Below are 41,811 nucleotides of genomic sequence, written 5' to 3' on the forward strand. Positions count from 1 at the left end.
ACCCGAGCCGGTCAGCGTGCAGATCGCGGGGTACGACCCGACGATGCTCGCCGAGGCGGCGCGCTACAACGCCGACAATGGCGCGCAGATCGTCGACATCAACATGGGTTGCCCGGCCAAGAAGGTGTGCAACGTGTGGTCCGGCTCCGCCCTGTTGCAGGACGAGCCGCTGGTCGCGCGCATCGTGAAGGCCGTGGTCGATGCCGTGGACGTGCCGGTCACGCTGAAGATCCGCACCGGCTGGGATCGCCAGAACAAGAACGCGCTCACCATCGCCAGGATCGCCGAGGACGCCGGCATCGCCGCACTCGCCGTGCATGGCCGCACGCGCGCCGACAAGTACGAGGGCGAGGCCGAATACGAAACGATCGCCGCCGTGAAGGCAGCCATCCGCATTCCCGTGCTCGCCAATGGCGACGTGCTCACGCCACGACAGGCGAAGCACGTGCTCGATGTCACCGGCGCCGATGCGGTGATGGTGGGTCGTGGTGCGCAGGGTCGTCCCTGGATCTTCCGCGAGATCGCGCATTACCTCGCCACCGGCGAAACGCTGCCCGAGCCGACGCCCGCCGACGTGCGAGACATCCTGGTGCACCATCTGGAACAGCTCTATGCGTTCTACGGTGAGCTGCAGGGCGTGCGCATCGCGCGCAAGCACCTGGGCTGGTATGCGAAGGATCGCCCGGAGAATGCCGCGTTCCGCGACGTGGTAAACCGCGCCGAGAATGCCGCCGACCAGCTTCGGCTCACCCGCGATTATTTCGACGCGCTGCAGGAAGGCATCCGCCTCGCCGCCTGAAAAGCATCGAGCCGCTTTCGCGGCCCGATGACTGGACGGCTTACTTGGCCATCTGCAACTGGGTGGAACTGATCCAGCCCTTGTTGCCCATTTCGTCTTCCACTTCCCACATCGTGCCCTGCTTGTTGCCCGTGGGATACAGCGTCATGCCCACGCTGACGTTGCGCACGGCCGCACCGCCGCCGGCCTTGGCGAGGAGTTTTCCAGGCTCGATGACGGTAACCGACTGCCGTGCGTTGCTTTGCGCGGCATCGGCGGAGAGGCCACCCAACTGCGTGACCATGTCCGTGTAGGCCTGCAGATAGGCCAGCGTGATGACCTGGCCCACTTCGGTGTTGGCGTAGCCGCCGACACCTGCCGCACCCAGGCCGCTGCCGCCGAACAGCGCGCCGGCAGCGCCAAAGCCGATGTCGGTCTTCTTGGCGTTGCCTTCAACCAGGGCGACCTGCTCGGAAGAACGCACGTCAGTGAGCGTCAGCGTCACGTCGGCGGTCTTGGTGGAGAAGTTGATGTTGCTGGCCAGCGCACCGGCCTTGCCGCCGATGAGGCCGCCCAGCACGGCGCCCACCGCGCCGCCGCTGGCATTGCGATTGCTGGAGATGAGGTCGGGCACCATCACGTAGTCGGCCGCCTTGAGCTGCCCCTTGCCGAGGTTGGATTGGTTGCGCAGCTCGCCGCCCGAGGCCAGTTCGCGCTCGCGCATGGCGATGTCCATGCCCGCGCCGCGATCGACCAGGGTGAAGCAGCCGGATTTGCTGACGAACACCTTGATCAGCTTGCTCGGCGCCGGCAGTTGCTGGCCGGTCCACCAGTTGTTGGAGGCCTCCGGTTCGTTGACCGTGACCGTGCCCAGCTTCTTCGTGCAATGCGGGATTTCTGCCTCCTTCTGCGCGCGCTGCGTCTGCGCACTCTGGGTTGACTGCTTGATGTCTGCGGCGTTGCACCCCGTCAATGCGACCGTCAGGCCACACAGCGCCACCACCGCCAGACCCTGCTTCCTGCTCTTGTTCATTCCTGCTCCGTGCGTTGATCGAATCCGGGTCCGTTCGCCCATGCCGCCGGAACAGGACCCGGATGTGGCCCGATGGCATGCGTGATGGCGCGACGACAAGAGCCGCGCTTCACCGACCTGTCAGGTTGGCAGGCAGCCCTTGGGCTCGATATGTCCCCGGGGCGCGCGTTTGTGTCAGTGCAATCGCCTTGAATGGGGCGCGTGGGCTGATGCGCATCGCAACCCCTTGCGGCGATGCGCAAGGCATCATGGGCGTCGGCTCCTCCGCACGACGCCCATGCCTTCCACGCGATCCACCCACGCTGCATCAATGCGCGCCTGGCGATTGCCGCTGGTGGTCTTTGCGTGCGTTGCGGTATCCGGTTGCGAGGGCGCCTTGTTCGCCGGCCTCAATACCACTGATCAACGCCATGGCATCGACGAGCGCCACAACGTGGTGTTCGATGCCGAACATGCGCTCGCGCTCGACGTGTATGCGCCAGCACAAGCGAATCACGCGCCCGTGGTCGTGTTCTTCTACGGCGGCGACTGGGCACGCGGCGAACGCGCGTGGTATCGCTTCGTGGGATCGGCGTTGGCCGCGGAAGGCGTGGTGGCGGTGATTCCCGATTACCGCAAGGTGCCGCAGGTGGCGCTGGACGGCTTCATGGGCGATGCCGCCGAAGCGGTCGCCTGGACGCATGCACACGCCGACGAGTTTGGCGGTGCGGCGGACGATGTGTTTGTGATGGGCCATTCGGCCGGCGGCCAGATCGCGGCGTTGCTTGCCACCGATCCCGCATGGCTGGCCGCGCACGGCATGCGTCCGCGCGATCTCGCCGGCTTCATCGGCCTGGCCGGCTGCTACGACTTCGTTCCGGTGGACACGAAGGACAAGGACATGATCGCCGCGTTCGGCCGCACGCCAGACGCACAGCGCCGCGGGCAACCGGTGTCGCATGTGCAGGGCGGCGAGCCGCCCATGCTTTTGCTGCAGGGCGTGGATGACGATGAAGTCGCGCCGTCGAACGCCTTGTCCCTGGCGCGGGCCATGGATGCGCAGCACGAGGACGTGACCCTGAAGCTTTACCCGGGCGTCGGGCACGAGGCATTGCTGTTCGCGCTTTCCCGTCCGCTGCGCAGCGACGCACCCACGCTGCCCGATGTGCTCGCTTTCATTCACGCTCACCCCGCGGCACGCTGACCACGACCTCGCATCCACGCGGGGCGGCGTAGCTTCGACGTTTCCTCCGGCGCCAACGCGGGTGCCATCGTGAACAGCATCGTGACCGGCGAGTTTCCCTATATCCACGGCTTCTCGGCCGATGAGCAGTCGCGGCTGATCCGGCAGGCGCGCATGTTCGAAACCGTGCTGTTCAGCCACATCGATTACAGCGAGGCCACGCGGTTGCTGGAAGTGGGTTGCGGTGTCGGCGCACAGACGGAAATCCTGCTGCGCCGTTTTCCCAACCTGGACGTGACGGGCGTGGACCGCTCCGAGGCGCAACTGGCGGCCGCCGAGCAAAACCTCGCGCAGACCGCATGGTGCAGTTCGCGCTACACGCTGCAACAGGCGGACGCCACCGACCTGCCATTCCCCGATCGCAGCTTCGATGCGGCCTATTTGTGCTGGGTGCTGGAACACATGCCCAGCCCCGCGCGCGTCTTGAGCGAGCTGCGTCGCGTGCTGAGCCCGGGCGCGGTCGCGTATGTGACCGAAGTGCTCAACGCCTCGTTCTTCCTCGATCCCTATTCGCCCAACCTGCTGCGCTACTGGATGGCCTTCAACGACCATCAGTACGACAGCGGCGGCGATCCCTTCATCGGCGCCAAGCTCGGCAACCTGCTGCTGGCCGGCGGCTATCGCGACGTGCAGACCGAAGTGAAGAGCTTCCACCTCGACAACCGCCAGCCCGGCAAGCGCAAGCAGATGATCGAGTTCTGGCAGGAGCTGCTGCTGTCGGCGGCCGAGCAGCTGGTGGCCACCGGCAAGGTGGACACCGCGACGGTCGATGGCATGCGGCAGGAACTGCAGGCCGTGCGCAACGATCCGGACGCGGTGTTCTTCTTCGCCTTCGTGCAGGCACGCGCGCTGGTTTACTGAGCGGGTGTGGTGACGAAGCCATACTGCGCCAGCACCGGCTTGAGCGCGGCAATCCATAGCGCGTAGCCCGCCGGCACCATGTGCAGGCCATCGGGGCGGAACAGCTCCGGGCGCGGCCGGCCGCTGGCATCGACCATCAACGGCGCGATATCGACGAAGCGCACGTCCTTCTGCGTGGCGGCCCAGGCGCGGATCTTGTCGTTCGCCTGCTTCATGGTAGGCCACAGCGCCAGGCGGGCCATGCTGGGCTTGATCGATACATAGACCACCGGCACGCCGGGCACGCCCTGGCGCGCGCGCGCAACGAAGGCCTGGAACGCGGCCAGTACCTGGTCGGCCGAAGCGCCGTCGTTGATGTCGTTGTCGCCGGCATACATCACGATCAGGCGCGGCTTGTACGGCCATACGATGCGGTCGGCGTAGTAAGTGGAATCGGGAATGGCCGAACCGCCGAAGCCGCGGTTGATCACCGGGATGCCCGGGAAATCCTGCGCCAGCGACTTCCAGTAGTTGATCGACGAGCTGCCGATGAACAGCACGCCACCTGGCGCCGGCGGATGAGCGTGGTCGGCCGCGACGAAGGCCTCGATGTCCGGCGTCCAGTGCAGGGGTGGCGCGCTGTCGGCCAGGGCCGCGGATGAAAGCGAGCCGAGCAGCAGGAGCGCGGCCAGTACGCGCCAGATCACAGACGTCATCGTCGGTCCTCCGTGGGGAAAGCGGTCGGTCCCTGGATTATGTATGCCGCGACAGGTATCGCCAAACGCGCGTTGGCAGGCGACGCACAAGCCGTTTCCGGGTACCGGGGCCACCCGATCCGTCCCCGTGGGCCAACTGTTCGTCCCTGAGCCACCCCGCCTCATCACCTCAGGCTTGTGTGACCCGGGCGCTGGCGGAAAGTGGGCCTATCCCGACCTATACGGAGTCCGTCATGCGCCGTCGCGACCTGCTCAAGGCCACCCTCGCTCTGCCCCTGCTCCCGCTGGCGGCGCCCCCTTCGCTTGCCGCGGCTCGCGAGGCCATGGCCTCGGTCGGCAGCTGGCGCGCGCGCGTCCGGCCAGGGCAGCCCGGTTGGCCAACCGACGCGCAATGGGACGAACTGCGGCGGGCCGTCGGCGGTCGCCTCCAGCGCCTGCGCTCGCCATTCGACCCCGCGGCGGATGAGGCGGCCCGCGAGGAGGCGATGGCGCAGATCAAGAATCCCTATTACATCGGCGACGAGCCGGCGCTGACCCAGACCAGCGGCTGGGTGGACGCCTGGACCTCACGCCCCAGCGTCTACGCGGTGGCGGCCGAGCAGGCCTCTGATGTGGTCGCCGCCGTGAACTTCGCGCGCGAGCACCACCTGCGCCTCGTGGTGAAAGGCGGCGGCCACAGCTACCAGGGCACCTCGGACGCGCCCGATTCGTTGCTGATCTGGACCCGCCACATGAACGCCGTGACCCTGCACGACGACTTCGTGCCGCAGGGCTGCGAAGGACTGCAGGCACCGCTACCCGCCGTCACCGTGCAGGCGGGCGCGATGTGGGTGGATGCCTATGGCGCGGTGACCACAAAAGCCGGCCGCTACGTGCAGGGCGGCGGCTGCATGACGGTCGGCGTGGCCGGCCTGGTGCAGAGCGGTGGCTTCGGCAGCTTCTCCAAGAATTTCGGCTCGGCCTCCGGCAACCTGCTGGAAGCGGAGGTGGTCACCGCCGACGGCAAGCTGCGCGTGGTCAATGCGCGCCAGGACCCGGAGCTGTTCTGGGCGATCAAGGGCGGCGGTGGCGGCAGTTTCGGCGTCGTCACGCGGCTGACGCTGCGCACGCACGACCTGCCGGAGATGTTCGGCGCCGTGTTCGGCTTGATCCGGGCCGACTCCGACGACGCCTATCGGGCACTCATCGCGCAGGCCATGCGCTTCTACCGCGATGCGCTGTTCAACCCGCACTGGGGGGAGCAGATCGTGTTCCGTGGCGACAACTCCCTGCGCCTGTCGATGGTATTCCAGGGACTGGACCAGAAAACGGCGGAGCAGACCTGGGCGCCGTTCCTCGATTGGGTGCGCGACCGCAAGGACTGCCATTTCATGGAAGAACCCCGCGTCGTCGCCCTGCCGGCCCGGCATTTCTGGGACGCGGACTTCTTCCGCCTGCATGCGCCCCAGCTCATCGTGGCCGACGGCCGCTACGGTGCACCGCGCGATCGCGTGCTGTGGGCTGGCGACCAGGGCCAGGTGGCGCAGTTCATCCACGGCTATCGCTCGGGCTGGCTGCCACAATCGCTGCTCGATCCGGGCCAGCAGGACAAGCTGGTCGACGCGCTGTTCAACGCCACCCGCCACTGGGGCTTTTCGCTGCACTTCAACAAGGGCCTGGCCGGCGCACCGGCCGATGCGCTGGCACGCTCGCGCGACACCGCGATGAATCCGCAGGCACTGGAGGCTTTCGCGCTAGCCATCACCGGCGGCGAAGGCGACCCCGCCTTTCCGGGCATGCCGGGCGCGGGACCCGATCTGGCGAATGCCCGTTCGGAAGCCCACCGCATCGACGCTTCCATGGATGCGCTGCTCAAGGCTGCCCCCGGCGCCGGCTCCTACGTGTCCGAGAGCAACTACTTCGAACGCGACTGGCAAGCCTCGTTCTGGGGCGGCAATTACCGCCGCCTGGCCGCCGCCAAGCGCCGGTACGACCCCGACGGCCTGTTCTTCGTGCGCCATGGCGTAGGCAGCGAAGCTTGGAGCGACGACGGCTTCACCCGCCGCTGAGGCGCTTCCCCCGGCGCTCCCCGTCCCTGCGACCCGCCTGCGTTATGCTGACGGACTCCGGCCACCGCAGGGCGGCCGGAGTGACCCGTATTCCGGTGTCCGCAAAGGGCCGCAAAGCCGTCCAAACGGCTGAATCGGCATGAAATCGTCATGTCCCGCGGCCATGCTGAGGCTGCAAAGAGGGGATGGGCCGTGTATCATGCGCCACCCCTTTTATCTCTCTATCCGTAAGGAAGGATATAACCCGCGATGAGCAACTTCCTCTTCACCTCCGAGTCGGTTTCTGAAGGCCACCCGGACAAAGTCGCCGACCAGATCTCCGATGCCGTCCTCGATGCGATCATCGCGCAGGATCCGCGTGCGCGCGTGGCCTGCGAAACGATGGTGAAGACGGGCGTGGCGATCGTCGCCGGCGAAATCACCACCAGCGCCTGGATCGACCTGGAAGCGCTGACCCGCAAGGTCATCGTCGACATCGGCTACGACTCCTCGGAAGTCGGCTTCGACGGCGAGACCTGCGGCGTGCTGAACCTGATCGGCAAGCAGTCGCCGGACATCAACCAGGGCGTGGACCGCAAGAAGCCGGAAGAACAGGGCGCTGGCGACCAGGGCCTGATGTTCGGCTACGCGACCAACGAAACCAAGGACTACATGCCGGCTGCGATCTACTACTCGCACCGTCTGGTGGAGCAGCAGGCCAAGGTCCGCAAGAAGAAGAACTCGCCGCTGCCGTGGCTGCGCCCGGACGCCAAGAGCCAGGTCACCCTGCGCTATGAAGACGGCGTGGCAACGGCCATCGACGCCGTGGTGCTGTCGACCCAGCACGATCCGAGCGTGAAGCAGAAGGACCTTATCGAGGCCGTGCGCGAGCACATCCTCAAGCCCGTGCTGCCGGCCAAGCTGCTGCACAAGGGCACCAAGTTCCACATCAACCCGACCGGCAAGTTCGTGATCGGCGGCCCGGTGGGCGACTGCGGCCTGACCGGCCGCAAGATCATCGTCGACACCTACGGCGGCTGGGCACGTCACGGTGGTGGCGCGTTCTCGGGCAAGGATCCGTCGAAGGTCGACCGTTCGGCCGCCTACGCCGCCCGCTACGTGGCCAAGAACATCGTGGCTGCCGGCATTGCCGACCGCTGCGAAGTGCAGGTGAGCTACGCCATCGGCGTGGCCGAGCCGACCTCCATCTCGGTCACCACCTTCGGCACCGGCAAGATCGCTGACGAGAAGATCGAGAAGCTGATCCGCAAGCACTTCGACCTGCGCCCGTACGGCATCATCAAGATGCTCGACCTGGTGCACCCGATGTATCAGCAGACCGCCAGCTACGGCCACTTCGGCCGTACCCCGTACGAAGTGAAGGGTCCGGACGGCAAGACCTACACCGCGTTCTCTTGGGAAAAGACCGACAAGGCCGAGGCGCTGCGCGCCGATGCCAAGCTGAAGTAAGCGACACGCTTGCCTCGCATCGAAAACGGGTCGCGAAAGCGGCCCGTTTTTTTATGCCCGACCTCACTAGCCCGTCCCTTGCGGGAGCGCACCCTGTGCGAGACATCCTTTCGTCTCGGTCTTCACTGTTCGTCGCGCCGGCGCGGGCCGGGGCCTGGTAGCGTCAGTCCTTGGTGGTCGCGAAACCGCCAGATTGCTCGCGGTAGCGCTGGATCAAAGGCCAAAGTCACTGGACTCCTGCCTTCGCAGGAGTGACGGATAGGAAGGAACGAGGCGAAAGGCCTCGCGCACAGGGTGCGCTCCTGCAAAAAGTGCATGCCTTTCTGCCGTCCAACGAAAACGGGCCGCTTGCGCGACCCGTCTGCTGCATCTGCGATGTACCGCCCACCGCCTCACTTATCCGGCGACGATCCCACCGAGGCCACCTTCTGCGCGGTTGCCGCCTTGGGCGCCGGGCAGGTCACGGCCTTTTTCTTGGAGCAGCTGGCCGATCCACGTGCGGCGACCGCATCGGCCTTGCCGCGGCGATGATGGCGGCGCGAGGACGGGGTGGCGTCGGCCAGCGCGGTTGCCTTCGCACTGGACTTGCTGCGACTGCCCTTCGCTGCGGCCGGCACCATGCCCACCTGCGCCACCAGCTCGGCCGGCGTTTCGTGGTCATCGAAGCCGTCGTCCAGCAGGCGCGCCATCAGGCGATCGCGCGTGGCCGCACTGCGGCCGCCCAGCACCACGCTGAACAGGCGGCGGCCGTCCTTCGTGGCGGTCGATGCCAGGTTGAAGCCCGCCGCATTGGTGTAGCCCGTCTTGAGGCCGTCCATGCCGGGGTACTTGTCCATCAGGTTGTTGTGACCACGCACCAGGCGACCGCGGAACATGAATTCCTTGGTGGCGAAGTAGTGCGAGTACTGCGGAAACTCGTGGTACAGCGCCATCGCCAGCTTCGCCATGTCGCGGGCGCTGGTGGTGTCGTCGGGATCGGGCAGGCCCGACGCATTGGCGAAGCGCGTATTGCTCATGCCCAGCAGCTGGGCCTGCGCATTCATCATGTCGACGAAATGGCTTTCCGTGCCGCCCAGGCCTTCGGCGACAACCGTTGCGGCATCGTTGGCCGACTTGGTGATCATGCCCAGCACGCAATCTTCGACCGTGATGGTCTGACCGCTGCGCAGGTCAAGCTTGGTAGGCGCCTTGGAGGCGGCCCAGGAAGACACGGGCAACTCCTGGTCAACCTGCAGGGTACCGCTCCTCAACGCCTGGAAGGTGAGGTACAGCGTCATCATCTTGGTCAGCGATGCCGGGTGGGCCGCTTCATCGGGATTGACGGCAGTAATTACCTGGCCATCGGTATCGTCCACGACGATGGCGGAGGAGCCCGCATGTGCGGTGCCCATGGCACTGCCGGCGACATACACCAACAGTGCGATCAGGCCACCGCGCCAGGTTACCCCCCTGGCCGGCGTTACGGACTTGATAGCCACCCCGTTACCTCGCTTCCATCTCGCCGCTAACAGGACGTTGCGAAACCCTTCACTCGCGACGCCAGCCATGGGCATAGACAATACTTGAATTAACCGACATAAGTCCATGTTTCCATGGGCGATAAAACAGTGGCGGCGCTTTGGCGCCGCCTTTACGTAGATTTCACAGTGAATGTTTTGTCTACGTTGCCAGTCGAGTTTGCCCGCAAAAGACCGAAGGCGAAAGGCTTTTTTCCTATCGGCGCCATGAGAATTCCCTTGAGCGCCGTTAACGCTGCTCGCGGCGGCCAGCGAGCCATCGCTTCGCTAGAATGAGCGGATGTCCCTGATCCAACTCCAGCGCGTCGACTTCAGCATCGGCGGTCCGCTCCTGCTCCAACAAGTCGACCTCACCATCGGAGCCAACGAACGCGTATGCATCGTTGGCCGCAATGGCGAGGGCAAATCCACCCTGATGAAGCTGATTGCAGGGGAACTCAAACCCGACGACGGCGAACTGCGCGTGCAGAACGGCATCGTTGTGGCGCGCATGGCACAGGAGGTTCCACAGGACACTTCTGGCAGCGTGTTCGACGTCGTTGCCGAAGGTCTTGGTGATCTCGGCCAGTTGCTTGCCCGCTACCACCATCTGCTTGCCGAAGGCGACATGGATGCACTCGGCGATGTGCAGGCGCAGATCGAGGCCCGCCATGGCTGGGATCTCGATCGCCGCGTCAATGACGTGCTGACTCGCCTTGAATTGCCTTCGGACACCGATTTCGCCGCGTTGTCCGGCGGCATGAAACGTCGCGTGCTGCTGGCGCAGGCACTGGTGCGCAAGCCCGACGTGCTGTTGCTGGACGAACCGACCAATCACCTCGACATCGAAGCGATTGGCTGGCTCGAAGGCTTCCTGCGCCAGTTCGCCGGCAGCATCGTGTTCGTCACGCATGACCGTAGCTTTCTTCGTGCATTGGCAACGCGCATCGTCGAAATCGATCGCGGCCAGCTCACCGACTGGCCGGGCGACTACGACAATTATCTTCGCCGCCGCGAGGAACGCTTGCACGCCGAAGCGCAAGCGCAAGCCTTGTTCGACAAGAAGCTCGCGCAAGAAGAAGTGTGGATTCGCCAGGGCATCAAGGCACGCCGCACGCGCAACGAAGGCCGCGTGCGTGCACTGAAGGCGCTGCGCGTGGAACGCTCACAGCGTCGCGAGCTGTCCGGCAACGTGAAGATGACGCTGGCCAACGCGCAGGCCTCGGGCAAGAAAGTCATCGATCTCGAACACGTGCACCAAAGCTATGGCGGCCGTGTGCTGATCGACAACCTGAGCACCGCGATCATGCGCGGCGATCGCGTCGGCATCGTCGGCCCCAATGGCGCAGGCAAGAGCACGCTGCTGAAGATCATGCTGGGCGATCTCAAGCCCGAGCGCGGCCACGCCACGCTCGGCACTGGCATCCAGATCGCCTACTTCGACCAGCATCGCGTGCAGCTCAACGACGAGCTCAACGCACTGGACAATGTCGCGGAGGGCCGCGAGTACATCGAACTCAACGGCTCGCGCAAGCACATCATCGGCTACCTGCAGGATTTCCTGTTTTCGCCCGAACGCGCGCGCGCGCCGATCACGCGCCTCTCCGGCGGCGAGCGCAACCGCCTGCTGCTCGCCAAACTGTTCGCGCAACCGTCCAACCTGCTGGTGATGGACGAACCGACCAACGATCTCGACGTGGAGACGCTGGAACTACTCGAAGAATTGCTCACCGAATACCAGGGCACGCTGCTGCTGGTGTCGCACGATCGAGAATTCCTCGACAACGTGGTGTCGAGCACGCTGGTACTCGAAGGCCATGGCCGGGTGGGCGAATACGTGGGCGGCTACAGCGACTGGCTCCGCCAGCGGCCTGCCGCGGCAGTGGCGTCCACCGCGAGGGCGGCTGAAACGAAGGCCACCCCCCCGGCCGTTGCGGTGCCTGCCGAGCCGAAGAAGAAGCTGAGCTACAAGGACGCACGCGAACTGGAGCAATTGCCGGCGCGCATCGAAGCACTGGAAACGGACATTGCCGCGCGCACCGACGCCATGAACGATCCGGACTTCTTCCGCCAGGATAACGCTGCGGTATTGAAGGCAAACGAAGCTCTGGCGTCGTTGCAGCGTGATCTTGATGCAGCGTACGTGCGCTGGTCGGAATTGGACGGCTAAACGGGCGTTCGTGCCCCATCCTTTGTGGGAGCGCACCCCTGTGCGCGAACGCAGCGCAATGGGAGCGCCGCGCCGTCAGGTTTTCGCGCACTGGGTGCGCTCCTACAACAGAGGAGTGCCTCGGCTCAGGCCCACTCAACCCGTGTTCTGCAAACCCTGCGATACGCCGTTGACGCACGCGACCAGTGCCGTCAGCAATGCATCGTCGCTCTCGCCGCCATCGCGCCAGCGCTTGAGAAGATCCACCTGCAACAGGCTCATCGGATCGACATAGGGATTGCGCAGCCCGATGGATACCGCGAGCCGCGGCTCGTGCTGCAGCAGGCTGTCGCTCTGCTTCAGGCGCGTCAGCCAATGTCGCGTGCGTTCGAACTCGTCGCGAATGAGGCCGAAGAACGGCTCGTGCAAGGGGCCAGAGAGTCGCGAGAAAGCCTCGGCGATATCGAGGTCGCTCTTGGCCAACACCATCGCCACGTCGTCCAGCGCATTGGTGAAGAAGGGCCAGTCGCTGGCCATCTCGATCATCCCGGCCTCGCCAAACTCGGCCACGCCCGCCTCAAGCGCCGTACCCAGACCATACCAACCCGGCAGGATGGAGCGGCACTGGGTCCACGCGAACACCCAGGGAATCGCGCGAAGATCCTGCACACCGCGCATGCTGCGGCGACGCGAAGGACGTGATCCCAGCGTCATGCGCTCGATCACGTCGATAGGCGTGGCACTGCGGAAGTAGTCAACGAAACCCTCGCGATCCACGAATGCGCGGTAGTGCTTGCGGCTGCGCACAGCCAGGGCAGTCATGCGTTCGCGCCAGAGGTCTTCCCGTTGCTCCTGCACGCGAGGCCTCAGCGACGCACGCAGCACGGCACCCACGGTTTGCTCCAGGTTGCGCAAGGCGAGCGCGCGGATGCCGTATTTGCGGTGGATCACCTCGCCCTGCTCGGTGATGCGCAGCACGCCGGCCACCGAGCCACGCGGTGAGGACATCAGCGCCGGCGCGATGCGCGATCCGCCGCGACTGGCCGATCCGCCGCGACCATGGAAGAACGACAACCGGACACCGGACTCCGCCGCCACTTCAAGCAATTCCACCTGGGCGCGCTGCAACCCCCAGCGCGAGGCCAGGGTGCCGCCATCCTTCCCGCTGTCGGAGTAGCCCAGCATCACCCATTGCCGGCCACCGCGCGAAGCCAGGTGCTCGCGGTACACGGGATCGTCAAGCAATGCACGAAGCGTGGCCGGCGCATTGGCAAGGTCATCCACAGTTTCGAACAACGGCGCGATATCCAGCGGCACGCCGCCCTGCTCGACCAGGCCCCCACAACGCGCGAGCGCCAGCACCGCGAGCACGTCCGCCGCCGAGCGGGCCATGCTGATGATGTAAAGACCCAATGCCTCGGCGCCGTAACGATCGCGCGAATCGCGCAAGGTCGCGAAGACATCGCGCAACGACTTGACCGTGTCGTCGTCGTTGGGCGGCAGCGCACGCTCGCCTCCCGCGAAGGGACGCAGGCGTTCCGCCTTGTCTTCCACCTCGCGCGTCGCCCACTCGGCATCCTCCAGCAGCAGCGCCAACGCATCATCGTGCACGCGCGAATCCTGCCGGACGTCGAGCCGCGCCAGGTGGAACCCGAAGGTCCGCACGCGCCAGATCAGGCGCTGCACGGCATAGGCACCCGCATGCAGGCCGCGATGGTCGACCAAGCTGGAGGCGACCAGATGCAGGTCGTCCAGCAGTTCCTCCACGGACGTATAGCCTTCCGGATGGTCGTCGTCGTGCGTCGCATCCAGGCGCGCCCGGATGATCGTCAGCAGGCTCCGGTAAGGCATGTCCGCGTGGCGCGGTCGCACCTTGGCCGCTGCTTCGGGAAAACGTTCGCGGTAATCGAGCAGCCGCTTGGCCAGCTCGCTGTCCACGCCGGTCCTGTCTTCGGTCTGGCTCAGCAATCGCGCCAGGCTGCCAATGTCCTCGACGTAATGCTCGAGCACATGCGCGCGCTGGGTGGAAAGGCTGTTGGCAATCGTGGCCGCGCCCACGTTCGGGTTGCCGTCCATGTCGCCGCCGACCCACGTGGCGAAGCTCAGCAACCGGGGCAACGGCACGGCCACGCCGTAGACGCTTTGCAAGGCATCCGCCAGCGACTCGTACAGCGCCGGTGCGATGCGGTAGATCGGATTGGCGAGATAGAAGCCGACGTGGTGATGTTCGTCCTGCACGGTGGGACTGATCGGCGACGCCTCGGCCGTCTGCCAGCCAGCGCTCAATGCCATGAAGATGCGATCGTCGTCTTCCTTGCGCTCCTGCGGCGTGCGCGTAGGATCGAAGTTGTCGACCAGCGCCCGCACGATGGATTGCTCCTTCTCCAGCAGCGAGCGACGCACTGCTTCCGTGGGATGCGCGGTGAACACCGGTTCCACCTGCAGCCGCTCCAGCCATTCGATCAGCTCGCCAGCCTCCACGCCCTGCGCCTTCAGGCGCGTCAGCGCATCGAGCAGCGATTCGGGTTGCGGGGCCCCGCCCTCGCGCTGGTAGTCGCGACGACGGCGGATGCGATGGATGCGCTCGGCGATGTTCACCACCTGGAAGTACGCGGCGAATGCGCGCGCCAGCGCCTCCGCATGATCCGTTTCCACGCCGGTCAGCAGTCCTGCGAGCACGTCCAGCGGAAGATTTTCCTGGCGACGTTCGATCGCCGCCATGCGGATGCGCTCGACCTCGTCGAGGAACGCGGGGGAAATCTGTTCGGCCAGCATGTTGCCAACGAGCGCACCGAGGCGACGGACGTCTTCGCGCAAGGGCGCATCGTGCGGAGCGAACTCAGGACTGCGGTGCTGGTTCATCGATGCCACGGTGTGGATGTCTGGACGTCCAAGACTACCCGAGCGAACGTGATTTGTGCACTGCCACAAAAGCTTTCGCCGGCATCGACGCATGCGGGTGCGCTAGGCGCCCCCGCTTTCATCTGCAACCAATTCGCTCAGTGCGTTGCCGTAGCGGCTCGTTCCACGGGTTGCGCCTGCTTCACGTAGCGCTCCAGCCATGCATTGCTCTCGGCCAGCATCTGCATGATGGATTCGCGCGCACGATAGGCATGCGCCTCGTTCGGCAGCATCACCAGTCGCGCCGTGCCACCGAGCCCCTTAATCGCCGCATAAAGGCGCTCGCTCTGGATCGGGAAGGTGCCCGAGTTGTTGTCCTGTTCGCCGTGGATCATCAGCAACGCATCCTTGATATTGCCGGCGTAATTGAACGGCGACATGGCGAGGTAGACGTCTTGCGCCTGCCAGTAGTTGCGCTCCTCCGACTGGAAGCCGAACGGCGTGAGCGTGCGGTTGTAGGCTCCGCTGCGCGCAATGCCCGCCTTGAACAGGCGCGTATGCGCCAGCAGGTTGGCCGTCATGAATGCACCGTAGGAATGGCCGCCCACGGCAATGTGCTCGCGATCGGCAACACCCCGGCGCACCACTTCGTCCACCGCCGCCTCGGCACTGGCTACCAGCTGCGGAATATAGGTGTCGTTCGGCTCCTTGCTGCCCTCGCCCACGATCGGCACCGCAAAGTTGTCCAGCACCGTATAACCCATCGCAAGAAATGCCTGCGGACCCCAGTAGCCGATGCGGTTGAAGCGATAGGGCGAATCGGTGACCTGGCTGGCCGCGTCCGCCGATTTGAACTCGGCCGGATACGCCCACATCAGCATCGGCCGCGGGCCATCTTTCTTCGGATCGTAGTGGGGCGGCAGGTAAAGCGTGGCGGTGAGCTCCACGCCGTCCTTGCGCTTGTAGCGGATCTGCTCCTTCTTCACGCCCTGCAACTGGGGCAGCGGATGCGAAAAGTGCGTGAGCGCCCGCGCATGCCCGTTCGTTGCCAGGTCGCGCACGTAGTAATTGGTCGGCTCATTGGGTGATTCACGCGATATCAGCGCGCGCTTTCCTGCACCATCGAGCATCACCAGCGCCGCTTCGTAGTACGGCGCCTGCGAGCGAAACAGGCGCGTGCTCTGGCCGTTGCCCAGACTCACCTTGTCCACGAAGGGGCGATCGCCTTCGGGTGAAGCGCCATCGCCGAGGCGGTAGATGCTCTCACCGTCGGCCGCCATCAGTAGCCGCGATTCACCGCGCTCATCAATCATCATCGCCGGCTTGCCGGGATCGCGATAACGATCTTCCGACGAGCCCTCACGCACCAGTGCGGGCACCTGCGAAGGTTCGTCCGGCGCCACACGCCACTCCCTCACCTTGCGCGTCTTCCACCAGAACTCGTCGATCAGCGCGAGCTTGCCGTTACCCCAGTACGCCCCCGCATAACGACTGCCCAGTCGGGCCAGCGTGGTGGCAGGCTGGTCGAACGGGGCCGCTTGCATGAGCACCAGATCACGCACTTCGGCCACTCGTGCCGGATCGCCACGATCCTGCGCTTCGGCCCACACCAAGGTGGCCGGCGTGTCCGCGCGCCAGTCGATGGCGCGCACGCCCGTGGGCACGGCATCATTGCCCGTGGGCAAGCCTTCCACCAAGGGAAGATGAGCTATTTCCTTGACCAGCTTGCCGGCACGATCGAGCACTTCGATGCGACGTGGAAAGTCCTCCACCGGTACCAGATAGGAGAACGGTCGCTCCACGCGTTCGCGCAGCAGATAACGGCCATCCGGCGACGCGCTGATCGACAACGTGAGTGCCGGCTCGCCCAGTGGCGTGACCTTGCCGTCCATATCCACCAGCGCCGACTGCGAGCGCAGGTAGTACTCCAGCAGGCGCGCGTCGTCCTCGTTGCGCAGCATGTCCTGATAGGTACGGATCGATTTCACGCCGTTGCCGGCCTGCGTCTGCTGCGTGTTCGGTCCATCCGGAATCATGCTGGCCACCGGCGCCGCGCCCTGCCCTTCGGGTTGCAGCTGCACCAGCAACTGCGTGCTGTCGGGCATCCAGCGATAGCCTCGGCCTGCTACCGTGTTCAACGGCAGAGTGGTCACGCGGTGCGCGGCATGCGCGGCGACATCCACGACCCACAGCTCATTGCGCCCCTGCTTCGCATCGACCTGGTTGAATGCGAGATAGCGCTGGTCCGGCGACCACGACGAACTGGCGATCGACAGCGGCTGGGGCAGACCCTGCAGGCGGATTTCCCTAGCGGTAGCGACATCGATCAGCCACAGATCGGTTCCGAACGAGAACCGGCTTTGCGAAAACACTCGCGGATGGATGCGCAACCCGGCCAGCTTCAATTCGGGCTGCGCCACCACGTCGATGCCTGGCAACGATGGCGTCTGCGTCAGCGCGAGCAGGTCGCGATGCGGGCTGATGGTGAGCTGGGGCGGCCGGGGCGCATCGACCAGGGCTTGCAAGGGTGCGGGCGGCAAAACGTAGCTGCCGCTGGCCGGCAGGGACGCGGCCGGGGGCGCCGTATCCGCCCATGTCGCCAAAGGCAGCGCGGCAAGCAGGAAACCAACGAGAGCAAGACGCGGAAGTGGGAATGCCATGTCGGGACAAAGCCTCATTCGCAGGAAACTACGACCTTATCCGTCTCGGCGACCATGAGCCAGACCCGCTTCATCCATGGCCACGCGGCTCACGCCCCGACCCAAGGCCAGGTGCCTGAAGCTATACTCGGCAATCCCGTCGAGGGGCGCTGCGACCGAAGACCGGTGCGACCGCACAAACCTGTGCCGTCCCCGAGCCTCGGCCAGGCTCGATGGATTTCTTCTGTAACGGCGCCCGGACCACGATGCGATCTTCTGGTCGCAACACCCGGAGCTACGCCATGAACGCAGTTACCAAAGATTCCGCCCATCAGGACTACAAGGTCCGTGACATCTCCCAGGCCGACCTCGGCCGCCGCCGCATCCGCATGGCGGAAGAGGAAATGCCGGGCCTTATGCAGATCCGCGCCCGCTACGCCAAGGACAAGCCGCTGAAGGGCGTGCGCCTTTCCGGCTCCCTGCACTGCACGAAGGAAACCGCCGTGCTCGCCGAGACCCTGCGCGAGCTCGGTGCCTCAGTGCGCTGGGCCTCGTGCAATATCTTCTCGACGCAGGACGACGTGGCCGCCGCACTGGCCGTCGGCGGCCTGCCGGTGTTCGCCTGGAAGGGCGAGACGCTGGAAGAATATTGGGAGTGCACGCTCGACATGCTGACCCATCCGGGTGAGCTCGGCCCGCAGCTGATCGTGGACGACGGTGGCGACGCCACGCTGTTCATCCACAAGGGCGTGGAGCTGGAAGACGGCAGCGACTGGGTCAACACGCCCAGCGGCAACCACGAAGAGCAGGTCATCAAGGACCTGGTCAAGCGCACCGCCGCCGAGCGTCCGGGCTGGTTCAAGAAGATCGCCGCCGAGTGGAAGGGCGTCTCCGAAGAAACCACCACCGGCGTGCATCGTCTCTATCAGCTCGCCGAAGCCGGCAAGCTGCTGGTGCCGGCGATCAACGTCAACGACTCGGTCACCAAGTCGAAGTTCGACAACCTCTACGGCTGCCGCGAATCGCTGGCCGACGGCATCAAGCGCGCCACCGACCTGATGGTCGCCGGCAAGGTTGCCGTGGTGTGCGGCTACGGTGACGTGGGCAAGGGCTGTGCCCACTCGCTCAAGGGCTTTGGCGCACGCGTGATCGTGACCGAGATCGACCCGATCAATGCCCTGCAGGCCGCGATGGAAGGCTTCCAGGTAACCACCATCGAAGACACGCTGGGCATCGGCGACATCTACGTCACCACCACCGGCAACAAGGACATCATCACGCTGGAGCACATGGCGGCGATGAAGAACAATGCGCTGGTGTGCAACATCGGCCACTTCGACAACGAGATCCAGATGGATCGCTTGAACACCGCCAAGGGCGTGTCGCGCGAAACCATCAAGCCGCAGGTGGATCGCTACACGTTCGAAAAGACCGCCCACAGCATCTACATGCTGGCCGAAGGCCGACTGGTGAATCTGGGCTGCGCCCACGGCCACCCGAGCTTCGTGATGTCCAACAGCTTCTCCAACCAGACGCTGGCCCAGCTCGACCTGTGGGCGAACAAGGACAAGTACGAGAACACGGTCTACCGCCTGCCGAAGAAGCTCGACGAAGAAGTGGCTCGCCTGCACCTGGAGCAGATCGGCGTGAAGCTGACCAAGCTCACTCAGGAACAGGCCGACTACATCGGCGTCCCGGTCGAAGGTCCGTACAAGCCCGAGCACTACCGTTACTGAGCAGCATCGACCTTGAGTCAAACGAAAGGGCCGCCTCAGGGCGGCCCTTTTTTTCTGACGGACCGTGCAGGGCGCGTCCCCATCGACGGCGCCCTGCACGCACCCGCTCCCCTCAACCGGGACCGCAGCCCAGCACGCCAAGCACACCGTGCAACGCCGGCACCTGCATCAACCATGGTGCCGACAGCGTCAACATACCCGCGACGAGAACGAAGAAGGCCGCACCACGTCGTGCACCCGGCTTCTGCAGCCAGCGACCCACGCGTGCGCCGGACCACGTCAGCGGAAACATCATCGGCAACGTACCCAGGCCAAACGCCGCCATGATCAGGCCGCCGTGCCAAGCACTCGCCGAAAGCCACGCCGCCGCCAGCACCGTGGTGCTGAGCCCGCACGGCAACCATCCCCAGAGCGTGCCGACGGCAAGACGACGCGCCGTCGTATTCGCAGGCATCAAGCGCCGTTGCAGCGGCTGCAACCATTGCCAGACACGCGCACCCGGCCGTGCCAGGAACGACAGCCGACCGCGCCGATCCATCATGCGCAGCGCCATCACCACCAGCACCGCACCCACCGCCATGCGCATCCCCGTGGCCAGCGCTCCGAGTTCGAACACACGCAGCACACCATCGCCAATACCACCGACGAATACGCCAGCCAGCACGTAACCGAGCACGCGCCCGAGGTTGATCTGCAGCGCGCTGCTCCAGTGCATCTGCGGCGAGCGCACGGAGAAACCGGTCGCGATGCCGCCGCACATCGCCGCGCAATGCGCACCGCCGAGCAAGCCGGTCAGCAGCACCGCGGACAGCGCGAGGCCATTAATCATGACGCCGCTCCTTGATCGACGACGCTGGCGGCTCCTCATGAAGAATGTCGATCGCCGGCGTATCCATGTCATCGAACTGGCCCTTGCGGACCGCCCACACGAAGGCCCCGACGGCCGCCGCCAACAACATCAGGCTCAGCGGTATGAGCATCAGCAGAATGATCATGCAGCCTCCGCGGCGGAAACACGCAGCAGGCGCAGCGCGTTGAGGGTAACCATCAGGGAAGACAGCGCCATGCCCAACGCCGCCAACGAAGGCGTGACATGGCCAGTGATCGCCAGCGGCAAGGCGAGGAGGTTATAGCCCACCGCCCAACCAAAGTTCTGGCGGATGATCCGCTGCGTGCACCTGGCCAGTCGCACGGATGCGGGAATCCTGCACAGGCTGGGCGCCGTCAGCACCATGTCCGCCGCCCGCTGTGCCAGCGCCGCGCCCTCGCCCATCGCCATCGAAACATCGGCACCGGCAAGCACTGGCGCATCGTTCAGGCCATCGCCCACCATCGCGACGATGCGTCCCTGCGCCTGCAGGCTACGAACCATCGCCAACTTGTCCTCCGACGACTGCCTGGCGTGCGCTTCCCCAATGTCCAACTGCTTCATCAACCGCTCTACGGCGATCTTCGCATCGCCACTGGCCAGGTGAACGCGCAGGCCAAGACGACGCAGTTGCTCAACCGCCCTGCCTGCATCAACCCGCATGCGCTCTTCCAGAACAAATCGCGCAAAAGGCTGCCGGCCATCACCCAGCCACAGATGTCCATCGTCGACCCGACTTGCGGCAAAGGGCGCCTGACCAAGACGCCAGGACACGCCTTCCACATCGCCACTCAGCCCCTCACCTCCATGAAGGCGCACATCGTTCGCAACAAGGCTGCTGTCCACGCCCGCAAACGCCTTCGCGATCGGATGACGGCTGTCGCGCTCCAGGGCAGCGGCGATCCGCAGGGCATCATCGGGCGCCATGCCGCCGAATGTCAGCACGTGGCCCAGCGCGGGTTCCACATGCGTCAGCGTACCTGTCTTGTCGAACACGACATCCGTGGCGCGCGCCAAGGTATCCAGACTCTGCGCGCGCAGCGACAATACGCCCAGCCTTGCCAATGCACCGTGCGTCGCAGCCAGGGCTGCGGGCACCGCCAACGACAGCGCGCACGGGCAGCTCACCACCAGCAGGGACAGCGTGACTTCGAAAGCGCGCGAGGGATCGTACAGGCGCCATCCCACGTAAACGGCCACCGATGCCAGCAACAGCGACGCCACGAACCAGCTTCCGATGCGGTCTGCCGCCCGCGCCAATGGCGGACGGTGCGCCTGCGCCTGCTCCACCAAGCGGGTCAATTGCGAGAGGCGCGTCGAACGGCCGGTCTGGGTTATCTGGACGCGTGCCGACGTCTCCTTGCACACCGTGCCCGCATATACCACCTCGCCGCGGGAGCGCGTCACCGGCCGCGATTCACCCGTCAACAATGCTTCCTCGAAGCTCGCCTGCGAACTGAGTAACTGGCCGTCGGCGGGAACAACCTCGCCCACCGCAATGCAGGCAATGTCGCCCGCCTGCAACGTCGCGATGGGCACCGATTCCCGTACGCCATCCGCACGCTCGCGGACAGCCAATGTCGGGCGCGCACGCGCGAGTGCATCGACCTGCGCCTTCGCGATCCGCCGCGCCCGCTGCTCCAGCATGCGTGCGCACAACAGAAGGAACACGAACATTGCCGCCGCGTCGTACCACACGTGCGCGCCACCCCGGGCGGTCTCCACTGCACTCGCGAGATAGGCCAACACAGTGGAACTGGCAACCAAGGTGTCCATGCCAAGATGCCGTTCGCGCAGCTCGCGCCAACAGCCCGACAGGAAGGGCCAGCCGGCATAGAAGACCACGGGCGTGCACACAAGGAACGTGATCCAGCGGAAGAAGTCCCGCGTGGCCCATGCCATATGGTGGTGAAAGTCCAGATAAAGCGCTTCGGACAGCATCATTGTCTGCATCGCGCCAAGCCCGGCCACGCCCAGGCGCAGCAGCCAGTGCCGCTGCTCTGCAACGCCGGCCCGCTCGCGCGCGGAACCGCTCGCCAGGTAAGGTCGATAGCCCAGCAGGGCGAGCCGATGAAGCACTTCCGACAGGCGCACCAAGGCAGGGTTCCAGCCGATCCGAATGCGGCCCGTCACCGCGTTGGCACCCGAATCGAAAACCCCTGGCATGCGCTGAAGCGCGCGATCGATCAGCCATGCGCAAGCGGCGCAACGCATGCCGTCCGTCAGTACCGTGATTTCGAGTCCGCCGGATACAGCGAATGCGTGATCGCCCAGCAGGTCTTCGCGATCCCAGCTCTCAAAATCAGGAAGCTCGCTATCTACCCGCGCACCGGCCGCACTGCGCAATTGGTAGTAGTCGCCGAGTTCCGAAGCATTGATCCATCGCGCCGCCGCGGCGCACCCATGACAGCAAAACGCTTGCTCGCCGCCATTGGCTACGAACCACACAGGTGTGGCAGGCAGCGTTTCACCGCAGTGGTAGCAGCCCTTCAGTATCGGTCTGCCAGGAACGTCGACAGCACAATCCACGTTTACGGCATCAAGCGGACGGAACGAGCCTGTCGCGTCCAGCGGCCGTGCAGCAGCCACGCCGAATTATCGGGCGACAACTGCACTGTCCAGTCGTGGTCGCCATCCAGCGACCCGACACCTCTCCATCCCAGTTCGCTGGGCGACAGCTGGATGGTCCGTTCGCCGTTAGGAGCGTCCGCGGACGTGAGTTTGAGGATCAGCTTGCCTCCGCGCGGAAAATCGCCATCCACGGGCACGGCCTCGACCATGTCGCCCTTGGTCCGCAATACAAGACCAGCGGTATCGACTTCCGATGCGGGTTCACTCGCCTCGGCCGACACCAGCAGTTTGCCGACCTTGGTGACCCTTCCGACTGTCTCTGAGTCCTCACGTCCAGGGTGCACCGCCGCAAACAGCAACGCAAACCCAATCGCCACGGATGCCATCGGCAATCCCACCAACATCCAAACCACAGGTTCTCGCCAGGCACTACGCGTCTGATTCATGGCAACGGTCCAAAGAAGCTGCTGTCGATGGTGGTGCTGGCATCCACATCGATGCCCCGCACCTTGAATTGCACGCCATGGCGACCCGTGGTTTCCGACGAAGCGCGCACAGTGACCGGCACGGACACCACTTCGCCACTGTCGGCCTGAATCACCCGTGGCCCATCACGCAACGTCACGTCTGGCAGTTCGGAAGAGCCCAGATCAATGGTGAAGTGCCGGGTCTGCTGGTCCTTGTTCACCAGCTTGATCGTGTAGCTGTTCTCGATATGGCCGTCGCTTGACTGGCTGTACATCGCATTGCGGTCGCGCAGCACTTCGGCCAGCACGTGGCCGCGATGCGTAACGCCATACATCCAGCCAATAAGAAACGTCAGGAGTAACCCGCCGTACACCCATACACGGGCGCGGAGCACTCGCGTTGGCTTCCCATCGATCTGATTCTGGGTGGTGTAGCGGATCAATCCACTGGGATAGCCCACCTTGCCCATGACATCGTCGCAGGCGTCTATGCAGGCGCCACAAGCAATGCATTCGTACTGGAGGCCATTGCGGATATCGATGCCAACCGGGCACACCTGTACGCAGATGGTGCAGTCAATGCAGTCACCAAGTTGCTCGAAGGAGAACTTTGGCAGCGCCTCCGCAACGATGCCCGCGCCAGCCAGCGCGATGGTGCCACCGGCGTGTGCGCGGCTGTCCGCCGCCGAAGGATGTTGGCTTGCGCGAAACACGTAGTCGTATGCCGTGATCTTGTCGATCAGGCCGCGCGTACGTTCCAGCACACTCTTGAGACCACGCTTGCGTGGGCCGCGGGGTTCGCCACGCATCGGGTCATAGGCAATGATCAGGGTGTTGCGATCGAACATGGCGCTCTGGAAGCGCGCATAGGGGCACATGTACTTGCATACCTGCTGCCGCAGGAAGCCCGCATTGCCCCAGGTGGCAAAGCCGTAGAACAGGATCCAGAACGCCTCCCATCCTCCCCAGGCGAAGGGTGTGCGCTGGGCCAGGTCAACGATGGGACTGAAGAAGCCCACGAAGGTGAAGCCCGTCCACAGTGAGAACACCGCCCAAAGAGTGTGACGTGCCCCCTTGCGCAATAGCTTCTCTTGATTCCACGGCGCGGCATCGAGCTTCATGCGCTTGTTGCGATCGCCCTCGCACAGGCGCTCGATCCACAGCGATACTTCAGTCCACACGGTCTGCGGACAGGCATATCCACAAAAGAGGCGACCGGCCAGCGCGGTAAAGAAAAACAAAGCCAGCGCGGCGATGATCAGCAAGGTGGACAGGAACAGGAAATCCTGCGGAAGAAACATCCAGCCGAAGACATGGAATTTGCGCGCAGGGAGATCCAGCAGCACGGCCTGCCGTCCGTTCCAGTGCATCCACGGAAACAAGTAAAACATGCCCAGCAACCAGACCACCGCGGCTACGCGCATTCGGTTATACCGGCCAGCTACATCACGCGGATATACCTTCCGTTCGCTGACGTAGTAGGAGCTGTTCTCGTCCTCGACGATATGCAGCGGAATGCGGCGGCTCATGGTTCGCTGCCCTCGCGGAAGCCGCCGTTCACATCACGGCCAAGCAAAATCCAGGTGAACAGGCTGGATGAAGCCGTCGCCAGCCAAAACAGAAAGAAGCCCAGGGAATAACCCAGCTCGCGGCTCAGCCGAATGGAGGGAAACGTGATTTCCCTCAATGCTTCTGGATCAACATAACTGAAGAACATAGTCGTGACCGCGCCAGCCACAAGGAAACTTGGCCAGAGGATGGCGCCGACGCGCTGCGTTGCAGGCGTCGGCGTCGAGCGGGTTTGCTGGGATTTTCGGGGGACCATTATTCGGCGACCACGGCACCCGCAGGCGGCGGATCCTTGTGCGGCGAGAGCGTCCAGACATAGGCGCCCACCAGCCGCGTACGGGTATCGCCAAGCTCGGGCTTCCACGCGGGCATGACACCCTGACGGCCTTCGTTGAGGGTCTTGTGCAAAGAGGCCACGCTGCTTCCGTACAACCAATAGCTGTCGGTCAGGTCAGGCGCGCCTACCACCTGGTTGCCCTTGGCTTGCGGGCCGTGGCACGCGGTACAGATACCGGCGAACAGCTTCTCACCGCGTTCAACGGCATCCTTCGGCTGGCCGGGGCGCGACAGCGACAGCACGTAGGCAATCGTGTCGTCCACAGCCGTGGCGCCACCCTGCTGGGTCAGCGTCGAGGCCCACGCCGGCATGACCGCTTGGCGCCCGTTCTGGATCGTTTCGAGTATCCGGTTGGGCGTGCCGCCCCAATGCCAGATGTCGTCTGTCAGGTCGGGAAAGCCATTCGCGCCGTGGCCAGAAGATCCATGACAAGCCGCGCAACGATTGATGAAGATGGCGCGGCCGATGGCAACGGCAGCAGGCTCCTTCGCAAGTTCGTTAATTGGCTTGCCGGCATAGAGCTTCAGCGTGTCATCCAGCCTAGCGTCTTCGGCAGAGGAGTCCATCGCCCACTCGGACTTCGAACTCCAGTGCCCGTAACCCTTGATGTTGCCCAAGCCGTACCAGACCAGGTAGCCGACTGCGAACACGATGGTGATGTAGAACAGGTTGATCCACCAGCGAGGCAGCGGCTTGTTGTACTCGGTGAGATCGCCATCCCACACATGACCCGTTTCATCGGGCTTGGGATCATTGGGGCTGCGCCGGGTGTTGCCCTTGAGCAGCCATGCACAACCGAACAGGTTGAGCACCGTCAGCGCCAACACATACCACGTCCATGCGGAAGTCATGCCGTCCCCTCCTTTTCATCATCCAGCGGCATGTGGGCAGCCGCATCCAACGCGGGCGTGTGGCTTGGCAGCCATAGCCAGATGCAACCGACGACAAAGAGCAGCAGCAGTACTGCAGTAATCACTCCGGGGAGCATGTCACTCTCCTCCCTCTGCCACCTGCATGTCGGCTTGCGAGACATGCGTACCGAGACTCTTGAGGTAGGCAACCACCGCATCCAGCTCGGTCTTGCCTTCCACTGCAGCGGCTGCGCCTGAGATGTCGGCATCGGTATAGGGATCACCGATGCGCTTGAGTGCACGCATGTGTTGCGTCACCTCGGCACCGTCCAGCGTGGCTTTGGCAAGCCAGGGGTAGGCGGGCATGTTCGACTCGGGCACCACGTCGCGCGGATTATTCAAGTGCGCGCGGTGCCAGTCATCCGAATAGCCTCGCAGGCCTACGCGCGCCAGATCGGGACCGGTGCGTTTGCTACCCCACTGGAACGGGTGGTCGTAGACCGACTCGCCGGCCAGTGAATAGTGACCGTAGCGCTCCGTCTCGAAGCGCAGCGTGCGCACCATTTGCGAATGGCAGTTGTAGCAACCTTCGCGGATGTACACGTCACGCCCCGCCAGCTCGAGCGCGGGATAAGGCTTGATGCCGGGCAACGGCTTGATGGTTTCCGCCTGGAACATCAAGGGCACGATTTCCGCCAGGCCGCCGAAGGACACCGCGACCGCGACGAGGATGGCCATCAGGCCAATGTTCTTTTCGATTTTTGCGTGTGTATGGCTCATGTCTGTTCCCTCAGGCACGCGCATCGGCGGCATCAGGCGGCATGACTGCCTGCGGCGCAGTACTCGCCGAAGCCATACGGAAGGTCTTGAAAACGTTCCAACCCATGACCAGCATGCCGGACAGCACGATCAATCCGCCGGCGAGTCGGAATAGGTAATACGGCTTGGTGGCATTGAGTGCCTCGACGAACGAGTACACCAGCGTGCCGTTCTCTGGATCCGTTGCACGCCACATCAGGCCCTGGGTGACACCTGCGATCCACATGGATGCGATGTATACGACCAGGCCAATGGTATGCATCCAGAAGTGCGTATCGATCAGCTTGATCGAATACATTTTCGGCAGGTTGAGCAGGCGCGGCAGCATCGCGTAGATCGACCCTATCGAGATCATGGCGACCCAGCCGATGGCGCCGGAGTGCACGTGGCCGATGGTCCAGTCGGTGTAGTGACTGAGCGAATTGACCGTCTTGATCGACATCATCGGTCCCTCGAACGTGCTCATCATGTAGAACGAGAGCGAGACGATGAGGAATTTCAGGATCGGATCGGTGCGCAGCTTGTACCAGACGCCGGACAACGTGAGGATGCCGTTGATCGCACCACCCCACGACGGGGCAAGCAGCACGAGCGAGAACACCATGCCGAGCGACTGCGCCCAGTCCGGCAGCGCCGTGTATTGCAGGTGGTGCGGACCGGCCCACATGTAGACGGCGATCAACGCCCAGAAGTGCACTATCGACAGGCGATAGGAATAGATCGGGCGGCCAGCCTGCTTGGGCACGAAGTAATACATCATGCCGAGGAACGCGGTGGTCAGGAAAAAGCCCACGGCGTTGTGCCCGTACCACCACTGCACCATTGCGTCGACCGAGCCGGAATAGACCGAGTACGACTTGAACCACCCGGCCGGAATGGCGAGGTTGTTGACGATGTGCAGCAGTGCGATGGTGATGATGTACGCGCCATAGAACCAGTTGGCCACGTAGATATGCTTGACCTTGCGTTGGGCGATGGTGCCGAAGAACAGCACGCAGTAAGCCACCCAGACGATGGTGATCAGGATGTCGATCGGCCATTCGAGCTCGGCGTATTCCTTGCCCTGGGTGAGCCCCAGCGGCAAGGTGATCGCGGCGGCCACAATGACCAGCTGCCAGCCCCAGAAAACGAAGGATGCCAGCTTGTCCGACAACAACCGCACATGGCAGGTGCGCTGCACTGTGTAGAGGCTGGTGGCAAACAGCGCCGAGCCACCGAACGCGAAAATCACCGCATTGGTGTGCAACGGACGCAGACGACCGTAGCTGAGCCACGGCACCTCGAAACCCAGGCCCGGCCAGTACAGCTGGGCGGCGATGATGACCCCGACCAGCATGCCTACCACGCCCCAAACCACGGTCATGACAGCGAATTGCCGTACGACCTTGTCGTTGTAACTCCCCTCGACGCCCACCATGAGGCCCACTCCTAGGCATGACCAGTAACTGAACGCGGGAAGTCTGGTGGTCAGCCCTTCCACCTCGCTTGATCTGGATCAACTGAGGCGGGGTGCGGTTTGTCGCAGGTCAAATTCAGCAATGGCCTACTTCCGCCCTCGTGGAGGCTAGATATCTCTATATCGCGAAAAAGAGATATATACTTCGGCGACACCCCTGCCGGAACCTTGCGATGCCGCCCATCAGCTTCGAGTTCTTTCCGCCCAAGACCGAAGAGCAGCGTGCCCAGCTCGATCAGGCCGCCACCTTGCTCAAGCAGCACTCGCCGGACTACGTGTCCGTGACGTTTGGTGCAGGCGGCTCGACGTTGAGTTACACCGGCGAAACGGTCGCCCGGCTACATGGCATCCATGGCCTGAGCGTGGCTCCGCATCTTTCCTGCGTCGGCGGTACCCGCGCGGAGTTGGGCGAGCTGCTGGACAGCTACCGGGCGGCAGGCTACCGACGCATCGTGGCGTTGCGTGGGGATCTGCCTTCGGGCATGGCCAGCACGGGTGACTTCCGCTATGCCGCGGAACTCGTCCGCTTCATCCGCGAGCATTCGGGCGACCACTTTCACATTGAAGTGGCGGCTTACCCGGAAATCCATCCCCAGGCAGATGACGCCATGGCGGATCTGCGCCATTTCAAGGCCAAGGTGGACGCCGGGGCTGACGGCGCCATCACGCAGTATTTCTTCAACCCGGACGCCTACTTCAGCTTTGTCGACGACGTGCGCAAGCTTGGCGTCGATGTGCCGATCGTGCCGGGCATCATGCCGATCTCGAATTTCGCGCAGCTCAAGCGGTTTTCCGATATGTGCGGCGCCGAGATTCCCCGCTGGATCACCAAGCGCATGCAGGCCCATGGCGACGACGCCGCGGCGGTGCGTGATCTGGGTGCTGACGTGGTCGCGCAGCTTTGCCGCCGACTACTCGATGGCGGCGCACCGGGCCTGCACTTCTACACGCTCAATCGCGCCAAGGCCACGCGGGCGATTCTGGACCGGCTGCACGGTTGAGCGACGCAGGCGGGCGTAAGCTCGCCCGATGATTCGCCTGGGCATCCTGCTGCTCCTGCTTTTGCCATTGCGCCTGATGGCGCAGGACGGCATTCACCGCTGTGTCGGCCCGGACGGCAATCCGCTGTTTACGGACCAGCCCTGCGCGGCTTTGCAGGCCACGCCTGCAGTCGCGCCCCGCGAACCGGCGGCGCCCGCGGCGGCGCCTTTAGCGAATGCCTCGCCACCGCCGATGCTGTGTGCGGCCACCGTGGCAGAGTTGCGCCAGAGCGTGGTGGACGCCTTCGCCAGCCGCGATCCGAATCGGCTGGCGGGACTGATGCTGTGGAACGGTTACGGACGGGACGCCGTGGTGGCGGATATCCGTTTGCTGGGAGGCTTGATGCAGCATCCGCTGCTGGATGTCGGCCCCGCTACGGAGGACGCCCCATCCAGCCATGGGGAAGACGCCGCGCCAGCGGATTCCTCCCAGGAACCAACCGGCAGCCCGAACACCGACGACCGCGGGCTGGTTGTCCGGACCGCGGCCAGCGACGGCAGCGGAAGTTCCCGCGAAACCCGTTTTGACGTGGTAAGGCGCTCGGGATGCCTATGGCTGAGAGGGCGCGGCTGAGAAGCCACAAGCCGCCTGCGGACCGCCCGGGTTATCATGTGGCGATTTTTTCCCCGGAGCATCGACATGGCGCAGCAGTACCCCGATTGGATCTGGCAGAACGGCGTGATCAAGCCTTGGCAGGAAGCGACCACGCACGTCATGGCCCACGCGCTGCACTACGGGTCGTCGGTGTTCGAGGGTATCCGCAGTTATGCCACGCCGGATGGTGCGGCGATTTTCCGGCTCACGGACCATCTCAAGCGTCTGTACCAGTCTGCCAAGATCTATGACATGACCCTGCCCTACTCGCAGGACGAGTTGGCCGCTGCGTGTCGCGAAGTGGTGCGCAAGAACGGCCTGAGCGCCGCCTATCTGCGCCCGGTGGCCTACCGTGGCTTGGGCGGTTTCGGCCTCTCGGCCGAAACGCCCATCGACGTTGCCGTCGCCTCGTGGGCAATGGGGCCGTATCTCGGTCCCGAGGCGCTGGAAAACGGTATTGATGCGTGCGTGTCGAGCTGGCAGCGCTTTGCGCCGAACACCATCCCCGCGGGCGCGAAGGCTGGCGGCAACTATCTGTCGGGCCAGTTGATCGCACGTGAAGCGCGTCGCCTTGGTTTCGGCGAAGGCATTGCGCTCGCCGCCAGCGGCCTGCTGAGCGAAGGCGCGGGTGAGAACCTGTTCCTGGTGTTCGACGGCGTGCTTCACACCACTCCGGCCAGCGCGTCCATCCTCGCCGGCATTACCCGCGACACACTGAAGACCCTGGCGCGCGAAGACGGCATCGAAGTGGTCGAGCGCGACATCCCGCGCGAGTATCTCTATCTCGCCGACGAACTGCTGATGTGCGGCACGGCTGCGGAAATCACCCCGATCCGTTCGGTCGACGGCAAGCAGATTGGCAGCGGCAGGGCCGGCCGCGTAACCCGTCGCCTGCAGGAACTGTTCTTTGGCCTGTTCAGTGGCAAGACCAACGATCAGTGGGGCTGGCTGGAACCGCTCTAACCGCGTCGCGCTTTTCTGTATCTGTAGTAGCGCACCCAGTGCGCGAAAGCCGTATCGACACCCGGTCGGCTTTGCGCGCACTGGGTGCGCTCCTACAAAGACGCGTTGGTCAGGAGAACACGATGCTGGCGATGGCGCCGTTGGTATCGGTGCGCGGTCGCATCGACACTTCCCAGCCGTAGAGATCGCACAGGCGCCGCACGATAGCCAAGCCCAGGCCGGCGCCGCTGCCACCGGCACCCTCGCCACGCACGCCGCGCTGAAACAGCCGCTCGGCATCTTCGGGCTTGATGCCGGGGCCGGTATCGATCACTTCGATGCGATCGCTGCCGACCTCGACCGTCACCATGCCTTCGAGCGTGTACTTGATCGCGTTGCCGATCAGGTTGGTCAGCGCCACCGCCAGCACGGATGCGGGCGCATTGACGCTTACTGGCTGCTTCACCACCAACTCCACGCTCAGGGGCTTGTCGCGCATCTGCGGACGCTGGCTTTCGATGACGTCCGACGCCACCTTCGCCACCTCGGTGGTTTCGCCTCGCGTCGGACCGCGGCGTTCAGCACGCGAAAGCAGCAACAACGCTTCGATCAGCTCGGTGGCCTGGCGGGATGAGCGCTCGATGCGCTTCAGGCGTTCGCGCAATTTGTCGGTGAGGTCGGGCGAGCCCTGCAACAGCTCCGTGGTGCTGGCGATCACTGCCAGCGGCGTGCGCAGCTCATGGCTCACGTCGGAATTGAATTCGCGATCGCGTTCGACCATCGCCGTTAGACGATGCGAATATTCATCGAGCGCCAGCGCCAGCTCGCCCACTTCGTCATCGGCGAAATGTGGCGCCAGCGGCTCGGCCTTGCCTGTCTTGCGGAAATCGCGCAGGCGCCGCGCCAGTTCGCTGACCGGCTTGAGCACCTTGCGCGAGAGCCACAGGCCCAGCACCAGCGACAGCAGGCCGAACAGAAACACCGCACCGATCACGCTGAACAGCAACTGCTGCTTGCCCAGCTCCTCGCGCGTGACGTCGTAGCGGATGAATCCGATCAGCCCATATTTGCGTCGCACCGCCAATTTGTAATGGTGTGCCTTGCCGTCGGAAGCCTGTTCGTAGATGTCGTGCACGCCGCTGTCGAGGCCCTGCCACGCCAGCGGCATGTTGTAGAGCGTCCGCTCGCTGCGCATCCAGGCTTCGATCAGCGTGGAACCTGCTGGCTTGCTGGGATCGGTGTGAACCTGCTCCACCGCCTGGTCGACGTCCTGCTGAAGCGCGGTCGTCACCAACTGGTCTTCCACGCGGTCGCGGATATTCAGCGCCGCGAACGCAAACAACGCGCTGAGGCCAAAGCCGAACAGCGCGAACGAGACGACCAGGCGAAACCTGAGCTTACGCCTGGACCGCATCCGGTTCGACCATTCGATATCCGATGCCGTGCCGCGTGTGGATCAGCGGCTTGTCGAACGGCTTGTCGATGGCCGCGCGCAAGCCATGGATGTGCACGCGGAGCGAATCGCTGTCGGGCAGTTCCTCGCCCCACACGCGCTGCTCCAGGTCCTGGCGCGTCACCACGGAAGGACTGGCCTCCATCAACGCCTGCAGCAGCTTGAGGCCGATCGGATTGAGCTGGATCGACTTGCCTTCGCGCGTGACGGTGAGCGTGTCCAGGTTGTACGTGAGATCGCCCACCTTGAGCACGCGGCTTTGCGGACCCTTGCCACGACGCGCCAGCACTTCCAGACGGGCCGCCAGCTCCTGCAACGCGAACGGCTTGGTCATGTAGTCATCGGCACCGGATTCGAAGCCGGTGAGCTTCTGCTCCAGCGCATCGCGCGCGGTCAGCATCAGGATCGGCGTCTGCTTGTGGGCCTCATGCCGCAACTTGCGGGCGACATCGAGTCCATCCATGCCAGGAAGGGTGAGATCGAGCACGATGACGTCGAAATCGTGGACCACCGCCAGGTGCAGGCCGGTGACGCCATCGCCGGCGAAGTCCACCACATGGCCGCGGTCTTCCAGATAATCGCCGATGTTGGTCGCGATATCGCTGTTGTCTTCGATTACCAGTACGCGCATGCGTCCTCCATACGCAGCCAGCGTGAGGCCGGCCGAGGGAGCAAGCTTAACAAGCTTGAGCGGGGGAAAGGGGCTTCTGGCAGGCGCCAAGCTGAACAGGCGGAAGCCGGGCAGAAAAAAGCCCAGGCCGGGCGACTTAACGTCGCTTGCCTGGGCTCAAGCTACTGCCCCGATACCGAAATCTGCTGTCACCAGACCTTGCGGTTGAAGTGCCAAGCAAATTGCAGTGGGGACTTTATAGGGTCGTTGCAGTTACAGCGGGGTTAACCGGTGCTCAGCGCCGCGTTAACCCCGCCGAGCGCCGCGATCGGTCAATGACCGCCGTGCGGCTGCGTGACCTGCATGCGGTCCTGCATGTATTTCTGCGACGCCTTCTGGTCCCGCTCGATGTCGCTGTACTTGCGGCACACCGTCTTGGGAATGTTCGATCCGGTGGGCATTTCCTGCTGGCAGACGCGCCGATCACCATCGCGCTTGGTCAGGATCGCATTCACCTCGGTCTGGGCGTTGTAGAGCTTGAGCTTGGAGTCGGCGTCCATCGCACTCACTGTGCCGAACTTGTCGTACAAGCCCTGCATGTCACTGAGGTCCTTGTCGACCGCCGTGTGTTCTTCGTTGCTGACGAACTGAAAGCGACCGCCGGACGCCATCTGCTCACGCACATGGTCGGCAACCGCTGCAAACTGGTCCTTGGTTTCGGCCTTGACGTCAGGCTTCGATTCCGAGGCGTGGACACTCACTTGAGACAAGAGCGCGACAGCGGCCATCAGGGGCAGCCAGAATTGTCGATTCATCCTTCCTCCCTGGCCCGGCACTCCCCCTCGGAGTTCGCCTCGTAGGCCTCATCCGATGGTAATCCCGCGCTGGAAACGGCGTCAAAAGTTCTCTCCACTCCATGCCCGCCGACCTCGGGAACCTTGAGCGAAGGCATCTGCAGCAAGGCTTGAGCGGTCCGTTGCGGTGGCGTCCCATATCACTGGCAGATGCGACGGGTCGGGGCGGGAATGTTCGAACCCGACGGCATCTCGCGCGTTCAGATCTCCCGCTTGCCGGCTCAGCAAGCGAGGATGGCAATGCCCATCATGGGAAAAATGGATGGCAGGCGCAGCGCCGAAGCCTCACACCCCTGCCCGCGTCCCGTTCGTGGTTTCCCTTTCAAGCAATTCGATGATTGCCCCCGCGACATCCACGCCGGTCGTGGCCTCGATGCCTTCCAGTCCGGGCGAGGCGTTCACTTCAAGGATGAGCGGGCCGCGCTTGGAACGCAGCATGTCCACGCCCGCCACGCCCAGGCCCAGCGCGGATGCCGCGCGCACGGCGATGCGGCGTTCTTCGGGACTGAGCAGCGCTACGCTGGCCGAACCGCCGCGATGCAGGTTGGCGCGGAATTCACCGGCACTGGCCTCGCGCTGCATGGCGGCGACCACCTTTTTACCCACCACGAAACACCGCAGATCGGTGCCTTTGGCTTCGCCGATGAATTCCTGCACGAGGAAGTTGGCATAGAGGCCACGGAAAGCCTCGATCACGCTCTGCGATGCGCTGCGCTTTTCGGCAAGCACCACGCCGGTGCCCTGGCTGCCTTCATTGAGCTTGATGACATGCGGCGGCTCACCCAGCATCGCCAGCACGTCGGCGGTATCGTCGGGGTTGTCGCCAAACACGGTCGCCGGCATGTCCAGGCCCTTGGCCGCAAGGATCTGCAGGCTACGCAGCTTGTCGCGCGCCCGCAGCACCGCGTCTGACGTATTGGGCGTATACACGCCCATCATCTCCAGTTGCCGGAGCACAGCCGTTCCATAGAACGTGCTGGTCACGCCGATGCGCGGAATCACGGCATCGATGCCACGCAACGCTTTGCCTTTGTAGCGAATGGACATGTCGCCCGGTGCGATGCGTACGTAGCAACGCAACGGATCGAGCACGCGCACGACATGCCCGCGCTCACGGGCGACGTCGACGAGGCGCTGTGTCGAATACAGACGGGTGTTGCGAGAGAGTATGGCTATCTTCATGAAACACCCAGGGCCCCGGCCACGGCGGGCCGCGGCTGTGTGTACGAACGAGCGGGATCGACCGCGAAACGCCCTTGCAGCGCGGTTCGGCCCAGCAGCATGGGAAACAGCATATGGCGACGGTCGGTCAGATTGATGTCGACGGCGAAGCGTTCCCCCGCCAGCAGCACGTCGGTCCGGATGAACCAGCGCAACGTGCGCCGGCCGCCGGTGTCGGTGACAGCGCGGCGATCCAGCGCCAGCGTTTCGCATGTGATGGACGCGCGATGGCGGCCACCGATGTTCACCGCGAAACGAAGCCAGGTTTCGCCGTTGCGCTCGAAACTCTCCAGCGCATCCACGTGAAGCGAACTGCTGCGCGCCCCCGTATCAAGCTTGGCTTTGAGCGTGACGATGCCAATCGTCGGCAACGCCAAACGCTCCCGCCAGCCGAGGGTGATCACATCCGCCATTATCAGCGCACGCCGCAGGAGAGTTGTGGAAGGGACTCGGTGGGGTCGAGTTGGAGCGGGTGAAGGGAATCGAACCCTCGTCAGTAGCTTGGGAAGCTACAGCTCTACCATTGAGCTACACCCGCAACGCCGGGCGATGGTAACCCGGGACTACCGGCATTTGGAACCGGCCGTCCGGCCCAACACCGGATGAACCGGACATGGCGGCCCGCTGAATCATTTTCGTCCGCCGGCCCGGCAGGTCCTTGCTTGCGCTGGACCGACGGTCCGCATAATGCAGCCGTCATCGTCCGGTGAAGCCCATGCGTTTTTGCGGACGACCCAACCCTGTCTGCGCGACGACTCGCGCGCGCTCTTGCGGAGAACTCGATGCGTTCGCTCCCTGCTTTCCTGACATCGCCTCGCAGTTGGCGATGGATGGCTGTGGCATTGCTGATCTGCGCCGCTGGCGTAGCACAGGCACAGACCCAGGCTGCACCACCCGATGACAACGGCGCCGGCGACCCGCCGTCCCGCGCGGCCCGGCTGTCCTATCGAGCGGGTGAAGTGAACCTCTTGCCTGCCGGTGAAAAGGACTGGGGCGATGCCAGCCTGAACCGGCCGCTGACCACGGGCGATCGCCTGGCGACGGGTAATGGCGGCCGCGCCGAGCTGGAGCTTGGCGGCGGCTCACTGCGCATCGCCGACGATTCGGATTTTGGCTTCCTGACGCTCAACGACCAGCTGACCCAGGTGGAGCTCACCCAGGGCACGCTGAACCTGGCCGTGCGCGGCCTGGCTGACGGCCAGAGCTACGAGATCGACACGCCTACGGTTGCTCTGGTGGTCGATCAACCGGGCACCTATCGCGTCGACATCAGCGATGACGGCAAATCCACCCGCATCACCGATTTCAACGGTCGAGGCATGGTCTACGGCGAAGGCGGCGCGCAGCGGGCGCTCGCCGGCGGTCGCACCTACGAGTTTGGCGATTCGACGCTCAACAACGTGACCATCAGTGACGTCAGCGGCGGCGACGATTTTGACGCCTGGTGCAATAGCCGGGACCAGCGCTATGCCCAGCCCGAATCGGGCCGCTACGTCTCCGACGACGTGGTGGGCTATCAGGACCTCGACCAGTACGGCAACTGGCAGGCCGATCCCGAATACGGCCAGGTCTGGTACCCGAGCAACGTGGGCGCCGACTGGGCGCCCTACCGCGATGGGCATTGGGCGTATGTCGGTCCGTGGGGCTGGACGTGGGTGGATGCCTCGCCTTGGGGCTTCGCGCCGTACCACTACGGCCGCTGGGCCTATGTCCGCAGCCGCTGGTGCTGGGTACCCGGGCCGGTATCCGTGCGCCCGGTCTATGCACCCGCGCTGGTCGCCTTTGTGGGTGGCGGAGGTTTCGGTGTATCCGTCGGCGTCGGTGGGCCGGTGGGCTGGTTCCCGCTGGGGCCGGGTGAAATCTACAACCCGTGGTACCGCGCCAGCCGCGGCTACTACACCAACGTCAACGTCACCAATATCTACGTGCGGAACAACCGCCAGGTGGTGATCAACAACATCAACAACCATTACAACTATTTCCGCCAGGGTCGGTCCATGCCGAACGAGCGGTACTTCAACCGCGAGGCGCCGCGTGCGTTCACGGCGATGTCCGGCCAGGATTTCGCCGCCGCGCGCAATGCGCAGCGCCACATGGTGACGGCGGATCCGCGCCGCTTTGCCAACGCCCCCGTCATGCCACGCGGTGCCGGCGTCCAGCCGGTGCGGGCGAGTTTTGCGCCGCCGCGTCCCAACAACGGCCGTGAGTTGCCCACCGGCGGCTTCAATCGCGAGGTCGTCGCGCGGAACGCGCCCGCGGCGAACTTTGCGGATCGTGCGCCTGGCGTCCGTGGCACACCCCGCAGCCAGCCGGGCCCGACCAACGTGCGGATGCTCAATGATGCGGCACCGTCGCATCGCCTTGGCACCTCGGGTCGCGTCGCCGACATGCCGGCCCAAGAACGTGCCGTGCCGGAACGCAACGCGATACCAGGCACCAATGAACGCCAGCCCGTGATGCGCAACGGCGAAGCGCCAGGGCCGCGCCCGGGCGAACTTCCCTCAGCCCGCTTCGCACGTCCGCAGCCGTCGATGGACCGGACTTCGGCAGCACCGGACATGCGTCGTCCCGAGCCCGGCAACGCCCCGGGCGAAATGCGTCCCGGCGGAGAACAGGCTGGTCGATTCTCTCGTCAGGTGCAGGGAGACAACCAGCCGTCCCCGGCCGAACGCGCCAACGCGGGCAACCAACCGCGACCGGGCGTGAGTTACATCCGCAATGCCGACGAAGACCGCGCCGCACGCACGCAACCTTCTTCCGGGTCGCTGCCCGGCTCTCCCCGCTTCGAGCGTCCGCAGGCGGCGCCCGACGCCCCTCGCCCGGCCATGAACCAGGACAATGGCGCAAGGTTCCAGCGAGAGGAAGCCACCTCCCGACCGATGCGGCAGGAACCCCGGCAGGTCGCGCAACCTCGCGATGCCCAACCGGATCGCGGCTACCCGCGCCCGCAGCAGGCGTACCAGCCGCCTCACGGCGGTTACGAGCCGCCACGCGCACCTCAGCAGCAAGCCCAGCCGCGTCCGGCGCAGAATGAAGGACAGCAGCACTCGTCCGGCGGACACGAGGATCGCCACCCGCCGCGCAAGGACGATCAGCACGACTGACGCCCCGCCGGCGTGCCTCATCCATGGCCCGGCTTGCCGGGCCTTTTGCTGCGTGACTCGGGCAAGGTCGCCTCCAGCGGCTACAATGCGCGGATGCAAATCACGCTCAATGGCAGTCCGCGCGACTGCGCCCCCGCCACGACGGTCACGCAATTGCTGCAGGAAGCCGGTTACGGCAACCGCCGCGTCGCCGTGGAAGTGAACCACGAGATCGTCCCGCGCAGTCAGCACGGCAGTCACGCGCTGTCGGACGGCGATCATATTGAAATCGTCCACGCCATCGGCGGCGGCTGATCGCCACGATCCGCTTCCATGCGACGCCATGCGTCGCCGCAGCTCAAAGACACCACGATGAACACCAAGACGTTCGATTCCGCCGATCCCCTGGTCATTGCCGGCAAGAGCTACGGCTCACGACTGCTCACCGGCACGGGCAAGTACAAAGACTTTGACGAAACCCGTCGCGCCACGCAGGCTGCCGGCGCCGAGATCGTTACACTCGCCATCCGCCGCGTGAACATCGGCCAGGACGCCAGCCAGCCCAACCTGCTCGATGCGCTGCCGCCGGAGGAGTTCACCCTTCTTCCCAACACGGCCGGTTGCTACAACGCGGTCGACGCCGTGCGCACCTGCAAGCTGGCGCGTGAGCTGCTCGACGGCCACAAGCTGGTGAAGCTGGAAGTACTGGGCGACCAGCGCACGCTGTTCCCGGATGTGGTGGAAACCCTCAAGGCTGCCGAAACACTGGTCGCCGATGGTTTCGACGTCATGGTCTATACGAGCGACGATCCGATCCTGGCCAAGCGCCTGGAAGACATCGGCTGCGTGGCGGTGATGCCGCTGGCCGCGCCGATCGGCTCGGGCCTGGGCATCCAGAACCGTTACAACCTGCTTGAGATCATCGAAAACGCCAAGGTGCCGATCATCGTCGACGCAGGCGTGGGCACGGCATCCGATGCGGCCATTGCGATGGAACTGGGTTGCGACGGCGTGCTGATGAACACGGCCATCGCCGGCGCGAAAGATCCGGTGCTGATGGCGCATGCGATGAAGCTGGCCATCCAGGCCGGCCGCGCCGCGTTCAAGGCCGGCCGTATTCCGCGCAAGCGCTTTGCCTCGGCATCCAGTCCGATCGACGGCACGATCGGCTGATTGCCGAGACAAGAAGACCTCGACTCCTCCCCCTGCAACGCAGCGGGGAGGCTGGGAGGGGGTAAAGCTCTGAAGTGAAGAGCACCCCTCCCCAACCCTCCCCTGCTTCGCAGGGGAGGGGGTTCCCATGCTTTCGGAATTCCCATGACCGACCACGACGCCCCCCACAAACCCGAATACATGCGCCGCATCCGCAGCTTCGTGCTGCGCGAGGGCCGCATGACGCCGGCGCAGCAGCGGGCCTTCGACGAGCATTGGGCGCGCTTCGGCATTGACTACTCGGGGACCCCGCAGAACTACGCCGAACGTTTCGGCCGCCCGGCAGCGCTGGTACTGGAGATCGGCTTCGGCAACGGCGAGGCGCTGGCGTGGGCGAGCGAGCACGATCTCGAGCGCGACTTCATCGGCGTGGAAGTGCATGGCCCCGGCGTGGGCCGGCTGATGAATGCCCTGGCGGCGCGCGATGCGAAAAACGTGCGCCTGTACAAGCACGACGCCGTGGAAGTGCTGGAAAACGAGGTCCCCGAAGGCACGCTGGCCGAGGCGCGCATCTGGTTTCCCGACCCCTGGCACAAAAAGCGCCACAACAAGCGCCGCATCATCCAGCCCGAATTCGTCGCCCTGCTCGCTTCGCGCATGGCACCCGATGGCCTGCTGCACCTGGCCACCGATTGGCAGCCCTACGCCGAGCACATGCTCGAAGTGATGGAAGCGGCGCCCGCCTGGCGCAATGCCATGGGTCCCGGGCAGTACGCGGAAAAGCCCGACTGGCGCATCGAAACCCATTTCGAGCGGCGCGGGCTCAAGCTCGGGCATGGCGTGTGGGATCTGCTGTACCGCAAAACCTGACTCCCTCTCCCCTCCGGCGAGAGGGTTGGGCATTGCCACCTTTATGGTGGCGTGGCCACCTTTACGGTGGAGAGGGGCCACGCTTGCCTCAACCCCACCACAAGCGAAAAGCCGCTCCTGTCGCTTCCGCAACGCTTCCGCAAGCAACCGCCCATCACCCTGCCCGCTTTCCGCAAGGAAGAGGGAATGAAGGCGTTGCGTCTTATTGCCGACGCGGTTCACCAGTCGTCGTAGTGACCCGCTTATACTCCCGCCTCAAACAGGGACGAGTCATTGAAGGCGTGAAGCTCCCACTGCCCATCGATATCCATCGCCAGGACGCCCGGCCAAGGGGCGCGAGCCAGTGAGTCTGTCGCTCACCCCCGAAATGATCCTGGTGCTCGGGCTGGTGGGCTTCACCATGCTGATGCTGGTGTTGGAATGGATCCGGGCCGACATGGTGGCCCTGCTGGTGGTAGTGGTGATCGGCCTGACCGGCCTGATCCCGTCCGACAAGGTATTCAACGGGTTTGCCGGTAACGCGGTCATCGCGATCATCGCGATCATGATCATGGGCGCGGGCCTGGACCGCGCCGGCGTACTCAGCCTGACCGCCAATTTCGTGATGCGGATGGCGCGTGGCATGGAATCGCGTCTGGGCGTCGTCATCAACCTGGTCACCAGCCTGTTCAGTGCGGTGATTCCAAGCCAGGCTCTCGCTGCGTTGATGATTCCGGTCACCAGCCGCCTGGCCGCCCGCACGGGCGTGCCGATTTCCCGGCTGCTGCTGCCGATGGCGTTCTGCATCCTCACCGCCACCAACACCACGCTGATCGCCAACTCGCCGCTGATCGTGCTGAACGACCTGGTGGCCAGCTCCAACGCCAACCTGCCGGCCGGTGCGCACACGATCCCCAAGTTCGGCCTCTTCAGCGTGACGCCCGTGGGCCTCGTGCTGGCGCTTACCGGCGTGGGCTTCTTCTACTTCTTCGGCAAGAAGCTGCTGCCCGAGCGCGAAGACGAACGACTGAAAGTGACGCCGGGCCGCACCGAGAGCTACTTTGCCGATACCTACGGCATCGTGGGCGAAACGGCGGAATTGACCGTCACCGCGGAAAGCCCGCTGGTCGGCATGAGCATCGGCGAAGTGGAGCAGCTCTATGGCGCGCCACTGATCCTGGCGATCAAGAGCGGCAACGATTCGCGCATGGCGCCACCTGCCGACCACGTCATCTGGGTCGGCTCGGTACTGGGCGTGCTCGGCCCGCGCGACCAGCTCAACCAGTTCGCCAACAACCAGCTGTGCAAGCTGTCGCCACGCATGCGCCAGCTGGGTGAACTGTTCAACCCGACGCGCGCCGGCATTTCCGAGGCGGTGATTCCACCCAGCTCGCGCTTCATCAAGCAGACCGTGGGCGAACTTCGCCTGCGCAAGCGCTACGGCATTTCGGTGCTGGCGGTGAATCGCGGCGACCAGGTGTATCGCGACGACGTGCGTTCCGTCAGCCTGCGCGCTGGCGACACGCTGGTGCTGCATTCGAGCTGGCGCGACCTGGCCCTTGCCACCGAGGACAAGGACCTCGTTGTCGTCACCGACATCCCCAAGGAAGAACAGCGCCCCGGCAAGATCTGGCAGGCCGTGGGCTTCTTCGTGCTGGCCAAATGCCTCGCCCTCTTCACCCATCTCGATCTCTCGGTCGCCATGATGACCGGCGCCATCGGCATGCTGCTAACGGGCGTGCTCAACATGGATGAGGCCTACAGGGCCGTCAACTGGAAGACCATCTTCGTCACCGCCTGCCTGATTCCACTGGGCTGGTCGATGGACGCCACCGGCGCCGCCGCGTGGCTTGCGCAGGAAGTGCTGCAGCACCTGGGCCACACCAACCACTGGATCCTGCAGTTGGCCCTGGCCATCCTCACCCTGCTGTTCTCCCAGGTGATGTCCAACGTGGGCGCCACCGTCATGATGGTGCCCGTCGCCATCAGCGTCGCCGTAGCCACCGGCAACAATCCCTCGGCCTACGCGCTGATCGTTGCGGTGTCGTCGTCCAACACTTTCCTGCTGAGCTCAGGCCATCCGGCCTTGATGATGGTGGCGGGCCCCGGTGGTTATCGCGGGAAGGA

The 41,811-nt window shown here is 64.5% G+C and carries 35 protein-coding genes, 1 tRNA gene and 1 riboswitch; of the genes, 15 read left to right on the forward strand and 21 right to left on the reverse strand.

All coding sequences use genetic code 11. From position 1 onward, the window contains the following. Window positions 1-799 (forward strand): tRNA dihydrouridine synthase DusB (dusB, locus tag VFG49_RS10240; protein ID WP_324860099.1); only part of this gene is annotated, 799 nt, incomplete at its 5' end. A 40-nt stretch (window positions 800-839) separates the two neighbouring features. Here dusB and VFG49_RS10245 read toward each other — a convergent pair. Further along, window positions 840-1,811, reverse strand: a complete 972-nt coding sequence (locus tag VFG49_RS10245; RefSeq protein WP_324860101.1) for a CsgG/HfaB family protein — start codon at window positions 1,809-1,811, stop codon at window positions 840-842. 277 nt (window positions 1,812-2,088) lie between these two features. Here VFG49_RS10245 and VFG49_RS10250 point away from each other — a divergent pair, with 277 nt between their 5' ends. Together VFG49_RS10250 and VFG49_RS10255 are read left to right on the forward strand one after the other, a co-directional pair. Continuing rightward, on the forward strand, window positions 2,089-2,994 hold the full coding sequence (locus VFG49_RS10250; RefSeq protein WP_324860103.1) for an alpha/beta hydrolase: 906 nt from the start codon (window positions 2,089-2,091) through the stop codon (window positions 2,992-2,994). A 78-nt stretch (window positions 2,995-3,072) separates the two neighbouring features. Then, on the forward strand, window positions 3,073-3,894 hold the full coding sequence (locus VFG49_RS10255) for a methyltransferase domain-containing protein (RefSeq protein WP_324860156.1): 822 nt from the start codon (window positions 3,073-3,075) through the stop codon (window positions 3,892-3,894). On the opposite strand, the gene VFG49_RS10260 is transcribed toward VFG49_RS10255, so the two are convergent. Continuing rightward, complete coding sequence (locus VFG49_RS10260; protein ID WP_324860105.1) at window positions 3,888-4,589, reverse strand: GDSL-type esterase/lipase family protein; 702 nt, start codon at window positions 4,587-4,589, stop codon at window positions 3,888-3,890. The genes VFG49_RS10255 and VFG49_RS10260 overlap by 7 nt on opposite strands. 233 nt (window positions 4,590-4,822) lie before the next feature. Between VFG49_RS10260 and VFG49_RS10265 the strand changes: the two genes are divergently transcribed. Further along, window positions 4,823-6,637 carry an FAD-binding oxidoreductase gene (locus tag VFG49_RS10265; RefSeq protein ID WP_324860107.1) on the forward strand — a complete coding sequence of 605 codons (1,815 nt, stop codon included), beginning with the start codon at window positions 4,823-4,825 and terminating at the stop codon, window positions 6,635-6,637. Window positions 6,638-6,886: 249 nt separating this feature from the next. Further along, window positions 6,887-8,086, forward strand: a complete 1,200-nt coding sequence (gene metK / locus VFG49_RS10270) for a methionine adenosyltransferase (protein WP_046972210.1) — start codon at window positions 6,887-6,889, stop codon at window positions 8,084-8,086. Window positions 8,087-8,478: 392 nt separating this feature from the next. Here the strand turns inward: metK and VFG49_RS10275 are convergent, their stop codons facing one another. Then, on the reverse strand, window positions 8,479-9,564 hold the full coding sequence (locus VFG49_RS10275) for a D-alanyl-D-alanine carboxypeptidase family protein (RefSeq protein ID WP_324860111.1): 1,086 nt from the start codon (window positions 9,562-9,564) through the stop codon (window positions 8,479-8,481). Between the two features lie 319 nt (window positions 9,565-9,883). On the opposite strand from VFG49_RS10275, the gene VFG49_RS10280 reads away from it, so the two are divergent. After that, on the forward strand, window positions 9,884-11,752 hold the full coding sequence (locus tag VFG49_RS10280; RefSeq protein WP_324860113.1) for an ATP-binding cassette domain-containing protein: 1,869 nt from the start codon (window positions 9,884-9,886) through the stop codon (window positions 11,750-11,752). A 135-nt stretch (window positions 11,753-11,887) separates the two neighbouring features. Here the strand turns inward: VFG49_RS10280 and ppc are convergent, their stop codons facing one another. Together ppc and VFG49_RS10290 are read right to left on the reverse strand one after the other, a co-directional pair. Then, window positions 11,888-14,593, reverse strand: coding sequence for a phosphoenolpyruvate carboxylase (gene ppc / locus VFG49_RS10285; RefSeq protein ID WP_324860115.1), 2,706 nt, complete (start codon window positions 14,591-14,593; stop codon window positions 11,888-11,890). A gap of 137 nt (window positions 14,594-14,730) precedes the next feature. Further along, entirely contained in the window at window positions 14,731-17,232 is a 2,502-nt protein-coding gene (locus VFG49_RS10290) for a S9 family peptidase (protein ID WP_324860117.1), read from the reverse strand. A gap of 135 nt (window positions 17,233-17,367) precedes the next feature. Further along, window positions 17,368-17,476, forward strand: a riboswitch (S-adenosyl-L-homocysteine riboswitch). Between the two features lie 37 nt (window positions 17,477-17,513). Here VFG49_RS10290 and ahcY point away from each other — a divergent pair. Then, complete coding sequence (ahcY, locus tag VFG49_RS10295; protein WP_324860119.1) at window positions 17,514-18,947, forward strand: adenosylhomocysteinase; 1,434 nt, start codon at window positions 17,514-17,516, stop codon at window positions 18,945-18,947. 112 nt (window positions 18,948-19,059) lie between these two features. Here ahcY and VFG49_RS10300 read toward each other — a convergent pair whose 3' ends face one another. The 10 genes from VFG49_RS10300 to ccoN all read right to left on the reverse strand — a co-directional run bounded on the left by VFG49_RS10300 (window position 19,060) and on the right by ccoN (window position 27,846). Next, a complete protein-coding gene (locus tag VFG49_RS10300) occupies window positions 19,060-19,776 on the reverse strand; it encodes a sulfite exporter TauE/SafE family protein (RefSeq protein ID WP_324860122.1) in 717 nt (238 codons plus the stop codon). After that, window positions 19,769-19,942, reverse strand: coding sequence for a cbb3-type cytochrome oxidase assembly protein CcoS (ccoS, locus tag VFG49_RS10305; RefSeq protein ID WP_324860124.1), 174 nt, complete (start codon window positions 19,940-19,942; stop codon window positions 19,769-19,771). Before ccoS ends, VFG49_RS10300 begins: the two co-directional genes overlap by 8 nt. Then, window positions 19,939-22,404, reverse strand: a complete 2,466-nt coding sequence (locus VFG49_RS10310; protein WP_414649099.1) for a heavy metal translocating P-type ATPase — start codon at window positions 22,402-22,404, stop codon at window positions 19,939-19,941. Before VFG49_RS10310 ends, ccoS begins: the two co-directional genes overlap by 4 nt. Next, the gene (locus tag VFG49_RS10315; RefSeq protein WP_324860126.1) at window positions 22,347-22,832 is read right to left on the reverse strand and encodes a hypothetical protein; all 486 of its coding nucleotides are present in this window, start codon (window positions 22,830-22,832) and stop codon (window positions 22,347-22,349) included. The genes VFG49_RS10310 and VFG49_RS10315 overlap by 58 nt, the downstream gene beginning before the upstream one ends. Next, the gene (locus tag VFG49_RS10320) at window positions 22,829-24,382 is read right to left on the reverse strand and encodes a 4Fe-4S dicluster domain-containing protein (RefSeq protein ID WP_324860127.1); all 1,554 of its coding nucleotides are present in this window, start codon (window positions 24,380-24,382) and stop codon (window positions 22,829-22,831) included. The genes VFG49_RS10315 and VFG49_RS10320 overlap by 4 nt, the downstream gene beginning before the upstream one ends. After that, complete coding sequence (locus VFG49_RS19240; RefSeq protein ID WP_414649100.1) at window positions 24,379-24,570, reverse strand: hypothetical protein; 192 nt, start codon at window positions 24,568-24,570, stop codon at window positions 24,379-24,381. The genes VFG49_RS10320 and VFG49_RS19240 overlap by 4 nt, the downstream gene beginning before the upstream one ends. Before the next feature lie 107 nt (window positions 24,571-24,677). After that, window positions 24,678-25,610: a cytochrome-c oxidase, cbb3-type subunit III gene (gene ccoP / locus VFG49_RS10330; protein WP_324860129.1), complete on the reverse strand. Its 933-nt coding sequence runs from the start codon at window positions 25,608-25,610 to the stop codon at window positions 24,678-24,680. Next, window positions 25,607-25,747: a cbb3-type cytochrome c oxidase subunit 3 gene (locus tag VFG49_RS10335; RefSeq protein WP_324860130.1), complete on the reverse strand. Its 141-nt coding sequence runs from the start codon at window positions 25,745-25,747 to the stop codon at window positions 25,607-25,609. The genes ccoP and VFG49_RS10335 overlap by 4 nt, the downstream gene beginning before the upstream one ends. Before the next feature lies 1 nt (window position 25,748). Beyond that, window positions 25,749-26,390 (reverse strand): cytochrome-c oxidase, cbb3-type subunit II, encoded by a 642-nt coding sequence (ccoO, locus tag VFG49_RS10340; protein WP_324860132.1) that lies wholly within the window; start codon window positions 26,388-26,390, stop codon window positions 25,749-25,751. Between the two features lie 10 nt (window positions 26,391-26,400). Further along, window positions 26,401-27,846: a cytochrome-c oxidase, cbb3-type subunit I gene (gene ccoN / locus VFG49_RS10345; RefSeq protein WP_324860134.1), complete on the reverse strand. Its 1,446-nt coding sequence runs from the start codon at window positions 27,844-27,846 to the stop codon at window positions 26,401-26,403. A 212-nt stretch (window positions 27,847-28,058) separates the two neighbouring features. On the opposite strand from ccoN, the gene metF reads away from it, so the two are divergent. The 3 genes from metF to VFG49_RS10360 all read left to right on the forward strand — a co-directional run bounded on the left by metF (window position 28,059) and on the right by VFG49_RS10360 (window position 30,483). Further along, complete coding sequence (gene metF, locus VFG49_RS10350; RefSeq protein ID WP_324860136.1) at window positions 28,059-28,886, forward strand: methylenetetrahydrofolate reductase [NAD(P)H]; 828 nt, start codon at window positions 28,059-28,061, stop codon at window positions 28,884-28,886. A gap of 28 nt (window positions 28,887-28,914) precedes the next feature. Further along, window positions 28,915-29,499, forward strand: coding sequence for a DUF4124 domain-containing protein (locus tag VFG49_RS10355; protein ID WP_324860138.1), 585 nt, complete (start codon window positions 28,915-28,917; stop codon window positions 29,497-29,499). Window positions 29,500-29,565: 66 nt separating this feature from the next. After that, window positions 29,566-30,483, forward strand: coding sequence for a branched-chain amino acid transaminase (locus tag VFG49_RS10360; protein WP_324860140.1), 918 nt, complete (start codon window positions 29,566-29,568; stop codon window positions 30,481-30,483). 109 nt (window positions 30,484-30,592) lie between these two features. Here VFG49_RS10360 and VFG49_RS10365 read toward each other — a convergent pair whose 3' ends face one another. The 6 genes from VFG49_RS10365 to VFG49_RS10390 all read right to left on the reverse strand — a co-directional run bounded on the left by VFG49_RS10365 (window position 30,593) and on the right by VFG49_RS10390 (window position 35,138). Continuing rightward, window positions 30,593-31,876, reverse strand: a complete 1,284-nt coding sequence (locus VFG49_RS10365; RefSeq protein WP_324860143.1) for a HAMP domain-containing sensor histidine kinase — start codon at window positions 31,874-31,876, stop codon at window positions 30,593-30,595. Continuing rightward, window positions 31,860-32,546, reverse strand: a complete 687-nt coding sequence (locus tag VFG49_RS10370) for a response regulator transcription factor (protein WP_046972192.1) — start codon at window positions 32,544-32,546, stop codon at window positions 31,860-31,862. Before VFG49_RS10370 ends, VFG49_RS10365 begins: the two co-directional genes overlap by 17 nt. Before the next feature lie 311 nt (window positions 32,547-32,857). Then, entirely contained in the window at window positions 32,858-33,340 is a 483-nt protein-coding gene (locus tag VFG49_RS10375; protein WP_324860146.1) for a hypothetical protein, read from the reverse strand. A gap of 324 nt (window positions 33,341-33,664) precedes the next feature. Further along, window positions 33,665-34,561: a 30S ribosomal protein S6--L-glutamate ligase gene (gene rimK, locus VFG49_RS10380; RefSeq protein WP_324860148.1), complete on the reverse strand. Its 897-nt coding sequence runs from the start codon at window positions 34,559-34,561 to the stop codon at window positions 33,665-33,667. After that, complete coding sequence (locus tag VFG49_RS10385; protein WP_324860150.1) at window positions 34,558-35,013, reverse strand: ATP-dependent zinc protease; 456 nt, start codon at window positions 35,011-35,013, stop codon at window positions 34,558-34,560. Before VFG49_RS10385 ends, rimK begins: the two co-directional genes overlap by 4 nt. A 51-nt stretch (window positions 35,014-35,064) precedes the next feature. Then, a tRNA-Gly gene (locus tag VFG49_RS10390) sits at window positions 35,065-35,138 on the reverse strand. Between the two features lie 292 nt (window positions 35,139-35,430). Here VFG49_RS10390 and VFG49_RS10395 point away from each other — a divergent pair. The 5 genes from VFG49_RS10395 to VFG49_RS10415 all read left to right on the forward strand — a co-directional run. Next, window positions 35,431-37,704, forward strand: coding sequence for a DUF6600 domain-containing protein (locus VFG49_RS10395; protein WP_414649103.1), 2,274 nt, complete (start codon window positions 35,431-35,433; stop codon window positions 37,702-37,704). Window positions 37,705-37,797: 93 nt separating this feature from the next. Further along, complete coding sequence (thiS, locus tag VFG49_RS10400) at window positions 37,798-37,998, forward strand: sulfur carrier protein ThiS (RefSeq protein ID WP_324860157.1); 201 nt, start codon at window positions 37,798-37,800, stop codon at window positions 37,996-37,998. A 57-nt stretch (window positions 37,999-38,055) separates the two neighbouring features. Further along, window positions 38,056-38,856, forward strand: a complete 801-nt coding sequence (locus VFG49_RS10405) for a thiazole synthase (protein WP_324860159.1) — start codon at window positions 38,056-38,058, stop codon at window positions 38,854-38,856. 144 nt (window positions 38,857-39,000) lie between these two features. Next, complete coding sequence (trmB, locus tag VFG49_RS10410) at window positions 39,001-39,705, forward strand: tRNA (guanosine(46)-N7)-methyltransferase TrmB (protein WP_324860154.1); 705 nt, start codon at window positions 39,001-39,003, stop codon at window positions 39,703-39,705. Between the two features lie 367 nt (window positions 39,706-40,072). Continuing rightward, window positions 40,073-41,811, forward strand: a 1,739-nt coding sequence (locus tag VFG49_RS10415) for an SLC13 family permease (RefSeq protein ID WP_324860161.1), incomplete at its 3' end; no start/stop codon positions are given.

Origin of the sequence: Dyella sp. (genome assembly GCF_035685885.1) — a bacterium.
Lineage (GTDB): Bacteria > Pseudomonadota > Gammaproteobacteria > Xanthomonadales > Rhodanobacteraceae > Dyella.

Coding starts and splice junctions, on each gene's coding strand:
- VFG49_RS10245 (WP_324860101.1), bottom strand. CDS start 1,811: ATGAACAAGAGCAGGAAGCAGGGTCTGGCGGTGGTGGCGCTGTGTGGC.
- VFG49_RS10250 (WP_324860103.1), top strand. CDS start 2,089: ATGCCTTCCACGCGATCCACCCACGCTGCATCAATGCGCGCCTGGCGA.
- VFG49_RS10260 (WP_324860105.1), bottom strand. CDS start 4,589: ATGACGTCTGTGATCTGGCGCGTACTGGCCGCGCTCCTGCTGCTCGGC.
- VFG49_RS10265 (WP_324860107.1), top strand. CDS start 4,823: ATGCGCCGTCGCGACCTGCTCAAGGCCACCCTCGCTCTGCCCCTGCTC.
- metK (WP_046972210.1), top strand. CDS start 6,887: ATGAGCAACTTCCTCTTCACCTCCGAGTCGGTTTCTGAAGGCCACCCG.
- VFG49_RS10280 (WP_324860113.1), top strand. CDS start 9,884: ATGTCCCTGATCCAACTCCAGCGCGTCGACTTCAGCATCGGCGGTCCG.
- ppc (WP_324860115.1), bottom strand. CDS start 14,593: ATGAACCAGCACCGCAGTCCTGAGTTCGCTCCGCACGATGCGCCCTTG.
- VFG49_RS10290 (WP_324860117.1), bottom strand. CDS start 17,232: ATGGCATTCCCACTTCCGCGTCTTGCTCTCGTTGGTTTCCTGCTTGCC.
- ahcY (WP_324860119.1), top strand. CDS start 17,514: ATGAACGCAGTTACCAAAGATTCCGCCCATCAGGACTACAAGGTCCGT.
- VFG49_RS10300 (WP_324860122.1), bottom strand. CDS start 19,776: ATGATTAATGGCCTCGCGCTGTCCGCGGTGCTGCTGACCGGCTTGCTC.
- ccoS (WP_324860124.1), bottom strand. CDS start 19,942: ATGATCATTCTGCTGATGCTCATACCGCTGAGCCTGATGTTGTTGGCG.
- VFG49_RS10315 (WP_324860126.1), bottom strand. CDS start 22,832: ATGAATCAGACGCGTAGTGCCTGGCGAGAACCTGTGGTTTGGATGTTG.
- VFG49_RS10320 (WP_324860127.1), bottom strand. CDS start 24,382: ATGAGCCGCCGCATTCCGCTGCATATCGTCGAGGACGAGAACAGCTCC.
- VFG49_RS19240 (WP_414649100.1), bottom strand. CDS start 24,570: ATGTTCTTCAGTTATGTTGATCCAGAAGCATTGAGGGAAATCACGTTT.
- ccoP (WP_324860129.1), bottom strand. CDS start 25,610: ATGACTTCCGCATGGACGTGGTATGTGTTGGCGCTGACGGTGCTCAAC.
- VFG49_RS10335 (WP_324860130.1), bottom strand. CDS start 25,747: ATGCTCCCCGGAGTGATTACTGCAGTACTGCTGCTGCTCTTTGTCGTC.
- ccoO (WP_324860132.1), bottom strand. CDS start 26,390: ATGAGCCATACACACGCAAAAATCGAAAAGAACATTGGCCTGATGGCC.
- ccoN (WP_324860134.1), bottom strand. CDS start 27,846: ATGGTGGGCGTCGAGGGGAGTTACAACGACAAGGTCGTACGGCAATTC.
- metF (WP_324860136.1), top strand. CDS start 28,059: ATGCCGCCCATCAGCTTCGAGTTCTTTCCGCCCAAGACCGAAGAGCAG.
- VFG49_RS10355 (WP_324860138.1), top strand. CDS start 28,915: ATGATTCGCCTGGGCATCCTGCTGCTCCTGCTTTTGCCATTGCGCCTG.
- VFG49_RS10360 (WP_324860140.1), top strand. CDS start 29,566: ATGGCGCAGCAGTACCCCGATTGGATCTGGCAGAACGGCGTGATCAAG.
- VFG49_RS10365 (WP_324860143.1), bottom strand. CDS start 31,876: ATGCGGTCCAGGCGTAAGCTCAGGTTTCGCCTGGTCGTCTCGTTCGCG.
- VFG49_RS10370 (WP_046972192.1), bottom strand. CDS start 32,546: ATGCGCGTACTGGTAATCGAAGACAACAGCGATATCGCGACCAACATC.
- VFG49_RS10375 (WP_324860146.1), bottom strand. CDS start 33,340: ATGAATCGACAATTCTGGCTGCCCCTGATGGCCGCTGTCGCGCTCTTG.
- rimK (WP_324860148.1), bottom strand. CDS start 34,561: ATGAAGATAGCCATACTCTCTCGCAACACCCGTCTGTATTCGACACAG.
- VFG49_RS10385 (WP_324860150.1), bottom strand. CDS start 35,013: ATGGCGGATGTGATCACCCTCGGCTGGCGGGAGCGTTTGGCGTTGCCG.
- VFG49_RS10395 (WP_414649103.1), top strand. CDS start 35,431: ATGGCTGTGGCATTGCTGATCTGCGCCGCTGGCGTAGCACAGGCACAG.
- thiS (WP_324860157.1), top strand. CDS start 37,798: ATGCAAATCACGCTCAATGGCAGTCCGCGCGACTGCGCCCCCGCCACG.
- VFG49_RS10405 (WP_324860159.1), top strand. CDS start 38,056: ATGAACACCAAGACGTTCGATTCCGCCGATCCCCTGGTCATTGCCGGC.
- trmB (WP_324860154.1), top strand. CDS start 39,001: ATGACCGACCACGACGCCCCCCACAAACCCGAATACATGCGCCGCATC.